General features: G+C 58.9%; 37 protein-coding genes, 13 pseudogenes and 1 riboswitch. Of the genes and pseudogenes, 23 read left to right on the forward strand and 27 right to left on the reverse strand.

Features of this window, described 5'->3' with window-relative positions; translation table 11 throughout:
• Nucleotides 1-1,579 precede the first annotated feature (1,579 nt).
• Complete coding sequence (locus I6F35_RS35620) at nt 1,580-2,434, reverse strand: hypothetical protein (protein ID WP_225122310.1); 855 nt, start codon at nt 2,432-2,434, stop codon at nt 1,580-1,582.
• 238 nt (nt 2,435-2,672) lie between these two features.
• The gene (locus I6F35_RS35625) at nt 2,673-2,852 is read right to left on the reverse strand and encodes a hypothetical protein (protein ID WP_225122311.1); all 180 of its coding nucleotides are present in this window, start codon (nt 2,850-2,852) and stop codon (nt 2,673-2,675) included.
• A gap of 82 nt (nt 2,853-2,934) precedes the next feature.
• Here I6F35_RS35625 and I6F35_RS35630 point away from each other — a divergent pair, with 82 nt between their 5' ends.
• Both I6F35_RS35630 and I6F35_RS35635 read left to right on the forward strand, forming a co-directional pair.
• Nucleotides 2,935-3,201, forward strand: a complete 267-nt coding sequence (locus I6F35_RS35630) for a hypothetical protein (RefSeq protein ID WP_225122312.1) — start codon at nt 2,935-2,937, stop codon at nt 3,199-3,201.
• 1,085 nt (nt 3,202-4,286) lie between these two features.
• Nucleotides 4,287-4,621: pseudogene (locus tag I6F35_RS35635) on the forward strand (DUF992 domain-containing protein).
• Between the two features lie 1,094 nt (nt 4,622-5,715).
• Here the strand turns inward: I6F35_RS35635 and I6F35_RS35640 are convergent.
• Nucleotides 5,716-6,753 carry a hypothetical protein gene (locus tag I6F35_RS35640; protein ID WP_225122313.1) on the reverse strand — a complete coding sequence of 346 codons (1,038 nt, stop codon included), beginning with the start codon at nt 6,751-6,753 and terminating at the stop codon, nt 5,716-5,718.
• Between the two features lie 1,157 nt (nt 6,754-7,910).
• Here I6F35_RS35640 and I6F35_RS35645 point away from each other — a divergent pair.
• A complete protein-coding gene (locus I6F35_RS35645) occupies nt 7,911-8,204 on the forward strand; it encodes a hypothetical protein (RefSeq protein WP_225122314.1) in 294 nt (97 codons plus the stop codon).
• A gap of 195 nt (nt 8,205-8,399) precedes the next feature.
• On the opposite strand, the gene I6F35_RS35650 is transcribed toward I6F35_RS35645, so the two are convergent.
• Complete coding sequence (locus I6F35_RS35650) at nt 8,400-9,341, reverse strand: outer membrane beta-barrel protein (protein WP_225122344.1); 942 nt, start codon at nt 9,339-9,341, stop codon at nt 8,400-8,402.
• Nucleotides 9,342-11,538: 2,197 nt separating this feature from the next.
• Here I6F35_RS35650 and I6F35_RS35655 point away from each other — a divergent pair.
• Nucleotides 11,539-11,736, forward strand: coding sequence for a hypothetical protein (locus tag I6F35_RS35655; protein ID WP_225122345.1), 198 nt, complete (start codon nt 11,539-11,541; stop codon nt 11,734-11,736).
• Between the two features lie 3,122 nt (nt 11,737-14,858).
• On the opposite strand, the gene I6F35_RS35660 is transcribed toward I6F35_RS35655, so the two are convergent.
• Both I6F35_RS35660 and I6F35_RS35665 read right to left on the reverse strand, forming a co-directional pair.
• Nucleotides 14,859-15,188 (reverse strand): alpha amylase C-terminal domain-containing protein, encoded by a 330-nt coding sequence (locus I6F35_RS35660; RefSeq protein WP_225122315.1) that lies wholly within the window; start codon nt 15,186-15,188, stop codon nt 14,859-14,861.
• Nucleotides 15,189-15,324: 136 nt separating this feature from the next.
• A complete protein-coding gene (locus I6F35_RS35665; protein WP_225122316.1) occupies nt 15,325-16,119 on the reverse strand; it encodes a hypothetical protein in 795 nt (264 codons plus the stop codon).
• 143 nt (nt 16,120-16,262) lie between these two features.
• Between I6F35_RS35665 and I6F35_RS35670 the strand changes: the two are divergent.
• Nucleotides 16,263-17,546, forward strand: a pseudogene (locus I6F35_RS35670) (IS701 family transposase).
• 368 nt (nt 17,547-17,914) lie between these two features.
• Here the strand turns inward: I6F35_RS35670 and I6F35_RS35675 are convergent.
• From I6F35_RS35675 to I6F35_RS35700, 6 genes are all read right to left on the reverse strand, one after another.
• Nucleotides 17,915-18,229: a hypothetical protein gene (locus I6F35_RS35675; protein WP_225122317.1), complete on the reverse strand. Its 315-nt coding sequence runs from the start codon at nt 18,227-18,229 to the stop codon at nt 17,915-17,917.
• An 8-nt stretch (nt 18,230-18,237) separates the two neighbouring features.
• Nucleotides 18,238-18,402, reverse strand: coding sequence for a hypothetical protein (locus tag I6F35_RS35680; RefSeq protein ID WP_225122318.1), 165 nt, complete (start codon nt 18,400-18,402; stop codon nt 18,238-18,240).
• A 76-nt stretch (nt 18,403-18,478) separates the two neighbouring features.
• Nucleotides 18,479-19,384: a hypothetical protein gene (locus tag I6F35_RS35685; protein WP_225122319.1), complete on the reverse strand. Its 906-nt coding sequence runs from the start codon at nt 19,382-19,384 to the stop codon at nt 18,479-18,481.
• Nucleotides 19,381-20,064 carry a hypothetical protein gene (locus tag I6F35_RS35690; protein WP_225122320.1) on the reverse strand — a complete coding sequence of 228 codons (684 nt, stop codon included), beginning with the start codon at nt 20,062-20,064 and terminating at the stop codon, nt 19,381-19,383. The genes I6F35_RS35685 and I6F35_RS35690 overlap by 4 nt, the downstream gene beginning before the upstream one ends.
• On the reverse strand, nt 20,045-20,638 hold the full coding sequence (locus I6F35_RS35695; protein ID WP_225122321.1) for a hypothetical protein: 594 nt from the start codon (nt 20,636-20,638) through the stop codon (nt 20,045-20,047). The genes I6F35_RS35690 and I6F35_RS35695 overlap by 20 nt, the downstream gene beginning before the upstream one ends.
• Nucleotides 20,639-20,660: 22 nt before the next feature.
• Nucleotides 20,661-21,104, reverse strand: coding sequence for a GMC family oxidoreductase (locus I6F35_RS35700; protein WP_225122322.1), 444 nt, complete (start codon nt 21,102-21,104; stop codon nt 20,661-20,663).
• Here I6F35_RS35700 and I6F35_RS35705 point away from each other — a divergent pair.
• Complete coding sequence (locus I6F35_RS35705; RefSeq protein ID WP_225122323.1) at nt 21,103-21,381, forward strand: hypothetical protein; 279 nt, start codon at nt 21,103-21,105, stop codon at nt 21,379-21,381. The genes I6F35_RS35700 and I6F35_RS35705 overlap by 2 nt on opposite strands.
• Nucleotides 21,382-21,498: 117 nt before the next feature.
• Here I6F35_RS35705 and I6F35_RS35710 read toward each other — a convergent pair whose 3' ends face one another.
• Together I6F35_RS35710 and I6F35_RS35715 are read right to left on the reverse strand one after the other, a co-directional pair.
• Nucleotides 21,499-21,993: a GNAT family N-acetyltransferase gene (locus I6F35_RS35710; protein WP_225122324.1), complete on the reverse strand. Its 495-nt coding sequence runs from the start codon at nt 21,991-21,993 to the stop codon at nt 21,499-21,501.
• A 522-nt stretch (nt 21,994-22,515) separates the two neighbouring features.
• Nucleotides 22,516-22,899: a hypothetical protein gene (locus I6F35_RS35715; protein ID WP_225122325.1), complete on the reverse strand. Its 384-nt coding sequence runs from the start codon at nt 22,897-22,899 to the stop codon at nt 22,516-22,518.
• Nucleotides 22,900-24,193: 1,294 nt separating this feature from the next.
• On the opposite strand from I6F35_RS35715, the gene glmS reads away from it, so the two are divergent.
• Nucleotides 24,194-26,020, forward strand: coding sequence for a glutamine--fructose-6-phosphate transaminase (isomerizing) (gene glmS / locus I6F35_RS35720; RefSeq protein WP_225122326.1), 1,827 nt, complete (start codon nt 24,194-24,196; stop codon nt 26,018-26,020).
• Nucleotides 26,021-27,018: 998 nt separating this feature from the next.
• Here glmS and I6F35_RS35725 read toward each other — a convergent pair.
• Nucleotides 27,019-27,270 carry a hypothetical protein gene (locus tag I6F35_RS35725; protein ID WP_225122327.1) on the reverse strand — a complete coding sequence of 84 codons (252 nt, stop codon included), beginning with the start codon at nt 27,268-27,270 and terminating at the stop codon, nt 27,019-27,021.
• A 284-nt stretch (nt 27,271-27,554) separates the two neighbouring features.
• Between I6F35_RS35725 and I6F35_RS35730 the strand changes: the two genes are divergently transcribed.
• Nucleotides 27,555-28,112: a hypothetical protein gene (locus tag I6F35_RS35730; protein ID WP_225122328.1), complete on the forward strand. Its 558-nt coding sequence runs from the start codon at nt 27,555-27,557 to the stop codon at nt 28,110-28,112.
• Here the strand turns inward: I6F35_RS35730 and I6F35_RS35735 are convergent.
• Nucleotides 28,072-29,208, reverse strand: coding sequence for an MFS transporter (locus tag I6F35_RS35735; protein WP_225122346.1), 1,137 nt, complete (start codon nt 29,206-29,208; stop codon nt 28,072-28,074). The genes I6F35_RS35730 and I6F35_RS35735 overlap by 41 nt on opposite strands.
• A gap of 611 nt (nt 29,209-29,819) precedes the next feature.
• Between I6F35_RS35735 and I6F35_RS35740 the strand changes: the two are divergent.
• From I6F35_RS35740 to I6F35_RS35750, 3 genes and pseudogenes are all read left to right on the forward strand, one after another.
• Nucleotides 29,820-30,579, forward strand: a pseudogene (locus I6F35_RS35740) (IS5 family transposase).
• 76 nt (nt 30,580-30,655) lie between these two features.
• Nucleotides 30,656-31,098 (forward strand): annotated as a pseudogene (locus I6F35_RS35745) (helix-turn-helix domain-containing protein); the annotation flags it as partial.
• 491 nt (nt 31,099-31,589) lie between these two features.
• Nucleotides 31,590-32,009, forward strand: coding sequence for a hypothetical protein (locus tag I6F35_RS35750; protein ID WP_225122329.1), 420 nt, complete (start codon nt 31,590-31,592; stop codon nt 32,007-32,009).
• A 220-nt stretch (nt 32,010-32,229) separates the two neighbouring features.
• On the opposite strand, the pseudogene I6F35_RS35755 reads toward I6F35_RS35750, so the two are convergent.
• Nucleotides 32,230-32,600, reverse strand: a pseudogene (locus I6F35_RS35755) (DDE-type integrase/transposase/recombinase); the annotation flags it as partial.
• A gap of 144 nt (nt 32,601-32,744) precedes the next feature.
• Between I6F35_RS35755 and I6F35_RS35760 the strand changes: the two are divergent.
• The 5 genes and pseudogenes from I6F35_RS35760 (at nt 32,745) to I6F35_RS35785 (ending at nt 35,417) form a co-directional block, all read left to right on the forward strand.
• Nucleotides 32,745-33,080, forward strand: coding sequence for a hypothetical protein (locus tag I6F35_RS35760; protein WP_225122330.1), 336 nt, complete (start codon nt 32,745-32,747; stop codon nt 33,078-33,080).
• Nucleotides 33,077-33,274 carry a hypothetical protein gene (locus I6F35_RS35765; protein ID WP_225122331.1) on the forward strand — a complete coding sequence of 66 codons (198 nt, stop codon included), beginning with the start codon at nt 33,077-33,079 and terminating at the stop codon, nt 33,272-33,274. Before I6F35_RS35760 ends, I6F35_RS35765 begins: the two co-directional genes overlap by 4 nt.
• A gap of 360 nt (nt 33,275-33,634) precedes the next feature.
• A complete protein-coding gene (locus I6F35_RS35770; RefSeq protein ID WP_225122332.1) occupies nt 33,635-33,865 on the forward strand; it encodes a hypothetical protein in 231 nt (76 codons plus the stop codon).
• Between the two features lie 128 nt (nt 33,866-33,993).
• Nucleotides 33,994-34,491, forward strand: a pseudogene (locus I6F35_RS35775) (transposase); the annotation flags it as partial.
• Between the two features lie 506 nt (nt 34,492-34,997).
• Entirely contained in the window at nt 34,998-35,417 is a 420-nt protein-coding gene (locus tag I6F35_RS35785; RefSeq protein ID WP_225122333.1) for an integrase core domain-containing protein, read from the forward strand.
• Between the two features lie 403 nt (nt 35,418-35,820).
• Here the strand turns inward: I6F35_RS35785 and I6F35_RS35790 are convergent, their stop codons facing one another.
• A complete protein-coding gene (locus I6F35_RS35790) occupies nt 35,821-36,558 on the reverse strand; it encodes a glycosyl hydrolase (protein WP_225122334.1) in 738 nt (245 codons plus the stop codon).
• An 845-nt stretch (nt 36,559-37,403) separates the two neighbouring features.
• Here I6F35_RS35790 and I6F35_RS35795 point away from each other — a divergent pair.
• A complete protein-coding gene (locus I6F35_RS35795; RefSeq protein WP_225122335.1) occupies nt 37,404-37,685 on the forward strand; it encodes a hypothetical protein in 282 nt (93 codons plus the stop codon).
• 46 nt (nt 37,686-37,731) lie between these two features.
• Here the strand turns inward: I6F35_RS35795 and I6F35_RS35800 are convergent.
• Both I6F35_RS35800 and I6F35_RS35810 read right to left on the reverse strand, forming a co-directional pair.
• Nucleotides 37,732-38,657: pseudogene (locus I6F35_RS35800) on the reverse strand (IS3 family transposase); the annotation flags it as partial.
• Nucleotides 38,658-40,885: 2,228 nt separating this feature from the next.
• The gene (locus tag I6F35_RS35810; RefSeq protein ID WP_225122337.1) at nt 40,886-41,413 is read right to left on the reverse strand and encodes a phasin family protein; all 528 of its coding nucleotides are present in this window, start codon (nt 41,411-41,413) and stop codon (nt 40,886-40,888) included.
• Nucleotides 41,414-42,717: 1,304 nt separating this feature from the next.
• On the opposite strand from I6F35_RS35810, the gene I6F35_RS35815 reads away from it, so the two are divergent.
• The 3 genes from I6F35_RS35815 to I6F35_RS35825 all read left to right on the forward strand — a co-directional run bounded on the left by I6F35_RS35815 (nt 42,718) and on the right by I6F35_RS35825 (nt 43,964).
• Nucleotides 42,718-43,134 (forward strand): hypothetical protein, encoded by a 417-nt coding sequence (locus I6F35_RS35815; RefSeq protein WP_225122338.1) that lies wholly within the window; start codon nt 42,718-42,720, stop codon nt 43,132-43,134.
• 54 nt (nt 43,135-43,188) lie between these two features.
• Complete coding sequence (locus I6F35_RS35820) at nt 43,189-43,482, forward strand: hypothetical protein (protein WP_225122339.1); 294 nt, start codon at nt 43,189-43,191, stop codon at nt 43,480-43,482.
• A gap of 167 nt (nt 43,483-43,649) precedes the next feature.
• Entirely contained in the window at nt 43,650-43,964 is a 315-nt protein-coding gene (locus I6F35_RS35825) for a helix-turn-helix domain-containing protein (RefSeq protein WP_225122340.1), read from the forward strand.
• Nucleotides 43,965-44,146: 182 nt separating this feature from the next.
• On the opposite strand, the pseudogene I6F35_RS35830 reads toward I6F35_RS35825, so the two are convergent.
• The 3 pseudogenes from I6F35_RS35830 to I6F35_RS35835 form a co-directional block, all read right to left on the reverse strand.
• Nucleotides 44,147-44,351: pseudogene (locus I6F35_RS35830) on the reverse strand (transposase); the annotation flags it as partial.
• A pseudogene (locus I6F35_RS40675) lies at nt 44,329-45,060 on the reverse strand (hypothetical protein); the annotation flags it as partial. The pseudogenes I6F35_RS40675 and I6F35_RS35830, both read right to left, overlap by 23 nt.
• Before the next feature lie 44 nt (nt 45,061-45,104).
• Nucleotides 45,105-45,883, reverse strand: a pseudogene (locus I6F35_RS35835) (IS21 family transposase); the annotation flags it as partial.
• A 262-nt stretch (nt 45,884-46,145) separates the two neighbouring features.
• Here I6F35_RS35835 and I6F35_RS35840 point away from each other — a divergent pair.
• Both I6F35_RS35840 and I6F35_RS35845 read left to right on the forward strand, forming a co-directional pair.
• Nucleotides 46,146-46,331, forward strand: a complete 186-nt coding sequence (locus tag I6F35_RS35840; RefSeq protein ID WP_225122347.1) for a transposase — start codon at nt 46,146-46,148, stop codon at nt 46,329-46,331.
• A gap of 286 nt (nt 46,332-46,617) precedes the next feature.
• Complete coding sequence (locus I6F35_RS35845; protein ID WP_225122341.1) at nt 46,618-47,397, forward strand: hypothetical protein; 780 nt, start codon at nt 46,618-46,620, stop codon at nt 47,395-47,397.
• Between the two features lie 755 nt (nt 47,398-48,152).
• Here the strand turns inward: I6F35_RS35845 and I6F35_RS35850 are convergent.
• The 4 genes and pseudogenes from I6F35_RS35850 to I6F35_RS35865 all read right to left on the reverse strand — a co-directional run.
• A pseudogene (locus tag I6F35_RS35850) lies at nt 48,153-48,600 on the reverse strand (helix-turn-helix domain-containing protein); the annotation flags it as partial.
• A 224-nt stretch (nt 48,601-48,824) separates the two neighbouring features.
• The gene (locus I6F35_RS35855; protein ID WP_225122342.1) at nt 48,825-48,980 is read right to left on the reverse strand and encodes a hypothetical protein; all 156 of its coding nucleotides are present in this window, start codon (nt 48,978-48,980) and stop codon (nt 48,825-48,827) included.
• Nucleotides 48,977-49,320: pseudogene (locus I6F35_RS35860) on the reverse strand (IS256 family transposase); the annotation flags it as partial. The gene I6F35_RS35855 and the pseudogene I6F35_RS35860, both read right to left, overlap by 4 nt.
• 71 nt (nt 49,321-49,391) lie before the next feature.
• Nucleotides 49,392-49,712: pseudogene (locus I6F35_RS35865) on the reverse strand (IS6 family transposase); the annotation flags it as partial.
• Between the two features lie 22 nt (nt 49,713-49,734).
• A riboswitch (cobalamin riboswitch) is annotated at nt 49,735-49,944 on the forward strand.
• A gap of 102 nt (nt 49,945-50,046) precedes the next feature.
• Between I6F35_RS35865 and I6F35_RS35870 the strand changes: the two are divergent.
• Nucleotides 50,047-51,290: ribonucleoside-diphosphate reductase subunit alpha (locus I6F35_RS35870; RefSeq protein ID WP_225122343.1), on the forward strand; the 1,244-nt coding region annotated here is incomplete at its 3' end.

A 51,290-nucleotide genomic window follows, 5' to 3' on the forward strand; every position in this document is an offset into this window, starting at 1 on the left:
ACAGGATGGACTGATCTGAAGCGCCGCTGCAATCGAGCGAACGGTCTCGCCTGCATCAGCGCGCTTAAGCGCCAGTTCGCGGATGTCTTCCGAATAGGGTCGCGTCATCCATGCTGGCCCCCAGCCCAGCATGGAGTTTGAATCAGAAATTCCTCCAATTGGGAATCCCGATTCCGCTAAAAAACAACACGCTCTAGTGCGGGGCGTATGCAATGGCACGAAGCACGTTGCCACGGGCCAATCCTATCCGATCCCGTTTGCCGCTGGGCTCGATTATTATCGGCCACCAGCGTTCGGGGCGTGCCTTACAGCCATTCCGTTATCACAACTAACCCGAGCAACCCCATCACGACCACAACGCCGCTTTGCCGGAGCGGAGAGGTGGCCGAGACGTAGACTTTCCGGCTGGTTCTGCAGTCACCCACCAGCGAGATACCGAATGACCGCAAACGAGCCGATCACGACGAGGGCGGTCACAGCGATTGAAAATACGAATCGCACGTCATGCTCCCAAGGACGCTACGCAAAGCCGCGGTTGGTGCTCCCGTCCGTGCGCGCCCGTGCTCACCGGTAGGGTCTCCGCATTCTTACGGATGCAAATTTCATTCCCTCGTCAAGCGTTCTGGCTTTTAATCCCGGTATTCTGTCACCAGTTGATGTTTTCGAATTGCCCGGCAGGCGTGACTGCCGGGTTTTTCGTGCGTGCTTGCTCATGGCTGCTGATCGCCCCCGCGTGGGAGCTATTGATTCGGTCGCAACTCAGACCTCCGACCATGCAGCGGCTAGTTTCCTGGGCTAGGCGTCAGTCTAGGTTGTCACTTGCCGCTCGAAGTCGCCTCCGGCGCTCCGATACGGATCAAACCAACGGCGTGTCCACTGCTCGCCAGCCTCAAGATCCGCTTCGTCACTATCCGTCGCGGTGTCTTCCAAAACAACGCCTCTCACTCGATCGGCGCCTGCACGAGTGAACCAGCGACACGAGCGCGTCGTCCCGTCGGCTTGGATAATCATAGAACGCGACGCGGTAGACCGTGATCTTTGCCATGCTTTCTGCTCTCGTCATTGGAGGGCGCGGCATTTCAAGGCAACCAGAGAGCGAGTGAAAGGTGAACTGCGCCACTCCAATACCTCGCACTCGAAATGCAACAGGCTGGAAGGGCCGTGGCGCAAGCTGTGGTTCACACCACGGCCCCGCATTAGATTATGCTAGCCGGCTGCAATGCTCGCAACGGGGGCGGCCGCCCGTCCCCTGAACTAGATACTGGCTTTCGATATTGTTGCCTTCAGTGCACTTATTGTTGTCGTGGTACACGTTTTTTGCGTTCAGCTTTTTTGAGTGGAATGGAGGTACTTTAGCCACGGTCAAGGCTCCCGTTTAAATAGCGCGGCCACATGCTGCGCCGGAAGGTAGTGCCAGATTCCCGCAACTTTTTCGAGTCATAAAATAGAATAACAACTCAAAGGATGTGGTGCTTTCCAACCGGATGGCGTCAGGCGATCACGCTGTACAAGTAGGTGCGGTCGGACGAGGTGAGCTGGCGCACTCCCTAAGTGGCGCCAACAATGAATCGATTGCCCGCTAATTTGGCCCCTCTTTCAGGCAGATGAATGCGCCCACGTTCTTGTCCAGCAATCCAAGGTCAAGGAAATGCAGATACCACTCTACTTTCGGTCTCTTAGAAATTGGAACGCCAGCTTGTTCGTACAGGCAGCGAACATAGTTGGGGTCATCCAGGCTCGGATCAATTCCAGCCACGAGTCGCGCATACACGGTTGCGGCCCTGACAAATTCGATCTTGTGTCCGGACAGGGTAATCACGGTGGGTACGATGACTGATGCGGGAGCGAGTCCTCTTGCCGACCTCTGGTCGAAGATCTGCCAAAGATGGTCTCGTTCTGCAGTGATAGTTGGATTCGATTCGGTCTGCTCGAAAACGGCATGATTAAAGATTCCGACGACCATAAACTTGTCCCTAGTTACGTACGCGAACATCACGTTGTCGGATCGCACGGCATTCCCAGGAGCGGCGTCGAAGTGCAGATGATGGTATCCCATCACGTTTAGCATCAAGTCTTTGTCGGCCCATCGGTCAACGTCTGAGCCGCGCTCGGTAGCAGCTGGCGTAAAGCCACGCGTATGCGGCTGAAGGGATAGGTAGGGGGTGAGATCCGCTCCGCTCCTCACCTTCTCAAGCAGCGATTGAACCTCGTGAGCTAGCGACTGCCACCTGGGATCGGCCGTAGCGGTAGGCTCAATCACGACAGCGCGCGCACGCGGCGCGATATACCTAATCCGCCACTTTCGGTGATCGATGAGTAGTGCTCCCAGCGACTTCGATTGGAGCGCTTGAAGCGAAGCCTTGTCGTTCGGAAACTTCGGGATGTCCTTCGCGATTGCGAGGCGAAATGCCTTAACGCGCTTCGATTCAGCCATGACTTCCGGTCTCCAGTTGAGGCAACGAGCAAGTTCCCACAGACGGCGCGTCGAAGCGCCCGCCAGAAAAGGGGAATTGATTATTTAACGATCAGCGCGAGGGTGTTCGTGGGTGTGGCAACCCGGACCGAAAAAAACCGTAATGCTTTGGCGAGGATGTGCCTCTCGATTGGCAGCGAGGGCGGCGGCTGAAGTGTAACTCTCCGGTTCGGAAGATACGACGCACGAGCTTGGCGGCTCAGGCGACTGGAACCTGGGGGAGCACGCGCTCCAGATTGGCCTTGCGCATCGAGGGCGGCAGCTTGCGCAAATCCTCGCCGTCGGCGGCCAAGATGTCGAAGGCGTAGAGCTGCACCTCGTTGTTGTGCTTGCCGGAGTGCACGCCGTCCGATCCGAGATGCCATCCACCGAGTAGCACCGCCCTCGCCGTCAATCACGAGTTGTTCGCGCCCGTTTGAGAGGGCGGCGTCCAGGATGAACGACTAGCGCTTGGTGTAGTGATGGCCGCCGTTGGTCCGGAGCTGCACCGTGCCGCCGTCGCAGATCACCATCAGGCGGTATCCGTCATGTACAAGTCATCCTCGTCCGGGAAATTGATCGCGTGTGCCGCCATCAGCGCCACGCGGAGAACCATTGTGGCGCTGGCGCGCTCCGGAGCGGCTTTCCCGGCCCATCACACCATTCGCTCTGCACCCTTCAGGCTGATTGTTCTATCGGTTTTCTTCAGTTTTTTTGAACCTTTCCAGCCTGACGATCACCCGCCTTAACATGTTTAGTTGCAATTGCCGCGCAAATTCATCATAGCTCTCTCAGCATCCCAAATTTTCAGCCTCACAATACTTCGCCGCGTTGCATACGACCAGCTGACGTATGCAACGCGGCGAGCGGCCATGCTGATTTCTAGCAATGCGATAGTGAGCTTATTTTGGAGGAGCAGCTTTTCCTGATGAAGAACACCACAAAAATGACCATCAACGGACAAAGCAGTCCAAACCGACCAAGCAGAGCACGCAGACCATCGGCAAGCTGATCCGCGACACCCGCAAGCGCAAAGGAATCAGCGCCGAACTTGTCGCCTGCGCATGCAACGTCACCGTTAGCGCGCGGCAGCATGCTAGCTCAACTGAGATGGCTCGTCGGACGCCTGCGCTTAGTCGCCCTTGTTAAACGAAGTAGACCAACTCGTGCAAACAGCGCCACTGCCCGTGCGAGCACGTCGGACAGACAAAAAGCTGCCGGCTGCCAGGCGGATCAGCAATAATCTCTACTTTGCCTCTTCGTGGGGGACTACCGACTGCCAGTGAGATAAATTCTCTGCAGTCTTCATTGTCGCAATAAAGGCCCGAGTTTGAGCTTCCCACAACTCCCTTGGTGCCCCGCAGCGGTTCAGTGGGACTCGTCGTCAAATGGATGCGGTGAATGATAATGAGTGGAGCTCCCCTGTTGCACCTTCATCACGACCGAATAAATCATAAAGTCGCCGTGGGGTTCCTTCTTAATGTGCCAACAGAGCGGCGCGTTCAGGCGTGATCTTCACATAGGTACCGTTTTCGTGCATCAGCCAGGCGCGCTCGATCACAACTTGATGCAAGTGCCGTACGCGGCCCCGGCGTGCACCGCAGAGATTGCACCTTGGAAGCGAGAGCCCGTAACATTGAAAGTTCCTCTGTGTTGGAGGGAATGTAATTCCATCGAAGGAAGTGTCGCCCTGAACAAGAAGGTCGCGCTCGCCTTCGCCGTTCCGGCTACGGCTCAGTAGCCGGGCCGAGTGAGAGGTCGGAACGCTTTCCTGCAAAATCGCTCCCAGCGTCGGCATGGTTATTGGGGGGACAGCAGCAACTGAACTGCGTTTATGCATCTGCACGAGGCAGGGCGTGACGCCTACCAAGATACCATCAGCACGTTTGGGCTCGACATAGGTGCAACATCCGGCGGTCAACTTGCGTGGGCCGTGTTTGCGCCGACCACGCTGCGCCGGGGAGCGCTGGCAGGAAGCTATGGTGGCGCTAGCGTCGGCGGTGCCATTGGCGTCGGAATGGGGCCAATGTCCTCGTCGGAGGCTCAGACCGCACCGTCAGTTTGCAGCCGGCATCAGTAGAGGCCCAGACCGGTCTGAATGTAGCGGCGGGTATATCCAATTTGGAGCTGCGGCCGGTCGCGCCGCCCGCACGGCGTAGGCCCTCCTGATTCAGTGGCCGCGGCCAAGGCTGTGCGGCGGCATACTGAAGCGGGCGAGCAACAATTCGCGGCCGATGGTCGCCTAGCTCAGCGTTCGCTGGCCCACTAAGCGGAAGGCGGATACTGGGCGGAGATCTTGGTCGGCCGCAGCGCTACGATGTGAATGCGCTTGCAGGGATAGCCGGGTTTCACCGAGCAGCTTAAGCGATGTAGCGGTCAGCTCGTGGATCGGTGTTGTCTTCGGCCGGCGGACGATGTCGAGCGCGACCCCCTTAGTACGGCCTGCAGCCAAGGCACTCATCTCAAAATAGCTGTAGCCGGCATTCCCATCAACCGCACTAGTTTGGCTTTAAAAGCGGCGGGATACAACCACGCTGACTTGCATGCACGCAAATGGCTTCGGCATTGAATGATCGGAGTAGTCTCGGCGCTTTTGCTTATGGATACTGCCTTGTCACCATTTTTCACGGGCACTGGTGCGATGCGCCGCGGCAGTTGTCATTGCTCCGCCAGCCGAGCGCAACAATTCTCGATCATGGTCTCGCTGACGTCGCTCGGATAGCAAAGTGGGGCGCGGCCGCCCGGCCGACTGTAGGCGCTGCGGCCTCCGCAGGCTCGCCCATTTCGCTTGAGGTCGTCCGGGGTGCCCGGCAGCATGGTATGCCCGGCGGCCCTCCCGGATCATCAAGGCGGCGATCGCCGCGGCGGTGAGGACCTCGGTCGCTCGCTTCGCAGGTGCCGAGGGCGCCGCTTCGCGCGGGCCGCTGAGTGGTTTGCTGGTCCGCTCTGTGGGCGCTGTCCGAAATCATTGCTGTGCGGGCGGGGCGGACGGACTCCCGAGGCGGCGCCGGTGCCGCGGCCTTCGGGGATGCTTCCGGTGATCTTGACAGCGCAGGGACGGCGGCGATGGTGGCCCGGCAGGGAAGGCGGCGCGGCGGGCTGATAGAAGCCGTAGCCCAACAGAGCCAGCTCAGCCGTCATCGCAAATTTCCGCATAGAGCTCCCTGAAGCTGGCCGAGATTTGCTCAACTTGCGCGCGAATTCAGGACGGTTGCTCTTAGCTGCCCGATACTCGTCGTCGGATTTGCTTGGAATCGGCGCCCTTAGTGCGCCGATTGGAGCGTCGCAATGCCGCCGGCGGCGACGCCCTTGTCAGACTTCGTAGGGACCGCCATTGTGCACTTGTAAAGTGCTGGAACAGCACGCCGACCAAGAAGCCGCTGAGGGCTGATTGAACTGCGACAAAGGCGCTGAAGGACAACACGTCGAAAAAATCCAGCGTGGTCCCGGGCAGCGGCGGAGATCCCAAAAAAGCGATCAAGGTCGCAGCAAGTTGCAGCGCGCCCTGCCACCCCGCGGCGGCGAACGAAATCGCCGTCGACTTTCCCGCGCGGTCTACATAGACGCCGATGAAATAGCCGAGCACAGCTTGGCTGGATGCAAAGAGAAACGGTGCGATCGTAAATTCTCCGCGCAGATATATGCTGAACCGGGATAGTGAAGAACAGAGATGCGCTGTAAGCAGCCAACGCAATTATCAGGTTCTCCGGGCGGTCGAAGTTGGAGGCGTCCTCGCTTCGCCATTTACGCTTCAGTTTGATCGCGAGAATCATGACGATCGAATAGTTCAAGGTAAAGGTGAGCGAATATCCGATCACGCCGGCCCGATCTGGTATCAGCGCCTCTTCGCCGCGCAGATACGCTAAGCCAGCATAGGCCACATTGGCAACGAGCAAGATCAGGAACATCGAGCCGATCACGCGAACGACGGCATCCCAATCGAAGAGTGGGATTGGTGGGATGCTGATGGTGAAACCCAGTTCGTTGAGAGTTTCGCTCATGTCCTCCGGCGTCAGTTCGATCGCAAAAGCGGATAGCGCAGTCAGTAGGCATAGCGTTTCGTAGAGGGTATCGCATCTCGTCTGAAGCTCTTGGCGGCGCGCAGAGAGCGCTCTGATGTCCTGCTTGTCGATATTGGCCGATATGTAACTATCTATGTCGGCGACGTCGGCGGGGACCAGTTTCTCCTGATCAACCAGATATGCGGTGAGCGCGGTTCGTAATTCCTGGCTCTGGTTTGCGAGTTGGCGCAGGTCGCGGTCAAGCTTGATCTTGAATTCGGTGAATTTTCCATCCGCCATGATAGATTGGAGTTGAGTGCGTAGGCATCGAGCCGCGATCAGTCTCTGCTCGAGCGCCCCGACCAACTTGCCCTCAGCTGCTCGTATCGCGTCGCGAGTGGTAAGTGTCGGGCGAACGGCCGCCAATCAGCCGGCGGCGGGGAATACGGAGCCTCGTAGAGTTTCTCAGCGAGTATCCGCGCACCGGAGCATCTCGATTGCCGAAGTCGATCGCGTAGTCCGGACTGTTGAAATGGAATCGTCCGTAGAAATATAGGGCTAACATTCCAGCGGGAACTATCCAGTAGGTTTGAGCCCACGCCAACAATTCTGCCTGAGATTTACCGGATAACGCCTGAGGTGACATGACGCCTCCCGTGGAGAAGCAGCATGCATTCTACCCATCAAGGGTGTGCGCGAATGTGAGCCAACTCACACCCAACAACCAACACGTGCTTGTGAAGGGAGCTCAAGGGGACGCGGATCGCCGATCGGCTCGCACTTGTCATTTCTGAACGCTGTCATTGCTGCGAGTGACGTACGCAAGATCTAGCTGGACCGAAGGCTGTTTCCCGCGTCGAACGGTTCACAAGCGCAATGATGTCGACGTCGAGTAAGCCTTCGATCTTGTATTTCCAAACCTTCAAGCGCTCGAGCACCTGATGCTCCTAGCGGTGCTCGTGAGTGCTCGTTCCGCCAGCCCAGAAGCGATCGCTCGAGCCCGGCCTGCGGTTCTCGATCCACATAGTTACCTCCGATGCACGCTCCCACCGCCGGCGGCACGACGGCCGGGCCGAGCTCGGGCTGTTCTGCGGTCATTCGGATCGTGCGCCGGTCGAACCAATAGCCCTGCGGTGGGGGCGGAATGACGGCGCTGACACAGACCAAACGCACCGCCTCCGCAGGGCCTGACTCACCTTCGTAGACCGATGCAAGCTTTCAGGCTTGAACGGCCCAAAAGCTTGCAGCTCTAGTCCCGGTCCTTCGCTTGGTCCTAGTCTAGCCAAGGGGCGGTACCGTCGTCATTGTGTAATCTCAGCCGTCCGAAGCTTAGAGCAAGGAGCAAGCAATTTCAGTCAAACTTGTAGGAGGCCTGCAGAAACGTGCCCCATCGTTCCATGCGATGGTCCGCGGCACAGGAGTCCTTTACGCTGGTTTGGAGTCCACATGGCCCAATAATGGCCACCGATGCCAACGCTGAAGTTTTCAGTGATGAAGTAGGACAGGACTGCCTAGACCTGCACACCACCGCCACCACTCCCGCGCTGATCTGCGAAGGTTGTGTATTGACGCAGCAGATGGTTGTCGCGCCCGTGGAAATCCGTCCACGGCAGGTAAGCAACGTCGGCACTTACGCGCCAACGGTCGAGCAACATGGTGTCAGCGCTGAGCCGATGCGCAGCGCATTCCAATCAGTGTCTTGGCTGCCGACGATGCTTCTATCGCCCGGCACAAGGCATGGATTAGACTAGGGGCGGCGATCTGAACACAGCCTATCGAGTCAGACTTCTGGCCGTAGTAGCTCCAACCCATAAACCCACCGACCTTATAGGTGCTGCCGCGCAGGAAATTGTAGCCGGTATCGGCGGTGTACTAGGTAAATCTTCCGTTGGCCTGACCCGATATCGTGTTGACGTAGGCGATGGGGACGCTCGCGTACGGAGGCGCTAAGCCCAATCTTCATCGTTCATATTTCCAGTGTTGAAGCGCCCGAACCCGATATTGCCCTTCAGGAAGATCCCCCATGGGCTGTCCACACGCTCGAACAACTCACCGGCAAGCCCATCTAGCCCATGATAGGTGAGCCTTGATACGAGATCACTACTCCCGGAGTCCAATTGATACCTTCCTCGGCTTAACCACAGCCGTGTGCCGCTTTCCAGCGACCACCTATCAGCGAAGGCAATCGGCGATGCGCTGACAGTTGGCTTTGTCGCATATAGCGGCGTATCTGACGATGCCGGTCTCCATGGGGCGGCGTCAAAATGGTAGTTCAGCCCAAGCTTTCCGACGTGATAGCTGCTGGATAGGCTGGTGATGTTGGCGGAGACGGTTGCGAACGGCGGACACCGTAGGGTCGGAGGGGTCGCCACACTTGGTCCGCCAAACCTCAGATAGTCGTACTCAACCTTCAAGGACCAGGCCGATGTGAGGGCTTGCTCGACGCCCAGGCCGATTGTGCCACCGACATCACCATAGTCGAAATGGGTGGCATTTTGTGGCGCCCGGCCAAAGAATTCGTTGTTGTTGGTGACATCGCCGCGATTGTGCTGCCAAGCCAGGCCCGCCTTGAGATAAACCAGCGTGTGACCCTGCGGGCCAAACGCGTAATCCAGGCGACCCGTTCCGGTGACAAACACGTTTGGACCGGCGGTGCAGTTTGCGCTCACCACAAAGCGGGAAACGGCAAGACGGGTGTTTACACCGACAGAAACAGCTCCACTTGCATCCAGTTCAAGGCCAAAAACCCAGCGCTCCCTCTGCCAATTGTAGCCGATCTGACCTCCAGCCAAGAACACAGGGGTGTCGACAACGTCCCCATAGAGTGACGGACCATAGGGATCACTGAATGAGGTCAGCCCGTGGCCCCCACCGACGTGCCCGCCGATATATCCTCCGGTCCAGCTCCAGAGGACGGAGGGACCTTTACTGCCGGCTTAAGATCGGCCGAATTGACGGCACCGCCTGCAATGAGCGCAGCTGCTGTGACACCGCAAAAAAGAACTTCAGATCGCATTTCACCTCACGAACACATGACGCGCGCCAACTTGCGACGTCGGCCAATTGGCCGACGTTGTTGGCTCCGCTTCCACGGCGCTTGTGGTGTGCACGATCTAGACCAGCAGTCGCGATGCGCATTCGCTGCGGTTTTCGATCGCTATGTTGTCTTCGCAACAAGAGCGGTGGATTTTGAAACAAGCCGCACGTCTGAGGTCGAACACGAGGCGCATGCTACACGCCGGCGCCGACCGATTGAAAAGGTGAATGCTTCTGCGAAGAGTTCTCCTCTTGCTCCAGGCTTCCTCGCCGGTGCAACAGCCAACTGTGTTGAGCTGTTAGCTGTAGCACCTGTGTGACTTCGTCAGTGTAGTTCAATGGCCGAAATCCGGTGCTTGCTGATGGGATGATGGCCCTACAGGTGAGGATGATCTGGGTTGTTGTACAGCCTGCGGCAATGTCGCGGATCGGGAGGCGAGAAACTCGGACACTAGCTCAGTCATTCGGCTATACAAGCGGCGGGTGTACCTTGTTTGATCATAGGAGAATGTGTGTAATTCGATTCGGTCCGGACAGCTTAAGTTGGGCGATGTAGGACTTATCATATTTCGACTGCACGGTCGCGCTCACTGGCACCGCTCGACCTCTCGCCGCTATCGTCGAAGGCGAGCAGCCCTATCATACGAGAGGTGATGTTTTCAGGCTGCGGTTCCTAGATGGGAGCGTTGCATCTAGCGGTCGTGCTCGCTGGTGAAGTCGCCGTCTTTTTGAAAGCCCAGAGTCACGAAACGATCGTCGCTGATCGGGACGCGATGCAGTCGAAGACTATTCCTGCTCGTCGGATCGGCACATCTTAAGCGGGTCTGTGCAGTTTGCTGTGTCCGCATTCCGCAAAGCTGCAAGTCCGATGCTGCCACGGAAGTTGCCGGCTTTCGTCAACTCGTTTATGCGGTTGATCGCACACTTTGCGGTCAAGGCTGCGGCTGCCGAACTAGGCTCTTCAACAGAACTCTCACTATCTATGTTCTCGCCCGTACCGAAAATCTTAATCTTACGGAAAATGTCTCGCCGCTATCTCCCACATGCTCGATCGCGATCAGCCAAGCGATGAGCGGCGCGAATATATCGACGAAGGCCGGGCCGTCCTGTGGTCGAACCGAAGCTGGCTCCGGAGGCCTTGGAGGGCGACACTCGATCGACTTTGCACATGTACTCAAAGTCCACGTGTCATTGTTGGTCTACAATGATGCGCGGCCAGAAGGGCAGATTGTACTTTCGATCTGCCATGCGGCGACAAGGCCGGCCCCAGCACAAGTTTGTCGGAGTGATGGAGTTTTCCTCGCGCGCTGCGGCCCGCGATAAAATTCCGTTGGCCAGCAAATCCAAGGCAAGTTGCGTCACCGCATACAGCGGATGCTCCAAACCAGGGCCACTCGCTCTCTCAGAAATTACAGTCCAATCGGAAAGCTTTAAGCGCGGAAATCATCACCGAACGGACTATCAAGTCGCGTTGGTGGCGAGCTGGACATTCGCGCTAAGATGCGGACAATCCGGGCCGCCCGTCGTGGGTATTCTCCGAACCTGCCACGATCCTCCTGAAGCCTAGAGTGTCGATGAGCGCAACATACCAATCTGAACAAACGTGTTCAGGAGTTTCGCTGGTAATTCGAGCCTCTGTTGCCCTGCTTCTGCTTCCCGAACGAGCAGGGGGCCTGGCCTGTCGTATCGGCTAGGTTGGCGAACGGTTAGCATCTTCGCTTGTATCATTATGGCGGCATGATAAGCGCATCTCTCGCGCATCAAGATTTTGCTCTATTAGTACCGTTGTTGGTGAGCGGTGGGGACAAACCATTTGATTGCAAATCTACGCTCATGAATCCGCTCGCGCAGCGACGGAGCGTCAGCTATCGCATTGATTGTACGGTTTGCAATGTTGCCTGCTGTAAAGAATTGTTTGTCCTGCTAATTATGCAATGAGTTGATATGTGCCGAGGCTGCAATTCTGCTTCACGGCACCGCAATTGTGTTTCGGTATTGCCAATCCTTGTTCTTGTGATAGGAAGCGCTCTCATCGCGAAAAAGGAGACGATCGTGGTGAGGTCGAAAGAGGCAAAAGGGAATAAGAGTATTCGTCGCGAATACACTAAGGCTGATATCAAAGAACTGCGAGCGCACTCAAAAGCGAGAACGCCGGTAGTGAAAATCGCCAAGCTAACCAAACGTACGGAAGGCTCCCTGCGGCAAAAGGCCACGGCGCTGGGTATTCCGTTGGGACATCAGCGCTAGCCGGCGATTGGCTTCGGATAGCTCATGACGGATCTCCAAGAGAACTTGTTAGAGCCCCCGTGTCGTTCGCATAGTTCTTGAAGCTCTTGATCCGTCTTCGATGAAGCTGGCGTTTGCACGATCGCCGCGAAGCATGTTTGCAACTGAGCTACAAATATAGAAGTCAGATGACGCCGATTCTTCCGGTTGTTCCCCTAGGTGGAATAACCGGCAGTCTCATAGGGAAGACATGCAGTGATCGGAATAAGCAGGGTTGCTACGGTACTAGCTTGGTGTCGCGACGAACCGGGCTAAGGCGGTGTAGTAGCCGACGCGCGGCTTCACAACCCGCCATCCTCCCACTCGCGCAGCACGACGCGCACATTTTCGACTTTCGTGCCGGCTAGCTGGGCGATTGCTGCGCGCGCTTGTTTGTCACCAGCCTCTCTGCGTGCAGCGAGGATATTCCGCCGTTCGTGAGGTGACCATGGACTATCAGAGGTAGCGCCCGCAGTCGGCTGGGTCCAGGCAATCGGAGAGCGCGATCGCGGTGAAGCCGTCGTGGTCGGTCCGGCGGACGACGGACCGCATTTCCAGGAGAGTCAGCAGTAGGTGCTCGCGTCGCTAGCGAGCTGCCATTTACACCTACGGTTGCCGTAGAGGACGAGCCGGCAATGTCTCGCTCATCTAGAAGTCGACGTTGCCTGCCTGCGGCCCGTCGCTCGCGGTGGCAACCGGCTTGGCGCCGGCGAGGAGCCGGATCAGGACGGCGTCCAGGTCATCCGGCGCAAATTTGTCGGCGCTCCGGGATCGATGGCTTTGATGCGGGGACGATAATGCCGGCCCACCTTAGCGGGCGATGAGATATCCCCGTGACGGAGGAGAGGATGGCAGCAACGACTTCCCGAGCTACGCTGGCACCTTCCTACAGGATCGAACAGGCAATTTTCCGTCCACGAGGTCGCCGAAGCCTTCCGAGCGGTCCTGTCCCCTCCAGGAGCTCCCGGGGGCGCGTCGGGCGAGCCTTGTCTCGATCGGGAGTGGGGCGGCCACTCAGGATACTGCTCTCGCACGACTCTCGCGCATCAGCGCAGCAAATTCGCACTGGAGCGAGTAGCATCTCTCGTCGCAATAAGGGAGTTGCGTGCCGATCTCGCGCAGATAGCTGGTGCCTGCGATCAACTCGCAGCACAGCCTGCAGAAAGTCTGCGGATAAGGCCTGCTACCGTTCACCAACACGAATTTCATATGGCGCCTCCGAACGCAAAGCAATAAACCACATCCGAGGTGTTCGCGATGCCTGGCGGGGAAGCGCAAAGATGGGCTCGGCTGTCGGGATTATCCCTGTTGCGCTCTCGTTGCTGGACGGAATGAGAATGCATTTCCGATCTTCCCGGCGCTTCCCATAGATGGTGCCGCGACAGATTTGATTTCGCTCAGGTTGCAATCGGAATGGTTGCAGCCCTAGGAACTTGAAAAAAGGCTTTGAGGCACAATCTCCTTGCTAGCAACTGCTGAACGGCGCGCAGCTCCGCTGTTTCTAACTCCGTGAAATCCGAACAGCCAGCCGCGATCGCGCTCCCGACGCGCCTTGAACCGATCCAGGCATTTCCTGGAGCACAGCGCAGTGCGCCACGAGTAGTACCGGATCAGGCCAAACTTCCCGCCGCAAACAGCGCAACTTTTCGCTGAAGACTGGTGAGAGCATTGGGAGCTATCGCACATCTCTATCGCCTGTGGTCTCGCGTGGGTGGTAGATTCCAGGGATCTCTGGTTCGCGGTCGCACCGCGCGCACAAATGAAGTACGGCTGCGGGGGGCATAGTGATCCGCGAGCTCATGCGGCAAATACGGGCAGCGGAAGTAGCGCTTGACTGTCATATGCGGCCTCCCAGGGCGAAACAGGGGCTTCTTCTCCGTCGCGCACGTTCCACGTGCGCACAGCTGGGATTGTGGCGATTGCGCCCGATCTTCCTTCTAATCGCCGGCCAATCGACTTTCCTTCATTGGCCCAAGGCTAGGTCAATCGCAACCGAAGGCTCAATTGTACGGAGGTAAGCGAGCGCCATCACAAGTGATAAAAGCGCCATACGAAGGTTTAGCTGCTCTGAAGCTTAGCCATCGCCAATTGCGCGGCTCCCTTCGCAACGAGACGGCGTATTGACAGCGGACCGCGCGGTGACCGCGAGTCCATCGTCACGAGGCGGATGTTCGTTGATCAGCGAACGGGCGCAGACTAGCCAATCTCTGACAGGCCGGCGGCGGTCGCCAAACGAATTGCCGATCTTATTCCAAAGTGCCTTTTTTTCCCCTTCAAGGCAGAGAGCCGAGCGCTGCGATGAAGCCTTGGAGGGCAAAGGTCAGATGTCCCTCAAACGAAGCCTTGGCCGCATGGTGCGCCGTATAGATGCAGCAGCCGCCCCGTTACCGACCAACGATCGCGGAGTTTCGATTGGAGAGGCACGCTTGGTTCTAGTCGACGATCGCCCTTGCACCACAACGCGGCTCGGTCGGAACAGCCGGCTACGTCGACGCCGATGGATGCCAGCGTCTTTGACCTCGCTCTGTGGTTGCATGGCCGGCGGCTGCGCAGGACGGCGCTGCGCCTGGAAATGCCAGCGGAGCCTCGTCCGACCGACGCGATGAAGTTGGTGTCTGCGGTCGCCTGCGATGTGGTATCCAATCATCAGTGAGGTGCAGATCCTGCCCTTCTAGACCGGAACGGTCCCACATGCTGGAATGGATAATGATGGACATGCGGAAAATCCCGTTCGGAGCAGCGGCTATTTAAGAAATTGTGTCGCACAAGTCGCCTCGCGGTCGACGCAAGCGCGAGGACGACGAAGGAAAGCTTGGAAACGATGCCTCGCGAACGTCGCTTCAATGCTCGCGCTAGCGGCTTTCGCTGTAGCGGCGATGCCTACAGACATCCCGGTACTCAGAAGGGGAAACTCGTCAGTCGTGCAATCTCACCTAGCACAGCCTTTCTCGAACGGACTGATGCAAGGACGAGGCTCAAGGAAACTTAGACATATGGGCGCGCGAAGTGATGGCGACCGTTTGGTTCTCGCGCTCGAGGCTATCAACTTCGAGCTAAGACGATCACTCCGCTGGCGGGATCACTATCTCGGCCGACGTAGGCATTCAATGCAAGGGCGGCCCGGCGGCAAGTACGCGACCGCCGTTGCCCGCAACAATCGGGTTGACGCAATTGTCGTAGACGTCGCTGTTGAAGACTTCGTACCAGATTCCCTCACGAGGAAGCCCGAGTCGGTAGCCGAAGTGGGTGGTCTCCGACAGACTCGTCACGACAACTACGTCATCGCCCAGGTCTTCGAGCCAACGACGGAACGCGAGCGCGAGCACCCTGTTGGGATTGTGGCAATGGAAGATATTGATACGTCCACGACGTAGCGCTCGCAGGCGTCCGCGCACCGCAATCAGCTCGCGCATGAAGCGCAAATCATTGCTCATCGCTCGATCATGATCCAGCCCGTCCCACCAGATCCTATGGTTCGGATCGTGAGGAGAGTCGCTCCAGAGTTTGTCCTCGAGAAACTCCGGCCCCATGAACAACATAGGCACGCCGGGGCTGGTGAGCAGAATGCCATTAGCGATCCGGGCGCGCGAGCGCGCGTACCAAGACCGCGTCGGACGGATCGCAGATATGGGCGATGCGCGGTTTCTGATCCTTCGGTTCGTGGTTCGTCAACAATACGTCATGATTCTGCACGGCGCGCCAAGCGCCGTCAAACCCGGCCGGTGGCATGAGCGCATCGCGTATCCGTTCGAGATTAATCGGCGCCAAGGCGCCATGCGAAGCCTGTTCGATGACGCTGCGCACGCTGTCGCGCATGCGGTCGGACCAAACCATGTCGAACCCGGCGCCGCCGCTGCTGCTCGGCCGGACGACCCAGTCCGGACCTGGATTCCAGAACTCGGCGATCTGGACAGCTGATGGCTTTGCTGTCCTTACGGAAGGGTTTTGGCAGAAATGCCAACCGCCAAACCTGTCGATCACGCTCACTTCGTCATATCGGAAGCCGTCGACGTGAAACTTGTGCATCATTGCCACGGCGTTATCGATCAGGAACTGGCGCACGGAGGCATTCCAGTATGCGAAAACAAGGCCGCCGGCCCAGTCACGATCAGTGAAATACAGGCTGTCGTTGTTGTTGCCCGGGCGGGCGCGATCGAAGAAATACAGACTTTCCTTGCCGAAATCGCCGCCCTCATGGTTGTAGACCACATCGAAGATGATTGCGATGCCATAGACGTGCAGAATGTCGATCAGCAGTCGGAGCTGGTCGTCGGCGCCGCGGACATCACCGACAGAGACCGGCGCATGACCGCGGGCGGCGAGCAGTGTGTTGGCGCGATCCACATAGCGCGGCAGCTCCGGCATCGGTATACCGTACTCGAACTCGGGTGAGAAATAGTCGACGCCGTTGTAGCCGAGGCTAATCGTACTGAGTCAGACGGTCGCAGTCATTGAGGCTGAGAATCAAGTAATTGAGGAGATTCAATATTTGGCGCGCGGAGGGCCAGATGAATCTCGATCAGGGTGGAGATAGCGAAACGCGGTTTGGGGAGTATGTAGCCGGTCTTGGAAGCGTGATCGGTCACGTGGAGCGGACGAGACCGCTGCGCGACTATTGCACGGGCCTGATGCTGCCTGGGGAACGCAAGAGCGTTGAGCCGATGGCGGCGCGGACGGCTCCAGCGCGGACGGCGGCACAGCACCAGTCGTTGCTGCATTTTGTCGCCAACGCGGCTTGGTCGGACGAGGACGTGCTGGCCAAGGTGCGCGAGATGGTGCTGCCGGCGATCGAGAAGAGCGGAACGATCGAGGCGTGGATCATCGATGACACCTCGTTCCCCAAGCAAGGCAAGCATTCGGTCGGCGTGCACCACCAATATTGCGGGCAGCTCGGCAAGCAGGCCAATTGCCAGGTCGCGGTGTCGCTGTCGGTTGCCAATCATGCCGCCAGCCTTCCGGTGGCCTATCGGCTGTAACTGCCGGAAGCCTGGACGAAGGATCGTGCCCGGCGGAAGAAGGCAGGCGTGCCGAAGCAGATCAAGTTCAAGACCAAGCCGCAGATCGCGCTGGAGCAAATCCGCTGGGCCTGCGAGAGCGGTCTGCCACGCGGCGTCGCGTTCATGGATGCGGCCTATGGCAGGGACGCGCGGCTGCGTGCAGGCATGACGGAGTTGGGCGTACCTTACGTGGTCGGCATCGTGCCGACCATCTTGATGTGGGCCCCTGGCAGTGGCCCACGGCGGATGGACAAGCCGATGAACAACACCGGCCGCCGCGACGAGCCCGAACTGGTCTCGGCCAAAAAAGTGGCACTCGGTTTACCGAAGCAGGCCTGGCGCACGGTGACGTGGCGGGAAGGCTCGGCCGACCAGCTATCCTCGCGCTTCGCGCGTGTGCGTGTCCGCGTCGGGTACAACAAACTGATCCCCGAGAAGCTGTCGCCTGAGTGGCTGTTGATCGAATGGCCGGAGGGCGAAGCAGAGCCAACCAAATACTGGCTCTCCACGCTGCCGGAGAACGTCAGCTTCACGCAGCTCGTCGATCTGGCCAAGCTGCGCTGGCGCATCGAGCGCGACTATCAGGAACTCAAGCAGGAGGTCGGGCTCGGTCACTACGAAGGGCGCGGCTGGCGTGGCTTCCATCATCACGCCACCCTGTGCATCGCGGCGTACGGCTTTCTCATCGCCGAACAGGCGAAGATTCCCCCCTCAGGACCTCGTTCTGCCGCGCCAGTCCAGGTCTCTCCCTTACCCGACAATTATCGACCCAGAGGATCTGCCCTTGCGACCTGAACGCCACGTCCCGAACTCGATCGCAACCATGCGCGTGCGGCTGAGCCGGGCCCTCAGCAAAACGGTCATACGATGCCCTTGTTGCGGCGCCGTCGCAGCATCACGCACGCCCAGAAAAATCATGACGCAGTAAGACTAAAAGCTGTTGGAAATTCGACGATCGGCAGCGGCTGCACGGCGGTGACCCCGAAATCCGCCAGATAAGGCACCCGATCGAGGACGTCCAGGAATTTGGCAATCCGACCCGCACGTCGATCAAGGCCGTTGGCGTCGACGGCGTGGAAGGTGCCTATGTGGAGCTGATAGATGATCAGCTCCTCGTAAGCGGGCGGATGAAAGCCACATCATGCCAAGGATAACGGGCTTGGTCAGACACGACGCAGTTCCAGTCGGATGCCACTAGCTCGCGAGCATAGGGTCGCGCTTATAACCGGCCCGTCCGCTCCGACGACGTAGAACTTGTACTGTGCTCCCTCCATCACACCGGCAATAAAGCCGGCCCAATAGCCGTTGGCATCGCGAACAAGCCGGCAGTTCTCGTCCGTCGCGATCCAGCGGTTGAACGAGCCGGTGACGTAAACGGCACTGGCGCGGGGCGCCCAGGCGCGGAACGTCACCCCGCCAGAAAGGAGGTTTGCGCCCATTGGGGTGTGCGGCCCCACGTGACTGGTGTCAGCGGGCATGCAGCCTCTTAGTCGTAACCACCAAACATCAAGAGGTGGATGTCACTGTCTGTGGCATTCATCATTCCGTGCAAGCTGCCGGGCTTGAGCAGCACGAAATGGCCAGCCCGCAACGTGCGAAGCTCAAAGCACTGTTCGCGGTCGGGGAATTTGTACCAATCGCCTGTCACCATTACAGCTTGTCCGTGCAGGAGGAAGAATACTCCTGGTTATCTCGATGACGGTGTAGGTCTATGCCGCAATTGTTCTTCAGAATGTGAAGTCGATATAGTCGATCGCCAAGAAGCCCTCGTGGCGTTCGCCCTCAGACTTACGACCCATGAAATCGAGCTGCCACGGTTCAACAATGCGGCCCAGCTCGCCGCTTCCGGCAAAACCGAGATAGTTAGACATGAGGTTGCGGTAGTGCGGGACGTCGACGCCCCATGCGGCTTGGCGCTGATCCCGACACGGTACTATGTCCAGGTCATCCTTATTCTCCCGATCGAAGTCGCTGCGCTGCCCGAGGATAAGGTCGGGACGCGTGATGAGGTCCCCGCTGTCCAGCGAGGAGAGCCCGATCGTGTCGGCACCAGCGGAAAAGACTGCCCGCAGGTCACTGCCGTGATCTCCCCATAGATCGATCTCATATCGATCCGTCGCCTCCTTACAGGGAACGGTGATCAGACCGCTCGCGTCGCGAACGTTGACCTTCAGCAACAGGAGGATACTGCGACCCGGCAGGCGTCCCATTGTCTCTGCGAGCTTAGAGTCGGGGCTCGCCCGGTAAGATAGTTTGAGGAAGGGGACGACGCGGTCTGGCACCGGCTCAAACGCTTCGAGATTTTTCCACGCGCAGGCCGTTACCCAGCCACGGAGCAGGTAGGTGTCTGTGACCAGGAAGTCGCGCACGTTTTGCTTCTGGAAATCGGTTTTATTGTCATGCCGGGTTGGATCGAGGATGTCGGCGTCGGCGCCCTGGGGCCCGGCGAGGTCGAGATGGCTGAACGGAACCAATGCGTGCAGATGGTCAGTGAGATAGAAATGCTGCTCGGCGGCGAGATGATGCGCCTCTGCAACGGCCAACAGCTTCGTCATAAGATTGCGGCTATTGTAGTCAGGCGTCTGATCGGGCGGCACCCGCAGCACGGTATCAGCGGCGATGAGGGGTGTCATGCGAGACCTGCCCAAGCAGGAGGAGTGATAGCCAAACGCAACGAAGTTGAGCGGACGGCGTTGCCTTTCGGGTTGCGCACGCCATGAATGCCACCGCTCTTGGTGAATAGTGTAATGCCAGGACGGACTGGGATTTCGCGGCACGGCTTAGGGCCGAGCCCGTAAATGTCCGGCATCGGCTCGACGAGAGGATACCGAGCATCTACAGCCGGATCATCCCCGTCACCAAGATAGGCAATGCCCTCGCCCTCAATGAAGTAATAGAGCTCTTCGGATACGACATGCTGGTGTGTTCCCTCGACAGCCCCAGGCGGCAACTCGACCTTATGAAAGTACACGATGGTGCCGCCGAGCTCGCGCTGGATCCAGCGCATTCCCATGACGTTCTTGTTGCCGTCGAACTTGCCGGGCGTTGGCGGATCGCCGCGGAAGTAATCGGCGCTGGTCGGCTCCATCATTGCGTTCTGATAGAACACCGTTACTACCTCCCGAGCGTCCCGGATCCAGCCGCGCTGGAACGAGATGACGTAGTTCTCATCACGGAAGGTATTTTCGTCCGAGCTCGGTGCGGGTTTGTTGGGCTCTTGGTGCGAGCGGGCGTAGTCATTGTCCCAACCGGGATCGACGATGTGGTAGTTGAGCGGCTGATCGAGATCCGGCTCACGGAATGAGACTTGCACGCGAGTAACACCTCGGATGTCCGCGAGCGCTGACTTGAAGCCTTGCGATGGCGGTGATCGGCTTGTGCAGCCCCATCTGGTCGAGCACCTTGAATGAGTGCGATACAGTCAGCGGCGGCTCCAAGGTTTCCCAGATCTCGACCTGGTAGGCATTAACATACCCGTCGAAGAACATCTTCAGGTAGCGCTTGAGGCCGCGCTCTAGGTCGGGATTTGAGTGGCTGATCTCGACCCACGCAAGAACCTCATCGCCGAGCAGGCGCCCCCGCTCGCGCGCCTGCTCGGCGAACCGTCCGGCGCGATACTCGATCCGCAATGCATTGCACAGGAATTTGCCATCCAGGTAGACCTCGCATTTGAGCACGATGAAATCGGCGCGGCCCCGCACCTCCAACACGTTGTACTGATAACGCGGACTGCGCGTCGCGTTCAGGTATTGAGCGTGATAGATGCGGTCGGGGAAGAAGACGATCTTGAAAACCTGATTCCTTGGCGCCGTCACGTTGGGGTTGAACGCCGGCGCCGCAGCTGCGCCCGGAGCTGGAGTCGGAATAACGGCATCCGCATCGATCAAGTCGAACCGGGGATACATAGCGCTAAATACTGGTCAGCAGGTGGTCGGCGACCCGGAACGCGTTCGCCTGAATGGTGAGGGTTGGATTGGCGCCGCCCGATGTTGGCATAAAGGCTCCATCGTTCACATAAAGATTGTCGAACTCCCAGGCCCGGCAATGCGGATCCAGAACCGAGTCATTTGGGTCGCTGCCAAAGCGTGCGCCACCGAGAATGTGGTTGGCCATGCGGGCGAGCGCGTTCTCCGCCACATAGATTGAGCCTTGTCCCTGGATCGGATAGTCATGGCCGACAGGATCGCCGCCGTAGCGCAGCACGTCTCTGCACTGCTTCGCCATCACATCCATCAGATAGCGGTCACGTTCATGCCAGCCCTTAATCACATAAGCGACTGGTCGGCCCCATTTGTCCTTGACCTCTGGATGCAGCTCGATGCGATTATCAGACTGGGGCATTTGCTTGGCCATGAAGCTGATCGATAAACCACGGCCGAACTCGGGATCGAAGGAAGTCGATGAAGCGGTCGCCGCGCATACCGGTAGCGCCCATAAAGCCGTTCCACAAAGTACCGAGATCCTGGCTGCCGTTGCTCCACCCGCGCCACTTGGCGTACAAAACTCCGAGAGGCTGTTGGATGAAAATTCAGTGGCAAGTCAATCTGCGCGAAAAGCGGGGTCGCTCAAATGCTCCAACTTGGTTGGTGTTTCACCGACGGACAGGCCATTCCGCCAGATATTCCGTTAGCAGCTCGTCGTGCTTCGGGGGCCCGCGACATCTGTTCTTGACCCGAACCGACAAAATCCAAGCAATCGACAATGAGGAGCGGGGCACACCATCATGCAAGCCCACCGCAAGCTCCGCTCAGTAGTCCTCTTCATATCGCTTGTCGAATACCGAGAAACCAAGCGACAAGTACAAGGGCAGCGCCTTCGGGCTATCGTACTCGTCTGTGTGAAGCCAGATCCGCCTTGGCCGCCAAGTCCATGCCATTCTGAGGCATTCCGATAGAAAATAACGTCCAAGCCCTCTTCCCTCCAGCTGGACATCAATCCCGAAATGCACGAGCTCCAGTTCGCGGTCGGATCGTTGGCGAAACTCACATAAGCCAGAGGCAATGCCACCCACGCGCAACACAAGGATGGTCAGGTCCAGCCCGCCGATGAGCTGCGCCACCTCAGCCTCGGGCGCTTTGGTGCGGAGGTCCCATTGAACGCGGGCTCCGACCAAACGGAACAGCTGCAGATAGTCTTTCACCGCGAGTCGCTCTCTGGTGATCGACAGCGGTAGGTCAAGCGGTGGAGCCCTCGTTGCGTGCGACGCGTCGGTCATCTCGAGATAAGTGACCCACACCTTCATCCGCTTCCTCCGTCAGGACCGGCAAAAAGCAGACAACGGTCGATCAAGTCGCGGCGTCGCCACGTTGGAAAGCAAGTGGGCGGACGACAGATCGTCCACACGAGCCGGGTCTCCTTAATTGCCCGCTCGTCTGCAGCCAACACATTCGCGTCAATCAGCCACATATCGGCGCTATCCGGCAAGCCTGGATCCGATATTATGCGAGGCACGGCCCAGGGGTGTAGGAATAGAGCACGGTCAACGGCCACATGCGGTACGGCTAACAGTCGGTGATCCGAGCTCTGGCGGAGTCCATGGAAGTCAGGGATGTGGAAGACTGAAGCAGCACAAGATCTGTCCATCGACGTCGGAAGGATGGCGCGAATTTCGCGGATCCGATCGGAATACCGGGCGCGGATAACGGTAACCGCGTTCATCGCGTGAACTGCTCAGCAATTACTTCCCTAGCCAAGGAACGAATCTATTGCTGCCAAGTCCGTCATAAAACTCCTTATCCGCAGCATAGGCGTGCCAGGTGTTTCGTCAAACGCGACTATAACCATCCAGAGAATTCCTCTTTGAGGTATTTGTTGATTGCACCGAAATTGTGAAATCGAGCGCCCAATCTCTCCCAAAGATATCTTTCGGATCCATCAGCGACGAGCTCCATAATCCGGATAAGGCTCTCGGTGGACGCTCCGCGTCCGCCGCCCAGGCATCAAAGAATGCCGCAGCGTCCTCGGTAAGGATCAGTCGCGGTCGGACAACTCCCTTTTTCAGATACCTCGCATCGTATTCGGTATATAGTTCCGGCCACAACTTGTTGCAACGTGCGCGCACAACTGATGGCTCGGCGGTAAACATCGCCAGCGTCAGGGCACCGAACAATTCTTTGGGACTCCAAGTGCGTCGAACGGGCGTGATCATACGATTCCTCCAAATCACGAACGGTGCGAGCGGTCTGGCAGACGCATTCTCTTCCCGAACGCGTGCAAAGCATATTTGCCACCGAGCATGCCGTCGCCCCCCTGTTTTGGTGGGCTGCAATGTTAGGCCGCACTCCTTTAGACTCGCCTGAAACATCGTCTCGACGGCTCAAGAGAAGCCCACCGTGGCCATCATTGATCTCGGTCAAGCTCGATCACCAGGACGAATTGCAGTACACTCTCGCGGCACCGCATTAGATTTTCGTAAGCCGCCCATCCCAAGTGCTGGGCGGGCGTCGCTCGGGGCGGCTATCTTGGACCATATCAATTGCAACGGCACTTGGCCGCGGTGTTGCCCTTCGAACGTGCGGGTCTCGTCAGGCGCCATCCTGGCTCGCCGCGCAGCGAACTGCGGGTCTTTCTGAGCTGCTACCGTTTCAAAGTCCCAAACCATCGATCCATTTGTGTCGAGATGCCAGGCCAGCCCAGGCCCAGAACAACCTGGCGTTCAACTCCGGAGATCCCGCAGCCTAGGTGATGACAACTGCGCGAGGGTATTGATGACCAACTGTTTCCGCGAACAGGATGGCGCAAGCACGCGAGCGTGGACCGCTGGCATCACTACTAACGGAGGAGGGGAGGGTTACAAACTTTCGTATAGTTCTCCAAACGCTTTCAATATCGAAGGCTTACCTGCGTACAATTGAGACGACATCGCAACGATTATAATTTCGTCAAGATTGGCCGGAGCGTCGCTAATGGCTTTCGGCGCAGGAAACTAAGACGAGCTGACCGACAATCATGAAGTTCTATCGCAAGACGCCGTGCGATCCGTCGATCTGCAGCGAGTGTCGTCGATCACTGCGGTCGGGCTACCTGCGAGATGTCTGCACGCGGCAGCCCTATTGCAACTACGAATGCTATCTTCGCTGCCGGACGAAGACTCTGCTCGCGGAATGGCTCGCTGTCCCACAAGGCCAGGGACTAGCGCCTGACGAGTCGGTACATCTCGAAACCCTCGGTTCGTTTAACGTGCTTGTTGCCGCTTGCTACCTGGATTCGATCGTGCGCGCCCAAGCCGCGCTGCTGGGCGAATCGATGATGACTGAAACCTCTAGGACCTAGCTCGCGGTGTGCGTGCGGCGAGAGCAATTGCCCGATGGCCAAACCGAAGGATAAATCGCTAACGATGTCGGAATCTACAATGAGCATTGCGTCCCTTCAGACCGGTGAATTTGGTAAAGAGATTTCCGCGCATGTGAAGATGATTTTCTTGAAGCTGGGCCATTGATCGCATGTGCGGGATTGTCGGCATTGTGGGGCGTGGTCCGGTTGCGGAGCAGCTGATCGAGTCTCTCAAACGGCTCGAATATCGCGGCTACGACTCCGCAGGCGTGGCGACGCTTGAAGGCGACCGTCTCGAGCGCCGGCGCGCCCAGGGCAAGTTGAAAAATCTCCAGGCGCGGCTAAGCGGCGATCCGCTGTCAGGTCATACGGGTATTGGTCATACGCGCTGGGCTACCCATGGCAAGCCGACCGAGAGCAATGCCCATCCGCATGCGACGGACAGTGTGGCGGTCGTCCATAACGGGATCATCGAGAATTTCCGCGAGCTGCGGGCTGAGCTGGAGCAGAATGGTGCTAGCTTCGCCTCCGAGACCGACAGCGAGGTGGTGGCGCATCTCGTCGAATCCTATCTAAGGAATGGCTACTCTCCGCAGGCCGCAGTCAAAGCGTCGCTCGCGCGGCTGAGTGGCGCGTTCGCGCTGGCATTCCTGTTCAAAGGCCACAAAGATCTCATGATCGGCGCGCGCAAGGGGTCGCCGCTTGCGATCGGGCATGGCAAGAGCGAAATGTATTTAGGATCGGATGCCATTGCGCTCGCGCCCTTCACCGACACAATTACCTATCTTGAAGACGGTGACTGGGCTGTGCTTACCCGCACGATCGCCCTCATCTATGATTCGAATGGCGCCATCGTCCGTCGGGAAATGCTGAAGCCGGGCGCGTCATCGCTCCTGGTTGACAAGGCGAATTATCGCCACTTCATGGCCAAGGAAATTCACGAGCAGCCGGACGTCGTCGGGCAGACGCTGGCGCATTATGTCGATCTGGCTGCTAAGCGCATCAAACTTCCAATCGAGCTGCCATTCGACTTCAATGACATTCGGCGCATCGCGATCGCAGCTTGCGGCACCGCAAGCTATGCCGGTCACGTTGCCAAGTACTGGTTCGAGCGGTTGGCGCGTATACCGGTCGAGCTCGATGTCGCCTCCGAGCTCCGATACCGCGAGGCGCCTTTGCGCCAAGGGGATCTGGCGATCGTCATCTCGCAGTCCGGCGAGACCGCCGACACGCTAGCTGCATTGCGCTATGCCAAAGCGCAAGGTCTGCACACAATCGCTGTAGTCAACGTGCCGACTTCGACGATTGCGCGCGAGAGCGAAACGTTGCTGGCGACTCTGGCGGGGCCCGAAATCGGTGTTGCCTCGACGAAAGCTTTCACCTGCCAGTTGATGGTGATGGCGGCCCTTGCAGTCGCGGCAGGCAAGGAGCGCGGAGAACTATCCGACATCGATGAAATGAAGCTCGTGAGCGAGCTGATCGAAGTTCCGCGGCTGATCGCCGCGGCGCTCGCGATCGAGCCGCAGATCAAAGAGCTCTCGCACGAAATCGCCAAATCGCGCGCTGTGCTCTATCTCGGCCGCGGCACCTCGTTCCCTTTGGCGTTGGAGGGCGCGCTGAAGCTGAAGGAAATCTCCTATATCCATGCCGAGGGCTATGCAGCCGGCGAGCTCAAGCACGGCCCGATTGCGGTGATCGATGCGAGCATGCCGGTGGTGGTGATCGCTCCTCACGATCGGGTTTTCGAAAAGGCCGTGTCGAACATGCAGGAAGTTGGTGCTCGTGGGGGCAACATCATCCTGATCAGCGATGCGAGAGGGGCATCGGAAGCGAGGATGGAGGCTTGCGTGACCATTGTGCTGCCAGACATGGCGGCAACCTTTACGGCCATTGTCTATGCTATTCCGCTGCAGCTCTTAGCCTACCATACGGCTGTCGTAATGGGAACGGACATCGATCAGCCACGCAATCTCGCAAAATCGGTGACCGTCGAATAGGCGGGCAGGGCGAAAGTCGCAGCAGTCGTAGCCCCTCCAGCCGGCAAGCTTCGTGTCGGTCATGTCCGTTCTGTGGAAGCCAAGACCGAGCAGATTTCAATTTTTCTGGCGTCCATGTTGCGGTCGATTGTCGTTGCTGTGTTGCCTGGCACGGCGTCCAGATCGGGTTGCGGACACGAATGCATGCATCGCATCTGAAAGCCTCAAGAGTACAACCGGAGTTCAAGCTCGCGGATAGCGCGATCTATCGGGACTGTTGTCAGCGCGGCCGTGATTGAAGCGCCGCTTCAATTGGTCGGATGCCACGTCTGGCCCGGCGCTGCTTAATCGGTGAGCCAGAGCGGCCGTTTCGGGTAGATAGCTGTTTAGCGCCTCACAGCAAATTTGTAGGGGCTCACCGGAACCGTGATATGCTAGCGAGTGGATGCTGTCCTTTGGAAACCGCGGCCGCGGCAGCGGATGGATCTGTTCGGGAGCGGCCTGTCGCACGTCGCCATTCGCGAGGTCGATCATGATCTCTGACGAGGTCCGCCTCATCACCCGAAGCGCAAGGCGCCTCTTCACCTGCGCCAATCGTCAGCACATCAGGTGGTGCAAAATCGCGCGCGAGGGTTACCCCCCTCGCAAAATCGAAGACCGGCTATTTGTCAGGCGCTGTTCCGTGAGCCGACTTCATTCTGTGCGCATCAAGCAGGTTGTCTCGAGTTTGCTTTGCGCAGGAGCGGCGGAGGGGGACGGAATGCGAACCGGCGTCTAATTTCGCAACAGTGTCCGGTTCAGGACGGGTATGTCCGGAACCTAGCACTGAGGCGCAAGTATCCCGCCCGGTGCGGAGCGAGGGCACTGGTTGCCATTGTTTGAGCGCCTGAGGCCTGCACAACCTCCCTTGTGGCACAACGATTGCTGGAGGTTCGTTGTCAAGTTCCTTACGTGCACGCAACACCGCTTTTCGCGATGGTTCACTTTGTAAGTCGACGGGAGACAAAAATGCGAAGACCCTACCTGATCGATACAAGATAAATGCGGACTTCGTGCTCGGCGTGGAGAACGCAGAGGAAAACTCCAAGCTCGTACTCTGCAAAAGAAGCACGCCATTCCGCCGCATTCTCTGGAATATGGACATTGGCTCCGGCGCCATTACTTTGAATTCGAGCAATGGCGACCTCGCAATCGCGCCAGAAGGCCATCAACTCCGTCCGGCAGTTCAGCTTTTGCTCTGGACCTACAACTTTACCAGCGCTCGCCAGCATTGGGAATTCGATGAGAACCCAGGTCCTATCGTTAGTGTAGTCAACCCACAGCTGGGTATCACAACCAGTGCAAGTGCAGTGGGTGACGGCACCCCAATTGGCTAATTCTGGCCGACTGTACAGCCGCGCAGCAGTGCCCTTTTGTGCCCCTGGCGCCTCAGAGCTGCTTAGCTCTTCGCCAACAACTTCGTCTCCGAACTACTGCAAAGTGATAAGAGCGAATCACAGGAGTGGCGGTTGGATCGAGAGGCCCCGCTCTTTGCAGGGGCGGCTGAAGGCGATTCATGCCCAAGAAAGCCGCGCCGCGGCCGATGAAAAGGCGAAGCTCGTCATTGCGGATTTGCGCGCCAACCGGATGGCAAAGCCGTCGATCTCATCGAGCAGCCCTTCATGAGAAGGCGACCTACTACGCCTTTCCTGATGACCAATCCTATCTGAACCTCGAGGCGGCGCGACTGCGGCACATTGCCGGAACGGCGTGGTCGACCAAATACTACATGAACATGCGACCGCTATATCGGCAACTCTCTGAAACCGGAGCCGTCGGGCGCAACAAAAGTTCGAAAGAGTCTGGACAGTACCGTACATTCGACAACAGGTCTGACACCGACATCGTCAGAGTTTACGAAGAGTCGTTCAGGGCCAACGAGCCTGGCCACCCACATTTCGGTGAGATGCTCGCTCAGATCGAAAAGAGTCGGCTCACGGAATCAACGCGTGGGCACCTGTTCGTCTTGCGCGAGATCGATGCCAAAACAGAGCTCTTCACGCGAGCCGAGTGTGCGAGCGGCCACGTCTTCCTCACCGCGTTTCCGTGGTCACGGTGCGCGCGGACAGCGTAACCAGGCACATGAGTGCCGCCAACATCGTAAATGCGCTCGGCAATCCTGCGAGCTGGGCAAGCAAGCCAACGCCCGCGGGTCCAATGAGGATGCCAGCATAACCAACCGTGGTGATCGCCGCAATAGCAAGGCCTGCGGGCATTGCTCTCTGGGTGCCGGCGCGCCGGTACAGGACCGGCACGAGGTTAGATGCACCGAGTCCAATGAGCACGCATCCTGCCATCATAAACGCAACGACCCAGGCGGTTAGTAGGATTACGAAACCCGTGACTGCCAGCAGACTTCCAAACACCAACGTGGCGCGGTCGCCGACACGTGCCACGATGGCGTCCCCGCCGAGACGCCCAACGGTCATGGCGACGGAGAACAAGATGAAGCCGAGCCCGCCCTGCGCTTCCGGGACAATGCCACGGTCCACGAGCAGCAAGGCACTCCAGTCGAGCATCGCGCCCTCAACCAGAAAAGTGATCGCCGCGAGCGCTGCGAGCAGGAGCACGACGGCGCGTGGCGTGACGAACAGCGGCCCCTGCTGCACCTCACCGCTTGGGGGCAATCGCGGCCACGTTAACATCATGGCGATCGCCATGAGGGCCGAGCAGATTAGGGTTGATGAAAGAGCCCCAACGTGTAGCCAGAGCAATGCTGTCATCGCAGCGGAGCCAGCAAATTCGCCGATGCTGAATTGCGCGTGAAAGCTGGACATTAGCGGACGCTTCGCTGCACGTTCCAGTTCGACCGCATTGATATTCGCAGCGACATCGATCGAGCCGAGCGAGGCGCCGAAGGCAACCAGCGCTGCCCCCAGCGCCAGCGGCGTACCGGCAACCGCGAGCCAGGGCAGAGTGAGCACAATTCCGGACCCGCCGATCAGGATGATCGGTTTGCTGCCGTAGCGCGCGCTCAACAAACCCGTCAAAAGCATCGCAACCACCGAGCCGATGCCCAGCCAGAGCAGCAGAAAACCAAGAACTCCGTGATCGAGCGCCAGCCGTTCCTTCGCAAACGGCACCAGCGGTGCCCAGGAGGCAATGCCGAAGCCGGCGACGAAAAATGCAAGCCGCGTCGCGAGCCGGGCGGCGGCGTTATCGACGGACATCATCGAGGAATCCCGGAGGAAGACTTGGTGGTCTCCCGTTCGTAGACGCTTGGGGCATGACGGCGGCGAGCGTGTGCGGCTACCACCGGAGTTGAGGCCGCTCGAACATACTGTTTCATGTCCTCTCACAGCAACTTGGCGACGCGATCGGACGCGGAGGAGGTGCTTAGTCCGCCCCTGGAGCATCGTCGCGTGTCAGACCGGTGATGGTGCGCCAATGAAGCAAGACGCGTGCCGATTTGCTAGGACGTTCTGCAGTGCAGTAGCGTTAGCGGTTGAGATTGGTCTCAATGCTGATAAGACCGCCAATAAATTCAGCAGTTCGGTCACGCCTTTCAGGTGACCAACGGTTCCGTTTGTGAGTGCAAGGTAACGGCTAGAGAGCGCGCAGGGGACCCTGAAGACCGGGCTCTTGTCCGGCAGGATGAAGTCCTGCGCCGCCAGTACTGTCGATCACAACATTGGTTGTAGTTGAAGCATCGACGTGGAGCCGCACCCCCTGGCCCGACTGCCCGAAGCCGATGTCTGGGCGAATTGCTCTAGTCTGTACCCAATGCAGCCTCCCGCTGAGGCAAAGTCAGATTCAAGACCTCCGAGTCGAGGGGGGCTTGATGGGGCAGAAGCTGTACTGGCTGAGCGAAGTGGAATGGAAGCGGATTGAACAGCTATTGCCGCGTGGGCGGCGCGGTGCTCACCGCGTGGACGACCGACGTGTGATCAGCGGGATCCTTCACATGCTGCGATCGGGCGCTCGCTGGCGAGACTGCCCGGCAGATTACGGCCCCTACACGACAATCTATAACCGCTTCAATCGCTGGAGCCGCCAAGGCGTGTGGGGCAATATTTTCTACGCCTTGACCGGCTCAACCGGCCGGGTCGGGACAATGTCCATCGACGCGACCCACATCAAAGCCCACCGCTCGGCGGTGGGCGCAAAAGGGGGGACTTCCAGCAAGCGGTCGGCCGCTCGCGAGGCGGACGCACCACCAAAATCCACGCGCTGACAGAGGATCACGGACGTCCGATCGCCTTCGTGATCACTCCTGGCAATTGCCATGACCTCACGGCGGCACGCGATCTGCTGCCTGCCGTCTCTCCTGCGCGACGATTGCTGGCTGACAGGGCCTATGACGCCAATAGCCTGCGTGAGTGGTTGGCCGAGCGCGGAACAAAGGCAGTAATTCCGCCCAACCCAACTCGCAAGCATCCGCACCGATACGACGTGAAGGCCTACAAAGGACGCAATCTTATCGAGCGCATGTTTTGCCGCCTCAAAGACTTCAGGCGAATTGCGACCCCTGGGACAAGCGAGCCGACAACTTCCTCTCCGCCATCCTCCTGGCCGTTGCCGTCACGTGGTGGATCAATTGAGTCCGGACCCTAGTCATCTGGAACGCAAGTTCGTGAGGTTAGTTGATCGCTCGAATCTCTAGAGAGGAGAGCGCTGGTGGCGAATGCAGGTGTGAAAGGCCGGCCGATCGCGCCGTTGGTGCTGAGTCCGCAGGAGCGGGCATACTTGGAGAGGCAAGTTCGTCGTCATCGTGTAGCCCGATCGCTATCTGAGCGGTGCCGCGCGATCCTGCGGTGTGCAGATGGTCTGCCAAGCAATTCTGTGGCTGCCGAACTTGGCATCCATGAACACACCGTTGGCAAGTGGCGCCGCCGATTCTTGAAGGATCGCTGTGATGGCCCCGCCGGATGTGGACGGCGTTCGGCTTGCAGCCGCACCGCAGCCAGACATTTAAGCTGTCGAGCGATCCGCTATTCGTCGACAAGGTGCGCGATATTGTCGGGCTTTACCTGTCCCCACCGAACCGAGCCGTTGTCCTCAGTGTCGATGAGAAAAGCCAGATCCAGGCACTCGATCGCGAGCAGCCAGTCTTGCCGATGGGCTCGAGGCCGACATCCGTACCTTCATGAACGGCACAACGATAACCCGAAGCCCTTCAAATGGACCAAGTCCGCAGACCAGATCTTGGCTTCCGTCAAACGCTTCTGCCACAAAGCCCAGCAGACTTTATGTGGCGAACTTTAGATTCACGTGACTAGAAACATGGTCTCACAACTGATCGTTTAGGAAGCGGTAAGCCATCGGCCGATCGGCCATCTACGCGCAGGCGGCACCATCCTCAACGCGATTGGCGCGGTTCTCAGCCTCTGCGCCACGGCGGGCGGGCATTCCGACAATGGCGCACACAAAGCGCAATTTGCTGGCATGTCGTGCTGTGGACGTCGAGGCTTCTTCCGTGCGATCAAGCGCTACCAAATCAGGTAGGTCCGACATGTTTGCACATTGTGATACCTTCTGATGGTTGACAGATCGGAACTGAGCTAGGAACCACTCAGCACGTAGCAATCCTTTTCAGGCCAGGAGATGTCGAATGCCCGCCACTACAGCCGAAAACGAAAAACGCGAACGGCAAACACGTGAACTGCCCGAACTGTCCCAGGCATCCGCTTCTGGTGCAGGTGGCGCCGCCGATGACGTTGGAAAGTCAGCGGCAGCTGCATCGCGGGTTTCGATTACGTTAGCGGAATGGCAGAAACTAATCGAAGGGACAAGAAGTCTGCTCGCTGAGGTACTAAAGGATGGATTAGCGTTGACTGCGTCCTCTCTGCAAGACCAGGCCAATTTTCTGAAGAACCTTGCAGAGGCCAAGAACCTCTCTGAGTTGCTGAAGTGCCACCTAAACTTCGCGGAGCAATCCTGGTCGAGGTCCTTCAGCGAAGGCTCGAAGATGCTGGATCATCTCAAAACGCAGCAATCATCTGCGGCAAGGTCAGCAATCCGCCAAGCATGAAACAAGGGCCGACCGCGCTCTACTGTCTCCAAGATCCGGGCGGTACGTCGCGGTTGGGATATCCCGACCGATTGTGATAACCCCTTGAGACGCTCCCGGAGGTGGTGCTCAACAACTCCAGTTTGGCACATTGATGCCCTCGGCGGGGCGTTTACATGGGGTAATCGCAGGAGCGAGTTGTCCTAGTCACGTGAATCTGGGGATGTCCCGATCTGGCTGCGCTGGTGAACTGGCTGCCCTGATCGGTGTTGAAGATCTCCGGCCGCCCGAAGCGGGCAAAGGCTTCCTGCAGCTCATCGACGCAGAAGGAACACGTCCATCGTGTTCGATAGCCGCCAGCACCGCCCGCCTCGCCCAGTCCATGATCGCCACGAGATAAAGGAAGCCTCGGCCGATCGGAATGTAGGTGATGTCGGCGCACCAGACCTGGTTGGGGCGCTCGATCGCGAGGCCCCGCAGGAGATAGGGGAAGATCTGGTGCTCCGGCGCGGGCTTGCTGGTGCGGGGCTTCGGCCCGAGCGCCGCGATCCCCATCTTGCGCATCAGCCGCTGCACGCGCTTGCGATTGAGGGCATGGCCCTCCGAGCGCACCATTCCAGAAAAACGCATTTGATTTTCCTTAGGTTTTTTGCGCTGGTGCACCCACCTAGCCCTGTGGTCGGTGCATAGAATGTTCACGCTTTTCTGCGACGAATTGGGGTTCGAATTGTCCCGGTCACGAAGCAGCGTGAGCCAATGGAGACGTGCGCCGTCAATACATTGGAGCGCATTCTGCGCGACTACGGGCCGGAGCATTTGAGGTCGGTGTTGATTACGATCGTCGAGACCACGAATAACAAGCGCCAGCTTGTGGCGCCCGTGATCTGGGCTGTGTCCGACATCCTCCTGGCGCATCCCTCTTGGTTCGGTGGCGAGCTGTTGGATGCGTTCGACGAAATCGACCTTGCCGGGCTGCATGACTTGGCGAAGGCCAATCGGCGGGCCGCGCAACCGCTGCAAGTCCTGTCAACGATGTTGTTCGAGCGGCTTCGGTCGCGTTTCAAGGTGGAAGTGCAGGAGAAGCTGATATGAGTGCTGTGGCTCTAACGGACATGGACCGCGCTCGGCTCGAAGCAATCAAGAAGGGCGCAGCGATGGACCATCCCTGCGAGGAGCTGTTCCTTGAAATTCTGAATCATATTCGGGGGGGCAATGCCGACGTGGAAATGATCGAGATGGCCGGCGCGTTGCTGGAAGTGCAATGGGAGTCCGGAGGCCGGAGTTGAGGTGCTTCCGTCCGGGCAATCGACGATCGAACGGTTCAGAGGATGGCAATGGCAATTGCAATTGAATAACGATGATGCGCTGTTGAAACTGCCGGCGCAGCAATTGGGGTTACAAGCGCGGGCAATTTCGACTATCAACACGGACATGGCGGCGCGGGTGTGGGGGACTATGGGCCGACACTTCGTTCCCCTGATCTCATCCCGCGCCGTCATCCTTCCCGGCGGCTCCGCTGCCAATCTCCTCGAATCTAAGGGCGCCGCAAGGCGACTTGAGAAGCAGCCCGGCGGGCAACGCGCCGTAGACGGGGGGAGAAGCGGCGAAGCGCCTTGGAAGGGCAAGGGGGCGTGTGGTGGTGACGGTTGATTTCCCGTTCGGCCCTGGCGAAGGGGATCTGCGGCGAGTTCAAGGCCAAGGTTTTCAGCGTGGTCCGGCGCTATGGCGGCCAGGATTTCGCGGTGGTAGTCGACGCCAAGGGGCGGACTCACCACAAGCATTTCAGCGAATTGCGGCTGCTGCAATGGGTGGCCACTATCCTGTCACGTACGGCTTGGATCGCGCGGCCCCGGTGCTGTGGCGGTGCACCGCGATGATGTAGTCAGGTGTTCACTTCTGACCTAAGCGGATCTTACGATCTCTCAAACCAATACCGCTCATGACCCTGGCTGTGTGAAAAGCCACGAGTCGGGTACGATTCCTCCGTTTCCTGATGGGGATACGGATGGGACGCTTCGTTGAAGGCGCGGACAGATCCCAGCTGACGCTCTTGCCGGAATGCCTGGAGGATTGGGTAAGCGAGGACAACACGGTCCATGTGATCGATGTGTTCGTCGAGGCGCTTGACCTGCATGGACTGGGGTTTGAGCGTGTGATCGCCAAGCAGACGGGCCGGCCCTCCTATCATCCAGCAGTCCTTCTGAAGCTTTACATCTTCGGTTATCTCAATCGGGTGCAATCCAGTCGCCGCCTGGAACGTGAGGCGTGCCGCAATATCGAGGTGATGTGGCTGATTGGCCGCCTGGCTCCCGATCATAAGACGATCGCCGATTTCCGGAAGGACAATGGTGCGGCGATCCGGAAGGTTTGTGCGAAGTTCATTGCACTATGCCGGCAAATGGGCCTGTTGCAGACCCCAAGCGTCGCAATCGACGGCAGCAAGTTCAAGGCGGTGAACAACCGAGACCGCAACTTCACGCATGCCAAGATGGCGAGGCGGATGCTCGATCGCGCCGACATGGCGCTGTCGATCCGCCGGCAATGCATGTTACTTGGCATCGCGCGTTCCGGGGTCTACCGGCCGCCACGGCCGGCCAACGACAACGATCTTGCCCTGATGCGGCGCCTCGACGAGCTGTTCACCGCCTGGCCGTTCCTGGGCTCGCGGCGAATGACCGCGATGCTGAAGACTGAGGGGCTTCGGTCAATCGCAAGCGCGTGCAGCGGTTGATGCGCAAAATGGGCTCGCGGTCGTTGGGACCAAGGCCGAACACGACGAGGCCGGCGCCGGGCCACAAGATCTATCCCTATCTGTTGCGCGCAACATGAGGATTGACCGGCCGAACCAGGTGTGGGCGGCCGACATCACCTATCTGCCCATCGGCCGCGGCTTTCTTTATCTCGTCCCCATCATCGGCTGGGCGAGCCGTGCGGTTCTGGCGTGGCGGTTGTCGAACACGATGGACGTCTCGTTCTGCGTGGCGGCTCTGGACGAGGCGCTGGCGAAGTATGGCACGCCGGAGATCACAGCGCGATGCGAAGCATCGTCGCGACAACACCGACCAGGGCAGCCAGTTCACCAGTGCGACCGTCACCGGCGCGTTGGCGGGCGCAGGGATCAAGATCTCCATGGATGGCCGCGGTCGTTGGATGGACAATGTCTTCATCGAGCGGCTGTGGCGGTCGCTTAAGCATGAGGACATCTATCCCAAGGGCTATGCCGACGGCCGCCAGGCCAAGGCAGGGGTCGCGAGCTGGATCGCCTTCTACAACGATCGTCGCCTTCATCAGGCGCACGGCTATCGCACGCCGATGGCGGTCTGGCGCGAACGGATGCAGGCCGCCAAGGCTGTGGACATGGTGGACAACGCTGACGGGTTGACCACATGCCCACAGCAACTGCAGCAGACAGAGTCTCTGGCAGCGTGATAAAAACAGATCAGGAGCGGTCAGTTTCCAACTCACAAACCGGTTCAAGTGGTCCCGCTCCCCGGGTCCATTTCACAATCGACCGACGTGGCGCCGAGATCAAGGAAATCTCATCGCATGCCTAGGAGACGATCGCACTCTTTCGCCAACACAGTGACGAGGTTCATGGGTTCGTCGGATCATTGACATCTGAAGCCGATCTCCTCTCGCAATGGCGAGGCTACAATCGTGGACAAGGCTTCTCGTCGGATTCGATGCAGACTGGCTTTTGCAGAACGCTGCGGCGCAGGGATTTGATATCACGCCCATCCTCTATGACCCAGAGAAGCGACGAGCGACAGCTGACGGGGCGGTAAGACATCCCCTCCGGACCGACGATCACTCATCGACGGTTCCAAAGTAATCACTTCAAGATCACGTCCCAATGGTTGATGTCAAAGCTTAGTCCGCCTGGGGATGAGGTGATCTCAACGCCGTACTGGACGCTGCCGACGATTATGTCACCGAAGTATCTTTTCGACTTGATCCATTGCAGGATACTCTTGATGTCAACGGTCTCGCTGTTAGTCTTGGAAGTGCGCAGGAACGAGATGACTTTGTGGTTGTTCCAGCCTTCAAACACATTCCAAGTCGCTCCGCCCACATTGATGCCCGTGTAGACTGGAATCGCCGCAGTCCCTGAAGAATTATACTTGTAAGAGATGGGCTTAACATCGCCGCTTCCGTCTGGATTCCCGGTGTAATTGGTCCAGAGCATTATCTCATAGGCTTTTGAGCTGTCCCAGATATCGTAGGCGAAATTCCAACGGCCGGCAGTCGGGACGCTATGGTTGAAGCTCGAGCTCAGGTCCTTGATCGCGCTCAGCGGTTTCCCAATATTGAAAGCCTCGTGGGGATAGCTCTTGATGCCGCCGCTATCAGGTTGGTTTGACCACACGCTCCATTGATTGACCGCGTACACAGAGATCGTTTGAGGCCCAGGACTCTGGCCATATACGTCATTGTTCCAGGAGTAGCCATTAAGGGAATAAGTACCGTATTTATCGCTCGAACTCCAGATAGGCGCTTTCGCGGACGCTGGGAATAGCGCAATCATAGCAAGAGGCAGCGCAAGTACTTTTACCTTCCACAACTCAGACATTCTAATCTCCACCTGAGACCGACCCCGCCAGCCAATCAGTAGTAAGCAAAACTGAGGCCAGTCCAAGCACGGGCCAACCTTCCTTTGGCGCCTCGATATTCGCATGAGGAGGGCCGGTTACGTCAGCTTGGGGTATTCGCTTAAATGTCGCGCGACGAAGAGCTCGCTATGGTGACCAGCCCTTCCATGACAACGTTCCGGTGCAACTTACGCGGCGGAACATTATCGAGGCTACTGGCCTTTTTGCCGAGGATGCCCACGATGCCACTATACTGCCGACGAAGCAGATCCGCCGTGTTCGGGGATCGACACTACCATGTCGGACACGCGACAAACGATGGCCCGACAAAGCTGCGCCCATCGGCAGTGCTAAAAATGCTCAAGAAGACATCGCGATTGATCAAGTCACAACGACAGCGGAATGCCGAGCTGCACTCCGGGAAGCCGCCTTCGAGAGCTGATCGCGGCCTCGTGGGAGCGCCGCTACAGGTCGCCTTCGCGGCCGAAGTCTCTCCGCGAGATCATGAAGAAGGAAAGCAATGAGCGCGACTGACCACTGGTGAGTCGTGCGACATGCGGATCTTTCTTTACACCCGTCTCTGGGTGCTCAAATATCTTCTGCGGCGGGTCAGATATCCCCTTCCACATCGGTCACAGATAGGGAGGCTCTTCTATGATGCTATTCAGGATAGTCTTTGCAGTAGCCGCTACCTTGTTAACCAGGGATGCATTTGCGGAGCCGGGGATCTGGATCGGGACAGCCCCATTTTGCTTTGGGTCGCCAGCTCCGTCTGAAAGGAAATGAAAAGGTTCAAGCCCGGCTTCGAGAGCTACAGGAAAGGGTCGTGGAAAAGACTGCCGTTACTCGCGAGTGGATTATCGGCAAGTTAGTGGAAAACCTTGAGAGGTCCATGCGGGCGCGTCCTGTTCGGAGCGAGGACGGCGAGGACTCGGGCGAGGTCTATCAGGGGAGCGTGGCGAACAAAGCGCTGGAAATCCTGGCGAAGATAGAAGGGCACATGGTTGACCGAAAGGAAGTCGGCAGGCCGGGCGACTTCTCGGGGATGACTGATGACGAGCTTGAAGCAAAGATTGGGGAGCTTGCCGCGGGAGAAGAGGTTGGCTAGCGCGGCTCCTCGAAAAAAAGCAAGTCCGTCAGGATCGCAAGGCATGATCCCGCAGCCGGCCGTTGAAGCTCTCGATGAAGGCATTCTGGATGGGTTTACCCGGCGCCAGGCGACGCGGCTCTGATCCGCCCACATCAGGATGGCGTTGCTGGTGAGCTCGCTGCCATTGTCGCTGACCACCATTTTCGGCTTGCCGCGCTCGATCATCAGCCGGTCCAGTTCCCGCGCGACGCGGATGCCGGAGAGCGAGGTATCGGCGACCAGCGCCAGGCACTCGCGAGTGCAATCATCGACCACGGTGAGGACGCGGAAGCGGCTGCCGCAGGTCAGCTGATCCGACACGAAGTCGAGCGACCATCGGTCGTTCGGCGTCATCGGCACCGTCATCGGCGCTCTGGTCCTGATAGCGCGCTTGCGGCCGCCACCGCGGCGCACTGCAAGCTTCTCTTCCCGGTAAAGCCGGAACAGCTTCTTGTGGTTAGCCCGATAGCCCTCCCGCTTGAGCAGGACATGCACGCGCCGATAGCCGAAGCGGCGGCGCTCATGAGCGATCGCCTTCATACGCTGGCGAAGGCCGCCATCCTCCGTCCGGATCGTCTTGTATCTCATAGTCATGCGGCAGCTGCCGATGGTTTTACACGTCCGCCGTTCGCTCATCCCGTGGGCATCCATGAGTGGGCGACAGCTTTCCGCTTGGCCGCGGGCGTCACCACTTCTTTTCCAGAAGGTCCTTCAGCGCGACATTGTCGAGCATGGCATCCGCCAGCAACCGCTTCAGCCGCGTGTTCTCATCCTCCGGTGCCTTCAGCCGCTTGCCTCTGACACCTCCATACCGCCGAACTTCGCCTTCCGTTTGTAGATGCTGGCGTCGCTCACGCCGTGCTTGCGGCACGACTCGGCGACCGAAACGCCGGCCTCGTGCTCCTTCAAAATCCCGATGATCTGGTCTTCCGAAAAGCGGCTGCGCTTCATGCTCTGGTCCTTGTCTTGGGCCAGAACGAACTTCAAACCGGATTAAGCCCGCGGGGCGAGGTCAGAGGTCGTCCGGCAGAGATTCGACCTCCATGATAACGGTGAGGTCTCGGAACTCATGCGCGTGGCCAGACGCCGTACTGAAATCATCGGTGGCGTGGCCAATTGAAGCGTGCTGGTGGCGCTTGCCGGGGGCAGCCTATCGGAAGCGGCTCGTCGTGAGTTCGAGGCGAGGATTTTAACCGGTGAGCGCGTCAGCCGGAGGAGATCGCCGCGAAAGCAACGCGAGGCGCGAGGAAGAACGGCAGGGCGAGCAAGGCTCCGGCCGCGACGGCCCCTGGACCCCTTAAATCACAGGGGGCGCGGAGACCGCATTGACAAGGATGGACTAGACACCCTGAGGTGTGATTCAGAGTTCAATCCGTTCTGCATTTCAAATGCAAGCCATTGCAAATGCAGGGCTGTCCTTTTGTCGACGGATATATCGCGGAATCCTACTAACTTTTCATATGCCCCGAGCGACGCACTATGGGAAGCGTCGCGGATGAGTCGGGCGCGAGCGCTATCGTTCGACGTGCACACGCGTAACGGATCGCACATCCTCAGGAAGGCCTTTAATTGCAGCAGTCGCGAATGAAAATGGCTGGGGTGCGAAAAGGAATAGCTAACCGATGTCACCCCACGGGCTTGACTCTGTCAACTTCGTGCCCACGAGCAAGCCATCACTACGATGACAAGGATAGTGAGGGTAATCAGGAGTGGGGACAGCATCGAAGCCTTCCGGCATTCCGTGCCCTAATTAGAAGCCTGGCGCTTGATAATGAAGAAGCGCGTGACGGCTGCCATTTGAGCTGAAGATTACCTCAAGAGCGGCACATGCCGCTTTGATCCAGATCAACCGGCGGTACCGCGCCCGCGCCGCGCGATTCCCGGAGCCAACGATTGCCGGGCTGTGCAGGCCACCGAACTCACACCGACCTTGTCGGATATGACGCAGACCCGATCGTCAGCCTTGAGACAATTCGTGCACGTGACGCGACGCTCGATTCAAGCGTCTCGCCGATAGTTGTATCAAGCGCTTGCAGAAGCGCCGCGATTTCAGTTCGGCACGCCGCTTGCTTCATGCAAGGAGCATCACGAAGCAACCGGTGATGTAGGGGCGGACCCAGCGCGTGTACCCAGCGCATCTACTCTGCGCCGGGGCCGCCTCTTCTACTCTCTGAACGCGGCACGAGCCGGCATGAAATGGCATGTTGGGACGGGGTGCCACTCCGATCGCATCGGTCACTTCAGATCAGTGCACACCATATAGGAGGATTAATGAGATGAAAGCACCTCTCGTCGTTTTGGCGTTAGCTGTCTTGAGCGCTCCGGCCCTCGCCCAGTCCATCGAATATGGGAAGGACCGGTTAGGCTCTGATATCAGCAACTTCTCTCTGCCGGCGAACAGCGTTCCTGAGAACTGCCAGGGTGCTTGCCAGGCCAATTCGGGCTGCACGGCGTGGACCTTCGCCCGCAGTGGCTGGCAAGGTGCAACTCCGCGCTGTTGGTTGAAGAACGCCGCGCCGGCACCAACGGACAATTTCTGCTGCGTGTCTGGCCGTAGGTAAGCGCCGTAGCAGCTTGCATGGATGGGCAAGCGGACGATTCTGGCTGCAAGCTTGCCGCATGCACGTTCCCCCAGCATCGTCTCGCAGAAGTCGGGCAAGTCAACCGATCGCCTCAGCCAGCTTGCGCGCAATACGCCAAACGTTCTCCAATCTCGTTCGCCCCCACGGTGATGCCCCTCCCGGAGGCGACACGGCGCCTCTGGTGGCTACCTCTGCGCCCCCAGCCGCAGCGGTCGGGCGGATAGTCGCTTCCCAGACCCAGAGCGCTTACCGGCAGCTGCGCGCACTGACGGCCGTTGCCTCAGCCACGCGCGTCCTTGAATCCGGCGCGAGGCGATCGGCCCGTGGGGCAGTGCCAACACCATGGCCAGATTCATGCGCGGGCAAGCGCATTGGGAGCGGCCGACTTGCTGCAACGGGCACTTCGCGCACTCTCTAGTGATTTGCTGGCGGCGGAGAGCCTGCATCAAGCCAAAACTAGCCAGTCGTTTCAAATGAAAGTTTTATGATGCCCCGGTGAGTCTGCGGCATTCGCCGCACCGGTTCGTCTCAACAGAAGGAGTGGCCGAGATCGCCGAGTCCGGTATGGTCTAGTGATCCTGGCGACGAACCCCTAGTCTAGAAGCCCAGAATGCTCTGCCTGGTCAATTCGCCGTGGAGTTTGCGAATTTTCAGCGAGTCGGTCATAAGTGTCTCGAAAGCCTCCTTCGCAAATTCCGTCTCCAGCTCAATCACCCTGTCGAGCGAGGGGAGGGCCGCAAGCTTCTCCAGGAGGCTCAAGGTTTGTTTCAGCGATTTCCGGGTGTAGTCGTTATAGGCGTCGGCGATCGTTACAACACCGAAGGCGACGCGCACGGCCGAAACCGCAGGGAAGGTATCACTCCCGGAAGCCTCAACCGGCGCGCCTTGAGCCGGTGCGGCCAATGTGCTGTTCGGCTCGTCGACTTTGATCTTCTTGCCTATCTGCGCAGGTTCATTGATTTGTTCTTGGGCGCCCTCCGATTGGTCCGCCACAGGCGTCGGCTCGGGGACTCGATGTGCGTCGGCTTCCTTGCTCCGCCGGGCCTTTTTGCGCCCCCGCCGTTCTGTGTTTCGGTTGCGCTGGCCGGATTTTCCGATCGGCTTATTCCCATTCTCACTCGACATTGGGGCTCCAAATCTCAAATATGGATAAGTGCCAGGCTGCGACATGTTTGCGCTGGATTCGCGGTTGGGCTTTGTTCCTCGGGTGGCGGTCATGTGTTGGCATTTGGAAGGGGAGCGCCAGTGGCCATCTCGTGCCTTCCGACTGAGGCTCATATGCTAGGCAGTCACCGCGGCGTCAGTACCGGAGCCCAACAGAGGTCGCGCGAATTCTCAGCGGGTCGACGGTCTAGCAGCGAGAGTTGGCAATGCGGCGATTTAAGGGGCAAAGGTTCAATTCTCTGACGATGCTGGCGGTTGAGGCGCATCATGTGATTGCGCTGCGGTTGATGAAGCTGATGTTCGGCGGCAAAGGGGCCCGGCGCGAATCCGAAGGCATGATCAGCGAAAAGATAGATGCGGCCGTCGAAGCCGGCACAAGGCTGATGTCTGGAGCTTCGGGAGATGAAATAGTTCGTCGGCATCGACGGCGAGTAGCAGCGAATGCGAAGCCGCTAACCGGATCGAATTTGGGCCCCAGAAAGCGAACACGGCGCCGACGAAAGTAGCCTCCCCGCCTGGATCCGCCGGCGCCATGCGCGTCTGCGCCCACGCCGCTGGTCGCTCACCCGCTTCCTCATCCTTGCTGTGGATCCTGTCGCGGATGGTGAGGGGCGCGGCTAAGGAGCGATCCCGATTACCGCAGCCCGACCACGATTACCAGGACGTCGGTCGTCAACCAGTCCGGTATGCGCTTCGCAGGTTCAGCCATGGTTTTGGCCCTCCGCTAAGGGCACTCTCCGACATGCCCAAGCTAAGCGATATGACCTGCTTCACGAAACCGAAAAAGCTGCTCGCGCGAGTGATCCAGATCAACGCGACACTGAACTCCCTGTGCTATGTTGCTATTAGACTAAGTGGCCTTCGGGCCATCAAGGGTACGAGGTGCCATGGCTGATCATGCAGAAAGTCTCCGCGCGCGAGCCGAGCAATGTCGGCAGCAAGCTGCAAAGACGGCTGGTCCGATCGGCAACTGCTGCGGCGCTCTGATGAATGCTGAGGCTGGCCCAGCTACTGGTGCTCGCCTCAATCGAAAACGCCTGCAGGAGTGAACCTGACGAAGGTGCCGCTCTCAGGCGTCCACAGGTTCACTGAGACGCCGGCGCACCCGGAGCAGCCCAGACTTGCAGAAACTGCTTTGCGTACTTTTCTGATGTGCGACCTCTTTGCTGATCGACTTCGTTGGCTCGTCCCGGTCGGCTGAGAGGGGGCACCCCCCGGCGCGGAGTGCAGATGGCCGCGCCGGGGTACACGACCTGGGGCGGAATATGAGTCGAAGCAATTCAGCCTGCTACCGTGCCAAGGCGGAGGATTGTCGCGCGCGGGCTGAGCGAGCGAAGAGCCGGATCGAGAAGGAGTGCTGGCAGTTCTTCGCTGACGAATGGCAAAAGCTCGCCGAGGACACCGAGAGACTTGAAAAACCAATGAGTCTTCGATCGATGCCCCACTTGGAAACTTGCTTAGGAATCCTGCGCAGGTTGATCGCTAAAGGCAATCTGAACGGCGTTCCATTGGCTGAGAGGGCCATTAACGAATACTGGGATGCCACCCTGCCGAGGGCCCGCAAGAGTGGCCTTCGGCTTCTTCGGCAAGACATTCTGGCCCAGGCTAATGCCGTGGTCGGGGATCGCCGCTCCTTCGCCGAGATCGTGAACGCGTACATCGAAACAAAGCTGGCAGAGTAAGGCCGCCTTGGTTCGATACCCGCGGAGACGTGTCAGGCGTCATAGGAGAAGCCGATGACGGGACTTTTAGCGAGAACCCTCACCACAAAGCTGACGGTGTCGAATTCGTTGGATGGCGATGACATCCGGGCGCTTCAAAATTTGCCGATCCGAACTCGAAATCTCGAGGCGCTGCAGGTCATCGTTGCCGACGGTGATCGTCCCGCAGAATGCTGCGTCCTGACGGAAGGTTTTGCCTTTCGCTCGAAAACGCGTTCGATGGGCACCGGCAAGTGGTATCGCTGCATATTCCGGGTGAAATTCCCGACCTGCAGAGCCTCCATCTCAAGGTCATGGATCATGACCTGATCACTCTTACACCGTGCATCACTGGGGTCATCCCGCATGACGCATTACGGCAATTGAACCGAGAGCGCCCGAACGTGGCAGCGGCTCTTTGGCGGGAAACGTTGATCGACGCAGCCATCTTCCGGGAATGAATCGTCAACGTCGGCCGCAGATCGGCGGCCGCGAGGATGACGCACCTGTTTCTCGAACTTTACCGGAGGCTTGAGGCTGTAGGCCTGGCCAAAGACGGCGGATTTGAGCTTCCTATCACGCAATCGCTGCTGGGTGACTGCCTTGGATTCTCGGCGGTGCATGTCAATAGAGTGCTGCAGGATGTGCGGGGCGCCGGCCTTCTGGCGGTCAACCGTGCCAATTTTCGGCTTCTCCAGCAGGAAAAGCTGGAGCAGGTGGCGGGGTTCGACGGCACTTACCTGCATCAAGCTGGCCCTCTAACGGGAATCGCGATCGGGTTTTCGTGCGAAGACATCGATCCGAAAGATTGAGATGTTGTGCGCTCCGCTGAGGCGCATACAGAGGCGCCGTAGATGGTCTCGCGGTGACCTGCCACTGAATTTTCATCCAGCAGCGGTTGAGTCTCGGAGTTTTGTACGCCAAGTGGTGCGGGTGGAGCAACGGACGATCGGCGGAGCTGGTCGGGGTTGCGGAGCCGATCGTCCGTTGCGGTGAGGTGGGCAGCATAGGCCGCTAGGGTCAGGTATTTCAGGGAAGTGTGGGGCCGGAGGTTATCATCGGCGACCCAGGCAGCGATCTTCGCACAGGCGTCATCCAGATCGAAGAACAGGGTCTCGTTGAGCAGTTCATCGCGCACCCGGCCGTTAAAAACTCTCGATGAAGCCGTTCTGCATCGGCTTTCCCGGTGCAATGAAGTGCAATCGACGGCCGTAGGTTGAAAAGCGGCACCTTCTGATCATTGCCGTCCTTCTCCCGTGGGTCCTTGCGGTCGCGGATAATGAGAATCCGCTTTTTCATATCCACGTCCGGCCAGTCGGGTCGACAAATCTCCTCTTGGCGCATCGTTGTCGCGACGGCGTAGGGAACAATGCGGCCCATTGGAATGACTTGCCGAGGGTTGCTTTCAAAGTACTCAATGAGCTCATCAAGTTCATCTTGGGTTGGTCGTCGGTCTCGCTCATCCGATTTTCCGACAAGACCCAAGTGCTTCAACGCAAAGCGCGCTAAGCGAACCTCTTCGGCCGATACTTCAATGCCGCGAACCGCTGCTGCATGGGTTGCGATGGTTCTGATGAACGACATGTCAATTGCCAGTGTGGCAGGTCCGGCGCCTTCCTTCGCTCGCTTTCTGCCGAATTCGATCAGTCGTTCACGGTTGAGCTGGGGCAGCTTCACCGTTCCCAAAGACTCCTTGCCGCCAAAACGGCCGCTTTGGAAAGGCGGGGAGCGCGGCCACCTCATGCATATCTTCGATATGAAGATCGATGAGGTCACCGAACGTACGAGCCTGTACGGCTGCCCGTGGCTTTGGCGACCCGCTGCGATCGATATAGCGCTCCATGTCGATCGCCAGTCTTCGCCGTCGTTGCGGCGGCGATGGGTCAAGCCTCGAGCAGCGCTGATCATCTTGGCGTCGCCGAACACGCTGGACCATTCGCCGAAGGCGAGACCCCGGGTCCGAAGGATCGTGGGTGCTCGGCAACGATCCTTCCATCCTGACGGATCACGATCCGGTCGGCGACCGGACGGCCGACGGCGCTGGCTGCGGCTGAGTATTTGTTGTTATCGAAGCCACCAGAGATGTCTTGGCGACCGACGCCAGCACCGCATGGAAACCGTCGAACCTGCCGCATAGGGCACGAGCTTGGGACGCTGGCTTTAAAACACGTCCCCGATCTTCTGATCGGTCAGCTCTGGATGGCGATATGCCTTGGCGTAGGCGATGCACCTATCCAGCAGCCAGGCGTGAACCGCAGCCTCGGCGTGAAGAACCGTTCCCTGACCAGCCCAACCTGGTTCTCGACGTGCCCCGTCTTCCAGCCCAGGGCTGGCGTGCAGGCAACCGGATCGACCAGGTAGTAGCTGCACACCTGCAGGAACCGGCGATTGTAGCGACGATCCTTGCCGACAAAGATCGTCTCGACCGCGGTCTTCATATTGTCGTAGATGCCGCGGCTGCAGGTGCCCTTGAACAGGGCGCACGCCCGGTCGTGCGCGTCGAACACCATCTCCCGCGCCTCTCAGAGATAGGCTCCGCACGAACAGCATACGGCTGTGGCAGAGCCGGACGTGCGCGACCTTCACTATGACCGTGGTGCCGCTCAACAGGACCAACTCGTGGCTCCAGCTGAACTGGTAGGCTTTCGCCCGGTGCAAAGCTCAGCGGGACGTAGGCTGCCGCTGTCGATCGCGCAGGTCCTTCTCACCGCCTAGCGTAACGCCGTACGGCCTTCTAACCCCATCATACCCCTTCAATTACCCACATTTGATGTCCGATTTGAACGAAGCTCCGCGGGCGAAATCTTGGATCGGCAGAATCTGTTGTGATTCGTTGTTCAACACCTGATTCGGAGGCGCGGGGTGCTCAATGGGCTGGTGAAAGAACGCGCGGAGACGCGTGCTCAGCATTGACGACCGGTATAGAGACGTGGCTTGATCGGGAGCTGCGGGATGTAAGGCTGAGCGGCTTGGCCGCCGGTTCTACAAATTGCATGCACAAATCCGGAACGACATGGTGTCCAAGCATCCCGCTGGTTTGTCAGGACTGGGCCAATACGGAGGCCGCCTATTGCTTCTTCTCCAACGAATGGGTCAACGAGGCGGATATTCTTTGCGGTCATCGAGGCGACGCGCGAGCGCGTAACGGCGACGGAGGGACCGATCCTCGTCCTCCATGACACGACAGAATTCAGCTTCAAGCGCGAGAAACCAGTGCGACATACTGATGCATTCGAGCGTCGCCGTGACGATCGATGGACTTCCGCTCGGCCTTGCGGCAATCAGGTTCTGGACAGGCAAGAAGTTGAAGGGGACGACGGTGCTGAAGCGTAAGATCAATCCGACACGGTTCCGATCGAGCAGAAGGAGAGCATCCGCTGGCTGGAGAATTTATCGCAATCGACCGATCTTCTCGCTGCCCCTGGACGATGCGTTCATATTGGTGATCGCGAGAATGACGTCTATGTGCTGTTTTGCCTGGCCGAAGAGGTTGGAACGCTTTTCCTGGTGCGAACCTGTGTTGATCGGCTGGCCGAGGACGGCAATCATACAATTGCCGACGAAATGGACGAGGTTTCGATCAAAGGCCTACATCGGATCAAAGTCAAGGACGACAAAGGCGATCCGGATGAAGCGCTTCTCGAAATTCGTTTCCGCAAGCTTCGAATTCTGCCGCCGGTCGTCAAGCAGAAGAAATGTCCCGCACTCACTTTGACCATGATCCATGTTCAAGAGCGGGGAAGGCCGAAGCGGATCGAGTGGAAGCTCCTCACCAATCTTCCGATCCGATCGGGCAGGCGTCTGGTCAATCTGATCGCGGTTTTCTGCAGTGTGAGCTGGCGCGTCTTCTGGATGACGATGCTCAATCGTTCCTCGCCGAATGCCATACCGCAAACGGCGCCGACAGATCCCGAAATCAGGCTTCTTGATCATTTGGTGAAAGACAGGCGTGGCGACGATCGCTCTCGAGGAAGCGCGCTCTCGCACTATGTGCTCAAGATCGCGCGGCTAGGAGGGCCGGGATGCCGAATTCCAGGCGCAAGAAGGCGGCGTTGGCTTCCTCTTCATGCCGACTTGCAGCACGATCGAGGCTTGCTGCCATCGCGGCTCGCCGAGGGTGAGACTCTCGGGAAGCTGCTGTACGAAATTGCGCGCAACAAAGTCGCTGTTGTAGACACGAGACACGAGCGTCTGGCCCTTTTTCCCACGTCAAGGCGCACGACGCCTAGGAGTCCGGATTGTTGATGTCGCACTCACCCGCGCGATTCTCAGCCCGGGCTGATCGTGATTGAGACGCGCCGCGATGGCAACCCTAGCCGCGGGGCGACGGGCGGCACTTGGCGTGGCCCGCTCCGCCGCTTGTGGCCCCAAGCGTCGCGTGTGATAGATCGTCATCAAACACCAGCCTGTAGCGCATTTCCTCTCCACCCCACACGTGAATAGCCCCAAGGTACGTTCCCGAGATGTTGTCGGAGACGAAGCGTCCGTCGATATAGAGGCCCAGGCGACCATTCTGTACGGAAATCGCCATCGCAATCGATGTAGGACAGCGCGACGCGTGCCTTTCGCGTCTCGTCGTCGTCAGTACGAACGGCCGGGTTGCGCGCCACGCGCTCCATACTCTCAAGTGCGGCGAAGCACACACGCGGCGCGTCGTTAGATTTCGACAACCACTCCGCGCAGCTGTGACGCAGTTCGGAAGCGTCTTGCGGTATCTTGGCCCTGTCGCCGTACACCGAGCACGAGAAGAATTGCGATGGTTCGGTTCGTGTGCAGTTCCTTCGAAAGTCTCAGCGCGCATCACGCCCGAAGGCCGGGAAGCGCCGAAGCCCCAAGCAAATTGATTCGATATCGAATTTCAGGGCCAGTTTTCGGGCGAACTGATAGATCTCTATACCGTACCGGTCACCTACCGTATCTGGCAGCGCTCGCTGTTCGATCTTGTTTAGCATGTGTTAACCGCGGTTGCTCGTGCCCAAGCGAGAGCGCCGCCCCAAACTAAATGTCTGGCTGCGGTGCGGCTGCAAGCCGAACGCCGTCCACATCCGGCGGATCGTGGTGTGAGAAAAGCCAGTTTCCGCAGCCATCGAGCGAATCGACCAGTGCGTCGCATCGGGCGGCGTCGTACGCAATGTCCGCTCGATTACCTCAGCAACCTGATCGTCGTCGATGGTTCGAGGGCGGCCAGGGCGGGCCCGTCAAGCAGGCCATCACAGGGGTCCTTCAAGAATCGGCGGCGCCACTTGCCAACGGTGTGTACATGGATGCCCAGTTCGGCAGCCACAGACTTGCTTGGCAAGCCAGCCGCACATCGCAGGATCGCGCGGCATCGCTCAGATAGCGGCCGGGCAACACAATGACGACGAACTTGCCTGTCCAGCACGCGCGCTCTTGCTGACTCAACACCAATGGCGCGATCGGCCGGCATCTTATACCTGCGTTCGCCACAAGCGCTCTCCTCCAGACTGCCGAGCGCTCCTTATTCTCCTATAATGTGACGAACTTGCGTTCCAGATGACTAGGTCGGCCGACATTGCCAGAATGAACCGGCCTCGTAACGTGGGCAACGGGGTTGATTGCTGCGCGATTGGATGGCGATTGCGGCCAGCCGCGCAGCGGCTGAGCGGGCCAAGAGGAGCGAGTTCAATTCGGCTGCGTAGCTGGGCGCGCCTTCAATGGATTGACGACGGAGCTGCGATCATGCCAGCGTTGACCAGGAGATCGGCTTGATAGACACGGCCGAGCTCGTTCGGATCGGCATGCACGTGAACGAAGCGCTGCGACGGCCGGGACACTTCGAACAAGGTGTATCCGGACGTCGTCGTCACGTCATGTGATCGTGGTGAGCTTGAACCGGACGGGGAACCAACAATTGCTTGTGCGCCTTCAATCGTCGGAAGCCCTTGTTGGCCTCGATCATGCCGGCCGCAAGCCATCGCAAGGCCATACCAGCATCCCGCCGGCGTTTGACGTTGCGTGTGGCGCGGCGAATGGTGCTCATCATGTTCTCCGCCATGTTGGCACAGGCGAGCGATCGACGAAGCTCCAACCTGCGACAGTCAGGACTTCATCGAAACCTTCGAGGATGCTCGCCGCTACGCCGGGCCATTGCGGGTCGAGTCGCCGCGCGAGATTGCGGATCAATCTCTCAGCGTTGTCGGCGTGGTCTTAGCGGTTATGCCGGCGATGCGGGGCGAGCGCATCAGCGAGCCAAGCTTGCGCGCCCTGGTTGTTGGGAGTTTGTGCTGGTGATGTTCGACGTCAAAGCCCATCTTCGCCCCCGCAGCGCCGTATAAACGGAGCTCCTCCGTGATTATCACGCTGGCGGCGTGCCGGCGGATTTCGACAGCTTCATGAGCCGCTGCGCAGCGCGCGAGTTTCTTCGGGCGCAGGGTCAAGACCTCGAGAACGAAGCCATTCTCCTCCCAACGCGACGCCCTGCCAGCATTCCGCAACTATGCGCAGGCTTAAGCGAAACCGGAAAAACAACCAAACGGCATAGCTGCTCACTTCCTGTGGAAGCGATGCCGGCGATTAAGATGGTCCCGAGCGGTCGGCATGCCGGTCGTCTATGGATGGGTCTACATGTAGCGTTGTTACGCGCCTTGCACCCCGCATCTAGTGGACGGAAGCCAAGAGGGAACCCGCTGCGCCGGCAATATTCCGAGGCTGCCCCTGCAACTGTAAGCGGCGAGCGGTTGTCATCATGGTCACTGGCGCGACAGCGCTGGGAAGGCCGACAGCCGCAGCGACCCGCGAGCCAGGAGACCTGCCGCGACAGCACGAACGTCCTCGGGCGGGGTGCCCCGGTGGGTCGCTTGCAGCCGGGGACATTTGCCCGGTCTCTCGCAAGTCATCCGCGCGGCCCCAGCCCCAAACATCGCGGGGTTGCCGATGTCGCCGTCTTACGATTTCGATCAGCACGGTCATCTCATTAAGCTGCCGAGTGTGCGGCCGCGGCCAGCGCAGGCAAAGCCTACCACGCCTGAACTGTGTCTTGTGCAGCCATCGCCGGCTCCGCTGCCGAGGCCCCTCGCGCCACCGCCAAAGCCGTCTGACCTCACGCTCGATCGGTCGCGCGACGACCTGTTGACGTCGTTCGGCAAGCTGACGCTGACCGACCGTTATCTGCTCGCCGGCGAAAGCCTCCAGGACATGTTCGCCCGGGTGTCTTGCGCCTTCGCGGACGATGTTGCGCATGCCCAACGTCTGTATGATGCGATGTCTCGGCTGTGGTTCATGCCGGCCACACCGGTGCTCTCCAACGGCGGCACCACGCGCGGCTTGCCGATCTCGTGCTTCCTTAACTCGGTGTCGGACTCGCTCGAAGGCATCGTCGGCACCTGGAACGAGAACGTCTGGCTTGCTGCCAACGGCGGCGGCATCGGCACCTACTGGGGCAATGTTCGCTCGATCGGCGAGAAGGTGAGGGGCGGCGTCACGTCGGGCATCATCCCGTTCATCCACGTTATGGACGGCCTGACGCTGGCGATCAGCCAGGGCTCGTTGCGGCGCGGCTCGGCGGCGGTCTATCTCGATATCCACCATCCCGAGATCGAGGAGTTCCTCGAGATCCGCAAGGCGTCCGGCGACTTCAACCGCAAGAGCCTCAACCTGCATCACGGCATCAACGTCACCGACGAGTTCATGCGTGCCGTAGGCGTCGGCACCGCAGTCTCTCTGCGCAGCCCGAAGACTAACGAGGTCGTCCGCGAGATCGATGCCCGCCAGCTGTGGCAACGCATCCTTGAGAACCGGCTGCAGACCGGCGAGCCTTATCTCTTGTTCATCGACACCGTAAACCGCGCGCTCCCCAAGCACCAGCGCGAGCTCGGCCTCAAGGTCTCGACCTCCAACCTGTGCAGCGAGATTACGCTGCCGACCGGCATCGATCATCGCGGCGAGGAGCGCACCGCGGTGTGCTGCCTGTCGTCGCTCAACCTCGAGACCTGGGACCAGTGGAATAAGGAGCCCGGCTTCATCGAGGACGTCATGCGCTTCCTCGACAACGTGCTCACCCACTTCATCACGGTGGCGCCGGACGGAATGAAGCGTGCCCGCTACGCCGCCCTGCGCGAGCGCTCCGTTGGCCTCGGCGTCATGGGCTTCCACTCGTTTCTCCAGGCCAAGGGCATTCC

Origin of the sequence: Bradyrhizobium sp. BRP22 (assembly GCF_020194175.1) — a bacterium.
Lineage (GTDB): Bacteria > Pseudomonadota > Alphaproteobacteria > Rhizobiales > Xanthobacteraceae > Bradyrhizobium.

What these genes read in the sequence shown, in the direction of transcription:
- I6F35_RS35620 (WP_225122310.1), bottom strand. Translation starts at nt 2,434, where the DNA reads ATGGCTGAATCGAAGCGCGTTAAGGCATTTCGCCTCGCAATCGCGAAG.
- I6F35_RS35630 (WP_225122312.1), top strand. Translation starts at nt 2,935, where the DNA reads ATGGCCGCCGTTGGTCCGGAGCTGCACCGTGCCGCCGTCGCAGATCAC.
- I6F35_RS35640 (WP_225122313.1), bottom strand. Translation starts at nt 6,753, where the DNA reads ATGGCGGATGGAAAATTCACCGAATTCAAGATCAAGCTTGACCGCGAC.
- I6F35_RS35645 (WP_225122314.1), top strand. Translation starts at nt 7,911, where the DNA reads ATGGCCACCGATGCCAACGCTGAAGTTTTCAGTGATGAAGTAGGACAG.
- I6F35_RS35660 (WP_225122315.1), bottom strand. Translation starts at nt 15,188, where the DNA reads ATGAGCAATGATTTGCGCTTCATGCGCGAGCTGATTGCGGTGCGCGGA.
- I6F35_RS35665 (WP_225122316.1), bottom strand. Translation starts at nt 16,119, where the DNA reads ATGCCGGAGCTGCCGCGCTATGTGGATCGCGCCAACACACTGCTCGCC.
- I6F35_RS35675 (WP_225122317.1), bottom strand. Translation starts at nt 18,229, where the DNA reads ATGCCCGCTGACACCAGTCACGTGGGGCCGCACACCCCAATGGGCGCA.
- I6F35_RS35680 (WP_225122318.1), bottom strand. Translation starts at nt 18,402, where the DNA reads ATGGTGACAGGCGATTGGTACAAATTCCCCGACCGCGAACAGTGCTTT.
- I6F35_RS35685 (WP_225122319.1), bottom strand. Translation starts at nt 19,384, where the DNA reads ATGACACCCCTCATCGCCGCTGATACCGTGCTGCGGGTGCCGCCCGAT.
- I6F35_RS35705 (WP_225122323.1), top strand. Translation starts at nt 21,103, where the DNA reads ATGAAGCTGATCGATAAACCACGGCCGAACTCGGGATCGAAGGAAGTC.
- I6F35_RS35700 (WP_225122322.1), bottom strand. Translation starts at nt 21,104, where the DNA reads ATGGCCAAGCAAATGCCCCAGTCTGATAATCGCATCGAGCTGCATCCA.
- I6F35_RS35710 (WP_225122324.1), bottom strand. Translation starts at nt 21,993, where the DNA reads ATGAAGGTGTGGGTCACTTATCTCGAGATGACCGACGCGTCGCACGCA.
- I6F35_RS35715 (WP_225122325.1), bottom strand. Translation starts at nt 22,899, where the DNA reads ATGATCACGCCCGTTCGACGCACTTGGAGTCCCAAAGAATTGTTCGGT.
- glmS (WP_225122326.1), top strand. Translation starts at nt 24,194, where the DNA reads ATGTGCGGGATTGTCGGCATTGTGGGGCGTGGTCCGGTTGCGGAGCAG.
- I6F35_RS35725 (WP_225122327.1), bottom strand. Translation starts at nt 27,270, where the DNA reads ATGCTGGCGAGCGCTGGTAAAGTTGTAGGTCCAGAGCAAAAGCTGAAC.
- I6F35_RS35730 (WP_225122328.1), top strand. Translation starts at nt 27,555, where the DNA reads ATGCCCAAGAAAGCCGCGCCGCGGCCGATGAAAAGGCGAAGCTCGTCA.
- I6F35_RS35735 (WP_225122346.1), bottom strand. Translation starts at nt 29,208, where the DNA reads ATGTCCGTCGATAACGCCGCCGCCCGGCTCGCGACGCGGCTTGCATTT.
- I6F35_RS35750 (WP_225122329.1), top strand. Translation starts at nt 31,590, where the DNA reads ATGCCCGCCACTACAGCCGAAAACGAAAAACGCGAACGGCAAACACGT.
- I6F35_RS35760 (WP_225122330.1), top strand. Translation starts at nt 32,745, where the DNA reads ATGGAGACGTGCGCCGTCAATACATTGGAGCGCATTCTGCGCGACTAC.
- I6F35_RS35765 (WP_225122331.1), top strand. Translation starts at nt 33,077, where the DNA reads ATGAGTGCTGTGGCTCTAACGGACATGGACCGCGCTCGGCTCGAAGCA.
- I6F35_RS35785 (WP_225122333.1), top strand. Translation starts at nt 34,998, where the DNA reads ATGGCACGCCGGAGATCACAGCGCGATGCGAAGCATCGTCGCGACAAC.
- I6F35_RS35790 (WP_225122334.1), bottom strand. Translation starts at nt 36,558, where the DNA reads ATGTCTGAGTTGTGGAAGGTAAAAGTACTTGCGCTGCCTCTTGCTATG.
- I6F35_RS35810 (WP_225122337.1), bottom strand. Translation starts at nt 41,413, where the DNA reads ATGTCGAGTGAGAATGGGAATAAGCCGATCGGAAAATCCGGCCAGCGC.
- I6F35_RS35815 (WP_225122338.1), top strand. Translation starts at nt 42,718, where the DNA reads ATGAGTCGAAGCAATTCAGCCTGCTACCGTGCCAAGGCGGAGGATTGT.
- I6F35_RS35820 (WP_225122339.1), top strand. Translation starts at nt 43,189, where the DNA reads ATGACGGGACTTTTAGCGAGAACCCTCACCACAAAGCTGACGGTGTCG.
- I6F35_RS35825 (WP_225122340.1), top strand. Translation starts at nt 43,650, where the DNA reads ATGACGCACCTGTTTCTCGAACTTTACCGGAGGCTTGAGGCTGTAGGC.
- I6F35_RS35840 (WP_225122347.1), top strand. Translation starts at nt 46,146, where the DNA reads ATGCACAAATCCGGAACGACATGGTGTCCAAGCATCCCGCTGGTTTGT.